Source organism: Pseudomonas sp. GM25 (assembly GCF_000282255.1).
Classification (GTDB): Bacteria; Pseudomonadota; Gammaproteobacteria; order Pseudomonadales; family Pseudomonadaceae; genus Aquipseudomonas; species Aquipseudomonas aphyarum.
On record NZ_AKJQ01000051.1, the window covers coordinates 56775 to 103663 of the forward strand.

Consider the following 46889-nt stretch of genomic DNA (forward strand, 5'->3'; position numbering starts at 1 on the left):
CGACATCTTCAAACCGCAGACCTACCGCGACGCCAACCGCAAGTTCATCGAGCCGATCGTCGGCAGCAACTATGAAATCGGGCTCAAGGGCAGCCTGCTGGACGAACGCCTGAATCTGGCCACTGCCATTTTCTGGAGCAAACAGGACAACGTCGCCGAAGTGGATGACTCGGTGCCGCCGGATCCGGTGACCCTGGAGGAGTTCTACAAGTCCGGCGGGAAAGGGAACAAGGTCAACGGTTTCGAAGCCGAGGTCTCGGGTGAAATCCACGACGGCTGGAACATGACCGCCGGCTACACCTACACCCACTCGGTCAACGGCGAAAAACAACGCAGCAACACCAATCAGCCGCTGAACCTGTTCCGCCTCTCCACGGCCTATCGCCTGCCGGGCAACTGGAACGCCCTGACCGTGGGCGGCGCGGTGAACTGGCAGAGCGACGTCTACGGCAATTCCAACCGTCCGGTCGGGCGCAACGCCAATGGCCGGATCATCACCGAGCGGGCGCGAATCAGTCAGGACGCCTACACGGTGGTCAAGTTGATGTCGCGTTATGAGTTCGACAAACACCTGTCGGCGTCCCTCAACGTCGACAACCTGTTCGACAAGAAGTATTACGACAACGTCGGCTTCTACAACGGCGTGTTCTGGGGCGATCCACGCACCGTGACGCTGAGCCTCGACTGGAAACTCTGACGCCCTTCCCTTACGACCTGCACGCGTCATTCACGCGTGCAGCGTTCGTCCGATACGCCGTGGAAACACCCTGTAAAACCTACACTGAACGAGCGTTAACCTCTCGTTAATGCCCTCGACGGACACTGCGCCCCGAGGACCAGATTCATGGACGAACGGCTCCGACATTTTTCGTAGGAGGCACCATGAAAACCACGACTGCAATCCTTGCCGGTCTACTCACCCTCGCATCCGCCAGCGCATTCGCTGAAGGCGGCGCCGAGCGCATGAGACATTACTGGGCCAATTTCCCGGTTCATTCCGCACAAAGTCAGCAGGCTGACGCGAAGACCAACGAACTCAAGGTTCCGGACGACCAGACCGCCCAGGTCACCGAGTCCTATCGCCCTTGAGCGAACGCTTCACCGATGGACCTGCGATGGCTCCGCTCTGGCCCCGCAGATGACAGTTGGGCGCCCTTACCGGGCGCCTTTTTTTATGCCTGCAGATCCTTGATCCAGAACAGCATGCGCCCGTGACTCGGGTCGAACATGCCCGGCGCGAAGCCGAACTTGGCGTAGGAATTTTGCGCCACGGCATTGCCTTCAAGCACTTCCAGGGTGATCTTGCAGCACCCGCGCTGACGAGCGATGTCCTCGACCTTGCGCAGCATTTTCTGACTCAGCCCCAAACCTCGAAACTTCGTCACCACCGACACGTCGTGCACGTTGACCAACGGCTTGCAGGCAAACGTGGAAAACCCTTCAAAGCAGTTCACCAGCCCTGCCGGTTCGCCACCGACGAACGCCAGGACGCTGAACGCGTGGGGCCGCTTGGCCAATTCGGCGGGCAGTTGCTGCAACAGTTCGGGAGCAATGGGATGGCCGCCGCCCATCGGGTCTTCGGCGTAATGATTGAGCACCACACCGATGGCCTCGGCATGCACCGGGTTGGTGTAACTGGCTTGAAGCACAAGAATTTCTGCGGAATCCATTTCCTTCCTCGATCGCACGGGGCCCCGGCGCGTTTGATACGCACTGATAGGCTCGGCGACCTTAGCGCGAGGCAGGCCCCGGCCACAACCCGGCGTTTTCAGTGCCCCCAGATAAGTTCTTCGGTCCAGCCCAGTTCGGCGAAATCCTCAGCTCGCAGACCGGACTCGCCGGCACAGAAAAACTCGTCCAGTTGCGGCGGTTTCACCGAAGTGCCGCTAAGCATCGCGTGGACCTGGCCACGGTGGTGGATCTGGTGTTCGAACAGATGCGAGATCATCCGCAGACGGCTGTCGTGCTGAGGCGTGTCGCGGGCGATGGTGACGATGCGCCCCAGATCGGCATCGCGCAGTTGCTCGCAGTAGGCGATCAGTCGACGGTCGACATGCGCCTGCTCCCCGCGCAAGGCCTGCGCCTCGGTGAAGGGTTCGTCTGCGTTAAAGAACACGTAGCAGTCGGGATGTGGCTCGTCACCGCGCAACTCGCGTTCCAGCGCATCGACATAGAACCAGTCGCAAGTGAGGATGTGATTGAGGGTCAGGCGGATGCTCGGGAAGAAACTCACCCGTGGCGCGGCCAGTTGCGCGTCATCGAGCTGGCTCCAGGCCTTGGCCAGTCGATGGTTGGCCCAGGCGTTCTGGTAGGCCATGGTCAGCAAATGGTGGGACAGTGGCTGAGTCATGTCGCGCCCTCCGTGTTTCAGGTTTCGGCGAAGCGTTGCAGCTGCATCTCCTGCAAGCGGCTGAGGGTCCGGCGGAACGGGAATTCCAGATAGCCCTCGGTGTACAGCGCGTCCATCGGCACTTCGGCCTCGATGTACAGCGGCACCTTGCGGTCGTAGCACTCGTCGACCAGCGCGATAAAGCGGCGCACGCCGTCATCGTGCACCGACAACTGCGGCAATTCGCGATCGCCGGCCACCACCCGTTCGGCCCCATCCTCGGTGCCTCGGGCGATCCGCCCTTCGCGTTTTTTCGCGCTGAGGTTCGGCACCTCGCTCAACAGGATAGCCCGGTAGGTGTCGCACAGCGCGATGAAGTCCATGGCGGCGAACGGTTGCTCGCACAGGTCGGCGTAACGGCACCACAGCACCGAATCGCTGGCCTGCACCACGTTCAAGGCTCGATAACCGACCGGCACCGGTTCGGCGCTGACGGTCTGCCCGGCAGCCAGTGCGTCGAACACCTGACTTAGCGCGCTACCCTGCCCCGGAGATGCAACCCAATAGCGTTGCTCGACAGCGCCGGGATGCAAGCGGTGATCTTTGGCGCCATTCACCGCGACCACTTGCATGTGCTGCTTGATCGCGGTGATCGCCGGCAAAAAGCGATCGCGGTTGAAGCCGTCGGCATACAGCTGATCCGGTGGCAGGTTGGAGGTGCAAACCACCACCACGCCTTCGTCGAACATCACCTGAAACAGGCGCCCGAGAATGATCGCATCACCGATGTCATTGACGAACAGCTCATCGAAACACAGCACCCGCACTTCGGCCGCCAACTCACGGGCGAGCGCCCGCAGTGGATCGGCGATCCCGGTCAGTTGAAACGAGCGTTGATGCACCCAGCCCATGAAGTGATGAAAGTGCTGCCGCCGCGCCGGCACCCTCAGGCTTTGGTGGAATTGATCCATCAGCCAGGTCTTGCCGCGCCCGACCGGGCCCCACAGGTAAACGCCGGTGACCGAACGGGCACCGGCGTGCAGGGCTTCATGGCATTTTTGCAAGGCCCAGACCGCGTGTTCCTGGGCTTCATCCTGGATGAAGCCCTTGTGGTCGACGGCGTATTGCCAGGCGCTCAAAGGGGAGTCGAAAGTCATGCGCGGCAGTATGCCACGATGGCTACAGGGAAATATCCAGCCGAGCGATTTTGCCCTGTTCGTTGAGCCGGAACGTGTAGCGCAGCTCCAGCGGGCTGCCGGGAAACGTTCCGGAGATCAGCCCTTGCACCAGCACCTTGCCGGTGCGCTGCTGGACGCCCAGCACTTCGACCCGTGGCTGATAGCGCTGGGCGGTGTCTTGCATCCAGTTGGCGATAGCCTGCGGGCCGACCTGATGATGGCCTTCATCGAACACATGGGCATCCTCGGCAAAAAAACTGCCGACCCGGGACGTATCGCGAGCATTGGCGGCGTTGATGTACTCAACGATGGCCGGGGCGAGGATCGAGGTGGGATGGAACATGGTTACAGCTCCTTTTTTCGGGTTCTGTCGCCATCCTAGAACAGCCCTGCGTCAATTCCTGTCAGGAGTGAAACGGCCATTTTCGTCCAGTTGCATCTGCCGCTGCCAGGTGCGCAAAAGGTCGCTGCGCCGCCCCGGATAGCGCTCGCCCTGCTGGCTGGCGGCGGCAATCCGGTCGGTGCGAAAGGTGCGATAGGCGCCGCGCAATTCACACCACGCGACGATGATCCGCACCTCGTTGAGAAAGCCCAGCGCCAGCGGCCAGATCAGGCGCTGGCTCTGCACCTGCTGCGCATCGGCGTAATCGATGTGCAGCTTGGCCTGATCGCGGATCGCGTGACGGAAAACGTTCAACGGCACCGCGTTTTGCGGAAAGCCGTAGCCCGAAGGCCCGGGCATGACGGTCGGATTGCGCATCGCTTCCTGGGCCTGCGGGTCCAGCACGGCCGCAATTTTTGCCAGCGCATCCGCCGCCGCCTTGCTCAGCACCTCGTCACCACGCTGATCGACATAGCGCAGGCCCAACACGATGGCTTCGGTCTCGTCGGCGTTGAGCATCAGCGGCGGCAGAAACAGACCGCTGCGCAATACGTAACCGATGCCCGCCTCGCCATGGATCGGCGCGCCGAGCGCGGTCAGTTCGGCGATGTCGCGATAGAGGGTGCGTTCGGAGATTTCCAGCTCGGAGGCCAGTGTCGCCGCGGTGACCGGGCGTTTCTTGCCACGCAGCACTTGCAACAGGGTCAACAGACGAGTGGTTCGCGACACGGTGTGCGGCTCCGGGCAAAAATTTGCCGGAGCTTAGCAGAGCCTGGTGTCAGAAATTGTCAGGTGCTTTCACCAGGCTCGGAGGGGGTCACGCGTCGACTTTGTGCCGGGCCGCGTACAGGCAAAGCATCTCCATGGCCAGGGTCGCCGCCGCCAGCGACGTCACGTCCGCATGGTCGTAGGCCGGGGCCACTTCCACCACGTCCATGCCCACCAGATTGATCCCGCGCAGGCCGCCAAGGATCTCCAGCGCCTGCACCGTGCTCAACCCGCCGCACACCGGGGTGCCGGTGCCCGGCGCAAAGGCCGGATCCAGGCAATCGATGTCGAACGTCAGGTACACCGGGTTATCCCCGACCCGCGTGCGAATGGCCTCGACGATCGCTTCGCAGCCACGGCGATGCACCTGACGTGCGTCCAGCACCTGAAAGCCCTGATGATCGTCGTTGGTGGTGCGCAAACCGATCTGCACCGAACGCGCCGGATCCACCAGCCCTTCCCGCGCGGCGTGCCAGAACATGGTGCCGTGATCGACCCGCTTGCCGCCCTCGTCCGGCCAGGTGTCGCTGTGGGCATCAAAGTGAATCAGCGACAGCGTGCCGTGCTTGCGGGCATGGGCCTTGAGCAACGGATAGCTGATGAAGTGATCGCCGCCGAAAGTGAGCATGGCGCTGCCGGAGCTGAGGATGTGCTCGGCGTGAGCCTCGATGCTTTCCGGGATCGTATGCGGCGAGCCGTAATCGAAGTCGCAATCGCCGTAATCGATCACCGCCAGATGATCGAACGGGTCGAACGCCCATGGCCAGTGCCGTTCCCAGGCAATCCCGGTGGACGCCGCACGAATCCCGCGCGGCCCGAAACGTGCGCCCGGACGGTTGCTGGTGGCGGTGTCGAACGGCACACCGCTGACCGCCACGTCCACGCCGCGCAAGTCACGGCTGTAGCGCCGGCGCATGAAACTGGTGATCCCGGCGTAGGTGCTTTCGGCGGCGGTGCCGTAAAGGCTGTCACGGGTCAGGGCCTGATCGTTTTGCATGGGCACGTCCATCGGTGTGTTCCTGTCGTTATGAAGGGCTATTGGCGGCTACGGAAAGTGGTCCACAGGCGCGTGCGCTGGCGCATGTCCTTGAGGCTCATGCTGTGGTCGGCGTACAGCCGCTCGCGCACTTCGGGTTTCGGGAAAATGTCCGGATCGTTGCGCACCGCCTCATCCACCAGCGGCGTGGCGGCCTGGTTGGCGGTGGCGAAGAACAACGTGTTGGTCAGCGCCGCCACGGATTCGGGGCGCAACATGAACTCGATGAAGGTACGAGCGGCCTCGGGGTGCGGCGCGTCTTTCGGGATGGCGAGGTTGTCCTGCCACACCAGCGTGCCTTCCTTGGGAATCCGGTAAGCCACTTCAAACGGCTTGTTGGCCTTGCGCGCCTGATCGGCGGCCATGCTCGCGTCACCGTTGTAGGTCAGCGCCAGGCAGACGCTACCGTTGGCCAGATCGCTGATCTGCCGGCCGGTGGCGACGTAGAGCACCGAGGGCTGTAACTTCTGCAACAAGGCTTCGGCGGCGGCCAGATCGGTCTTGTCGGTGCTGTAGGGATCTTTACCGAGGTAGTGCAGCGCCAGGCCGATCACTTCCTGCGGCGAGTCGAGAATGGCGATCCCGCAATCCTTGAGTTTGCTGGCGTATTCAGGCTTGAACAGCAGATCGAGGCTGTTGAGCGGCACATCCGGCAGCCGCTGTTTGACGGCCTCGACGTTCATGCCCAGCCCTAGCGTGCCCCAGGTGTAAGGCACGCCATAGCGGTTGCCGGGATCGACCGCCGCCAGTTTTTCCAGCAGATCCGGATCGAGATTGGCGTAGCCCTTGAGCCCTTCGTGAGGGATTTCCTTCAATGCGCCGGCAGCCAATCCACGGGCCAGCACGCTGGATGACGGCACCACCACGTCATACCCGCTGCCGCCGGTAAGCAGTTTGGTTTCCAGCACCTCGGACGTATCGAAGGTGTCGTAGCGCACGTGGATGCCGGTTTCCTTTTCGAAGCGCTGCAAGGTTTCAGGCGCCACGTAATCGGCCCAGCTGTAGAGATTGAGGGTTTTCTCTTCGGCCTGGGCGGCGATGGAGACGGTAAGCAACAAAGCGGGCAAACATAGCTTGAAGACGGGAGCCATGACGAACACCTGACCGAAGGAAGTGGTGGCAGGATGCGCCGTCGGATACATTCGAGAAATATCAAGTTTGTTAACCTGACTTTATCCCGGAGTAATGTGATGCTCGGTCAGCTCCATGATGTCGATCTTCAGCTTCTGCGGCTGTTTCTCGGCGTGGTCGAATCCAATGGTTTCAGTGCTGCGCAAGGTGAACTGGGGCTGAGCCAGTCGAGCATCAGCCAGCAAATGGCCAAGCTTGAGACCCGTCTCGGCTATCGCGTGTGCAACCGTGGCAAGGGTGGTTTCAGCCTGACGCCCAAGGGCGAGCAACTGTTGATTGCCGCGCGGGCACTGTTCGACTCGATCGAAACCTTCCGCCATCAATCCAACGGCGTCGCCGGACGTCTGATCGGCCAAGTGCGCCTGGGCCTGTCGGAAGCGGTCGATCAGTCGGTGCTGCAACGGGTGGCGGATGCGATCCGGCGGTTTCGCGAGCGCGACGAATCGGTGCGTATCGAGCTGATCAGCGCCATGCCCGGCGAAATGGAGCGCCTGCTGCTGCAACAGCGGCTGGACCTGGCCATCGGTTATTTCTCCCAGGTGCAGAGCGCGTTCGACTACCGCGAACTGTTCAGCGAAACCCAGCATCTGTACTGCGCGCCTGGCCATCCTCTGTTCACCAACGATGCTCCCGATGATGCCGCGTTGCAGGCCTGCGACCGGGTCGATCACCCCTACCGGTTTCTGCGCAGTGACGAGCCGTTTCAGGGCAAGGTCTGCTCGGCGCGCTCGGAACAGGTCGAAGGCACCCTCGCCTTCATTCTGTCGGGTAAACATCTCGGTTATCTGCCCGACCATTACGCCCGCCAGTGGCAGGACAGAGGCTTGCTGCGCCCGGTGCGCGAAGGCGAGTTGAGCTTTGACGTGGCGTTCCATCTGGCCCGCCATCGGGCGCAGGTGCCCGGTGATGCGCAGAAGGCTTTTGAAGAAGATCTGCTGTCAGCCTTTGGTCGAACCTGACCTTTTGGGCAGTTTTAATGCGTTGCCCTCGCCTCCCGCTTACGGCATCCTGCGCACCCATTTTCCGACCCGGCCCCGCATTGCGGCACGCAAACCACCATGACCGTCTCTGAAAAAGCCCCGCGCAACAACGATCTGATCTACGGCCTCAACGACCGTCCGCACTTCACCGCAACGGTGTTTGCCGCCCTGCAACACGTGTTGGCCAGCTTCGTTGGCATCATCACCCCGACCCTGATCATGGGCGGCGCCCTCGGCCTGCAAAGCGAAATCCCGTACCTGATCAGCATGGCGCTGTTCGTCTCGGGCCTCGGCACCTTCGTTCAGGCCAAGCGCTTCGGCCCGGTCGGTTCGGGGCTGCTGTGCCTGCAAGGCACCAGTTTTTCCTTTATCAGCGTGATTCTCAGCGCCGGTTTCATGGTCAAGGCCCGGGGCGGCGGCACCGATGAAATCCTCTCGACGATCTTCGGCGTGTGCTTCTTCGCCGCCTTCATCGAAGTGGTGCTGAGCCAGTTCATCGGCAAGTTGCGCATGCTGATCACCCCGGTGGTGACCGGCACCATCATCACCCTGATGGGCCTGTCGCTGATCAAAGTGGCGATGACCGACATTGCCGGCGGCTTCGGCGCGGCGGATCTGGGCGCGGCCAGTCACGTGTTCCTGGCAGCGCTGGTGCTGGGCACCATCGTGGTGTTGAACCGGGTCGATGTGCCGTTCCTGCGGTTGGGCGCGATTGTCATCGGCCTGACCCTCGGCTACGTGGTGGCGTGGCTGATGGGCACCGTGGATTTCGCCAACCTGCCGCAAGTGCCGGTGGTCAGCGTGCCGGTGCCGTTCAAGTACGGCTTCAATTTCGACTGGGTGGCGTTCGTGCCGGTGGCGGTGATTTTCCTGGTGTCGCCGCTGGAAGCGGCCGGTGACCTGACCGCCAACTCGATGATTTCCCGGCAGCCGGTCAAAGGCCCGCTGTACATCCGCCGGATCAAGTCCGGGCTGCTCGCCGATGGCCTCAACTCGGCCATGGCCGCCGTGTTCAACAGCATGCCGATGGTGACCTTCGCCCAGAACAACGGGGTGATTCAGCTCACCGGCGTGGCCAGCCGTTACGTCGCTTTCTTCATCGCCGGCCTGCTGGTGCTGCTGGGGCTGTTCCCGATGATCGGCGCGGTGCTGCAACTGATGCCGAAACCGGTGCTCGGCGGCGCAGAACTTGTGATGTTCGGCACCGTGGCCGTGGCCGGGATCAAGATCCTCGCCGAGGCTGGTCTGCATCGGCGCAACATGCTGATCGTGGCGATTTCCGTCGGCATGGGCCTGGGCATTGCCGCCGTGCCGGAGGTGCTGCGCGAACTGCCGCAGGCGCTGCGCAACATCTTCGAATCGCCGATTACCGTCGGTGCGCTGTGTGCGATCGTGCTGAATATCTTCCTCCCGGAAGAGTTCATCGAGCTGGAAGAAGATGACTTCGACCCGGAAGCCTCTATCCTTCAGGTCATGGAAAACCCCGACCTGCCGGCCAAAGCTGAACCTGCAACCAAGGCCGCTGTCGCACAGTTGAACCGTTGATCCTGTCCGCTCGATGAAAAAAGGGCTGATACCGGCGACGGTTCAGCCCTTTTTCAATGAGAGAGCATCAATGCGCCGTCTCCAAGCCGTCATCCTGTCCCTGCTTCTGCTCTCCCTCAGCGCCTGTGCGCTGTTTCCCAACCGCGATCCGGTGAACATCAACGTGGTCGGCCTCGAACCGCTGCCGAGCCAGGATCTGGAAGTGCGCTTCGCGATCAAGCTGCGGGTGCAGAATCCCAACGAAACGCCCATCGACTACAACGGCATCGCGCTGGATCTGGAGGTCAACGGCCACTCGCTGGCGTCGGGTGTGAGCGATCAGAGCGGCTCGATTCCACGGTTTTCCGAAACCATCGTCAGCGTCCCGGTGAGCATTTCCGCGTTCTCGGTGCTGCGCCAGACCTTGGGCCTGAGCCAGACCCAAACCCTCGACAACCTGCCCTATGTGCTGCGCGGCAAACTGGCCGGCGGGTTGTTTGGCACGATGCGCTTTGTCGATACCGGCAAGCTGAGTCTGCCGAGGGCCAGTGCCGCAACCTGGTAAAGATGCGGTAGCCTGCAGCGTTTAATCAGAAACATGGAAGCCGCAGGTTTATGGAAGACACTCCCACGCTGTACACCGAACGACTGATCTTGCGTCCGCTTGAACTCGCGGATGCCGAGGCCATCCAGCAGCAATTTCCCCACTGGGAAGTGGTGCGCTATCTGAACGCCTTCGTGCCCTGGCCTTATCCGGACGACGGCGCCCTCACCTACCTGCGTGACATTGCGCTGCCGGCCATTGCGGCAGGCAAAGAGTGGCACTGGACGATTCGCCTCAAATCGGCGCCGGAACAATTGATCGGCAACATCAGCCTGATGGACGAACCGGACAACCACCGTGGTTTCTGGCTCGCCCCGGCCTGGTAGGGCCGGGGTTTGATGACCGAAGCCAGCGAAGCCGTGAACCGGTACTGGTTCGAAACCCTCGATCAGCCATTGATGCGCGTGCCGAAAGCCGCACCGAACCTTGGTTCGCGAAAACTCTCGGAGCGCACTGGCATGCGCTTGATCCGCACCGATGAGGACGACTTCGTCGGCGGCCGCTTCCCACGGGAAATCTGGGAAATCACCCGCGAAGAATGGTGGCGCCGACAGTCCGTCAAACCGTGAACCGTACGCCCGGTTTCGCCCGCTCATCGACGCTCAACTCAAACACATCCGGCCGCGCATAGTGGCCGACGACGTCGTAGTCGTAGCGGGCGCGCACCAGTTCTGCGGTGTCGATCTCGGCGGTGAGCAAGCCGGCCTCGCCGCGCAACGGCCCGGCCAGCACATCGCCCATCGGTCCGACGATCACGCTGCCACCGGCGATCAGCGGCCGATCCCCCGGCCAGTTGGCGATTTCTACGCCCAGTTCGTTCGGCGAGGCCTGCACCTGACAGGCGCTGACCACAAAGCAGCGCCCTTCATGGGCAATGTGGCGCATGCTGACCTGCCACATCTCGCGCTCGTCCACGGTCGGTGCGCACCAGACCTCGATGCCCTTGGCGTACATTGCCGTGCGCAGCAGCGGCATCATGTTTTCCCAGCAGATCACCGCGCCGAGTTTGCCGACCTGAGTGTCGAGCACCGGCAGCGTCGAACCGTCGCCCTTGCCCCAGATCAGCCGCTCGGTGCCGGTGGGCATCAGCTTGCGGTGTTTGGCCACCAGGCCTGCCTGCGGATCGAAATACAGCGCCGTGCAATGCAAGGTGCTGCCGGCCCGCTCGATCACGCCGATCACCAGATTGGCCCCGGTACGCGCCGACAGCCCGGCCAGCGCTTCGGTTTCCGCCCCCGGCACATCGATGGCGTTGGCGAAATAACGGGCGTAGGCCTCGCGTCCTTCCGGCAAGCGATAACCCAGTTGCGTGCCGAAGCCCTCGCCTTTCGGGTAACCGCCGAGCAACGCTTCGGGCATCACCACCAGCGCTGCGCCGGATTCGATGATCGCGGCTTCCCAGCTCAGGATCTGTTCCAGAGTTTCAGCCTTGCCACCGGGCAAGGCGCCGATCTGCAGGGCGGCAACGATTGATTTGGGCATGGCGGTCACTCCGTGAAGTTCAGGTGTTGCTCATTCTCCGGCGCCACGGGATCATGAATAAAGACCGATCCACTGCTGAATGATATGAGCCAGATGAATATCGCAACCGTCGACCTCAACCTGCTGAAAGTCTTCGAAGCCCTGCATGAAGAGTCCAGCGCCAGCCGCGCGGCGTTGCGCCTGGGCGTGACCCAGTCAGCGGTCAGCGCGGCCTTACGGCGGTTGCGCGAGGTGTATGGCGATCAATTGTTCGTGCGCACCGGCCGGGGACTGGCGCCGACGCTCAAGGCCAATCAGTTGAAACCGGTGGTCAGCGATGCGCTGAACAAGTGTCGGCAAAGCCTGGCCATGGTCGACCCGACGGCCAATCACTACGAAGGACGCTCGGTCACCGTGGGCCTCTCGGACGATTTCGAGATTGCCTACGGCCGCCGGCTGATCGAGGAAATCGCCCGCCGCGCGCCGAAACTGCGGCTGATCTTCCGCCAGACCCACAGCCAGATCGTCGCTCGGGCGCTGATGGAGCGCAGCATCGATCTGGCGATCACCGCCGGTGGGTTTGCCGAGCGGCTGCTCAGCCGTCAGGTGCTGGGTGAAGGGGGTTACGCGTGTCTGGTGGATCCGGCGAGCCTGGCGCCGGGCCAGCAGCAGATCGACCTGGAAGAATTCGTGACCCGCGAGCACCTGCTGGTGTCGTCGGGTGGTTTTATCGGGATCACCGATGAAGGGCTGGCGGCGCTGAGCCGTAGTCGCAGGGTCTGCGCTTCGACCACGCATTTTGCGGCGTTGCCGCATCTGCTCAAGGGCAGCGATGCGGTGGCGACCATTCCGACCCACGCGGCGCAGGCCATTGCTGCAATGAGCGGGTTGGCGCTGCTGCCCTGCCCGCTGGCGCTGCCGCGTTACCCGATCGAACTGGGCTGGCGCACCAGCACCCAGATCGATCCGGTGGTGCTGACAGTGCGCGAAGCGATTGGCGCCAGTTTCAGGGCCGAGTGATTACTTGTTGGCCGCCATCAGGCGATTGACTTCACTGCGCACCATGTTGGCGAACTCCGGCGGCGACATGCCGTCCAGTTCGGCGCGCACGAACTCGGCCCATTTGCCCTTGCGCTTGGAGCGCTCGCCGAACAAACGCGCGGCTTCGCCCTTGGCTTTGCCCAGATTGTTCTGCCAGAGTTCGAACAGTCGGGATTTTTCATCTTCCAGCGCGGCGCGCTCTGCGAGGGATTTGTCGGCCAGATTGAAACTCATCGGGAATTACCTGCTGCATGAAATGGCGACATCTTACACGCTGGACGGAAACCTCTGACGCTGGTTTTTGCTCCGGATGGAAAATCGCTGCAACTTTTCAAGTCGCGCCACACTCCATTGTTCACTGTCCATTCACCTGCAAGGAGTCACCCAATGGCCCGGAAAACCGCCGTTCAAGCCGCCGAAGACCAAATCAAGGACCAGGCCTTCAGCGAACTTCAGGCGCTGATCGAAGAGTCGGAAAAACTGCTCAAGAGCAGTGCCTCGCTGGTCGGCGAGGAAGCGGAGACCCTGCGCGGGCAAATCGCCCAGAAACTGCAGCAGGCGCTGGATTCGGTCACCAGCGTGCGTGACCGCACCAAACCGGCGGTGGACGCCACCGAGAGCTACATTGGCGGACACCCGTGGCAGACCGTGGCGATTTCCGCCGGTTTCGGTCTGGTGGTCGGATTGCTGCTCGGTCGCCGCTGAGCGCGAACAAAAAAAGGCGAGCCCTCGGGCTCGCCTTTTTCATGTCCGGCAAAAATTCATTCGCCGGCCAGTTCACGCAGCTGCGACAGGGTCTGTTGATCCAGTTCGATACCCCTGGCCAATGACTTGGCCCGCTGCAAATGCCGCCGATCCCCCGGCAAACGCTTGAGTCCAACCCCGTGCATCTGCCGCACAAGTTCCTGACTGCGTTCGGCAAAGCTTTGCCCGGCGGTCTTGCTCGGGTCGATCACGATCACCAATTGACCGGTCCACGGGGTCTTGGCGCCGGGATGGTTCTTCCAGTCGAACTCGAACGAGAAATTGCCACCGGTCAGCGCGGCGGCCAGCAGCTCCACCATCATCGACAGCGCCGAACCTTTGTGCCCGCCAAACGGCAGCAACGCGCCGCCTTCCAGAATCGCCTTCGGGTCGCAGGTCGGCTGGCCGAGGCTGTCGACGCCCATGCCTGCCGGCAGTTTCTCGCCCTTGCGTGCGGCGATCTGCACGTCGCCATGGGCGATGGCGCTGGTGGCCAGGTCGAACACGATCGGCGCACCGTCAGCCCGGGGTGCGGCGAAGGCAATCGGGTTGGTGCCGAACAATGGCCGGTCGGCACCGTGGGGTACCACGCAGGTCATGCTGTTGACCACGCTCAACGCCACCAGACCCTCATCCGCGAAAGGCTCGACGTCCGGCCACAGCGCGGCGAAGTGATGGGAATTACGAATCGCCAGCACCGCGATCCCGGCACTGCGGGCCTTTTCCACCAGCAGTGGACGCGCCGCCGCCAGCGCAGGTTGAGCAAAACCGTTGCCGGCATCGACGCTGACGAATCCTGACGCCACGTCCTCGACTTTCGGCACGGCCTGGCCGTTGACCCAGCCGCTGTTGAGCGTCGAGACATAACCGGGGATCCGGAATACGCCGTGACTGTGCGCACCGTCTCGTTCGGCGTTGGCGCAATTGGCGGCCAGCGTTCGGGCGACTTCGGCCGAGGTGCCGTGACGGGTGAAAATCGTTTCCAGCAATTGAGTCAGCTCGTCCAGCGAGACCGTGGACGAGACCGCATGATCGTGTGGCGCAGACATCTGAAGCTCCAGAGTAATTATTGGAGGGAACAACAGCGAACGAACAACCCGCCAGAGGATTAACCATGGCCGGCCGGTGGCCTGTCAACCCCGCAATATTTATCTACCACCTTCGCCAGCGTCACCCGCCCTAGCCTTGCGTCTCGACCCACCGGCGCCTGCCCGCATGCGCCCCTCATCGAGACTCGATCATGTCAGCCCCCATCAAACCCTTGTTGTTTCCCGAAGTCTTCGACTCCCCCGGACTGTGGACCGAACTGGGCAAGACCCACGGTCTGTCCGAACACGAATTCAGATGGCTCGCCCATGCCAGGCTGTCCTCCCACACCTTGCGCAGCCAGCAGACCCCGGCCATGCGCGCCGAGCGGGTACTGCTTAACGTTGGCAGTGAAATCCCGGTGCCGCTTCCGGGCGCGTTTGTTCTCAGCCAGACACCCGTCAATCAGGCCCATATCCTTTACACCGCCTTCGACGGCATCAAGAAATACGCTGACCGCGCCGACTTGAAACAACAGTTCGAGCAACGCCTGAACAATGCCGACGACCAGACCTCACTGTTTGCGCTCCTGTCGTTGCCACAACGTAAACGGCTGCTCGACGCGGAAAAGATTTCCGTGTCGTTCACACTGATCGAAGGCGATGTATTCGATGAGACCACCGAGGCGATCAAACAGAGCCAGTTGTTGAATGCGCAGGCAATGCGTACGGAACTGGAGAAACTGCCGACGCTGACGCACCTGCTGGAAGACATTCTCGACGAGTTGCTCAAACCGCACTTCGGCAAATTGCAGCAAAGCCGAACCCGCGTCGGCCTCTACACCCTGGACGGCGCCACCGGCTCCGACCGTGCGGCGCCCGACAGGCATTGGCTCGAATCCATGAGCCTGAGCGACGCAGTGCTGTTGTATTACCGCCACCAGCAATGGCCGACTGCTGCATTGCGTGAGTTCACCCATCCCGACAGAACGGCCACTCAGGATGACCAACTGCAATGGGAAGACGCCGTCAAAAGTGCTGCCGGCAAGCTGTCGGCCCTGTTGTTTCGACATCTGGAACGCTATTGGGATGCGCCCTCCAGCGACGGCTCGTCGCGTCGGACGTTCTTCGCCGAAGTACTCGAGGATCAGGCGCGCGCCGAATGGATGATCAAACGCGAAACCGGCATTCTCGATGCACCGCAATTCAACGCACTGCACCAGTTGATACGGCCCCGCAACGACGGCTCCATTCGTCCATTGACCGAAACCGTGCGTCTCTGGGAACGTGAAGCCAACTACGTCGAACTGGCGGGCTCGCTGATGATCAGCGGCGCCCACGCCTTCCTTTACACGCCGGTGCAGGGCCTGCAGATACTCACCGACTACAGCGATCTGAAACAGACGCTGCTGAGCAAGTTCATGGCCAAGGGGCATGAAGACGAACTCTACAGCCTGCTCAGTCTGGACGAGCGTAATCGCTTCCTTGGCTTCGATCAGCCGCAGGTGTCGGGAGAGCGGGTGCTTGGAGAGGTCTTCAAGATCCTCTTTGAATCGATCATCACCAAGCAACGGCAAAACATCGAGTACGCCTTGCAGGTGTTTCGCCACAGCGATGGCGCGGTGAATCTGCACGCCCTGTTCGACAAGAGCCTGGACATTCGCTCGATGATTCATGCGCGTCTGCTCGAGTTCGACAGCGCTGGACGCTGGAGCACGCACCCGGTGTTGTCGGGCAATCAACAGCCGTCCCTGGTCCTGGCGGACAAGGCACGTGCCGCGATCAAGACGTTCAGCAGCGTTGAAGCTTCGCTCGGCGAATTACTCAAGACGCAACCGATGGCAACCCTGGAAGTCCAGCGACCGTTTCTCGAAAACCTCAAGTCAAACCTGGGCCATGCCTGGTTTCTCGGGGTGACCGGCGAAGCCCGGCTGCGAGCATTGAACGGTACGCTGCAAGCGTCGGCGCGGGCGATCGTCGATGCCGTGGTCAACCCCGACCAGCCTACCCGCGTGCTGCGCCGGGCGCTGGAGGGTTTTCGCCCGGACGCCTATGGGCTCACCCTGCAGTCTGCCGGCCAGCAAAACCTGCTGCCGCTCGCCCATTGCCTGCTGATGACCGAGCGTGGCGGCCTCGACGCCCGGCACTCCGGTCGCGCGGTACTGTGGACACCCGCGCTCGGGCTTGAAGTATTCGACACCGTCGCGGTTGCCCGGCACAGGCTCGAGCAACGCTTGCTGCATAACGTGCAACGCCTGTCATTGCTGGAGAACATTCTGCCTGCACAGTTTCAGCTGCATCAGCGCTATTCCCTGGGGGCGTTTCAGTTTATCGAACACAACGTGCTGCACAACCGCATGCAATCGGCCATCGAGCATTTTCTCGGGCGCTGCGAGCAGGTGCGCAGCCGCGTCAAGGATCCCGCCCGGCGCAGCAAGACGCTGACAGCGTTGAGTGAGCCGGCTTTTCACACCAACCTGAAACTGGCCACGGCCCATGCCCGGGCAATCGCTGCACAGCAGACCTACCCGGCCTGGCTCGGCATGGCGGCGGTTGCGGAGCAAAAACTGCACGTCGAACTGATGGAGCAATGGCGCCAGAGCGTCGTCGACGACAAGGATTACCTGACAGGTGTGCCGACACTGGTCACCCATGTCGAACAAACCCTGAAATCACTGCTCGACAGCCGTTTCCCCGATAGCCGGCTCAATCCTCGCCACATCCGGATAACACCCAATCTGGCCCTGGCCGGCCCTGCGCGTAACCTGGTCGAGTTTGCCCTCAATCACATCAACATCGCCCAAGGCACCGGTTTCAAAGTCACGTCGATCAACGCCAGCGCCTTGCCCAAAGGGCTGGATCAGAGCGCCGTCAGGCAACTGCTGCTGTCGCTCGAAATTCCCACCCGCTACAGCGAAAAAGTCATTCAGGCACTAGCGACGACTACGGTTGCAGGGCTCGCCCGGCAGCAGGTTTTCTTCCGTCAGTTGCCCTGGCAATTGCTGCAGCATGCTCACGCGCTGAAACTGCAGCAGCATTTGTCCGAAACCGCGTTCAGTTACATCCGGCAGGTGCTGGACATGCCGGATGCCATCGCTCGTGCCGCCGTCGCCGGCACACACGCCATGGTGTGTCCACTGTCACTGGTCAAGACCGCCGGAGCTACTGCCGTCGAGGCATGCGGACTGTATGTGTTGGCACCCGGCACCGCCCACAAGGGGCCAGTGCTGCTCTATACCCCGTTTGCCGAGCAGGCGTTTCACGAATTCTTCGACGAGAAGGCCCTGATTGGCGCTCTGAATATTCCGGGATTCCTGCAAAACCTGTTGCTTCGCCGTTTGCCGCAGACGCAGCGAGCGACCTTCCGCAGCCTGCTTGCCAGCAGCCTGGGACAGACCAGCGAAATGACGCTGGACTACCGCCCGATTGGCGGCAACCTGCTGGAACGTCTGTATCAGGACAATCTCGAGCTGTTGAAGCAGATGCTCGGTTCGCAGCGCGACAGCGACGGGCAATCCGACTGGGAAAACGCCAAAGTCCTGTTCAGTGATGACATCCGACAGGTCGCGGACATGTTGCAAGGCAAACTCGCCTATGGGCGCTTTCTCTGGCAAGCCTACGATGACTTCAAGGATTCGGCCGAGGCCCTGCAGAATCATCATTGGAAGAAGGCGCTGAAGTCGTTTATCGATGGCGCAGAGCAAATGGTCACCGTCGGCCTTCTGCCGGAAATGTCCGCCGAAAGCGCGGTTGTCACCGACATCGGCGAACAGGCAACCGCAGCCGGCGCCACACAGGTCGAAAAGATTGTTGCGCCGACCCTGGACGAAATCGAATCGACCTCGCAACAACGCACGCTCCTGCAGCCTTTCGAAGCAACCGACGTAGCGCTCAAGGATCTCACCTTCAGTGCGACCCAGGGCGTGTACCAGAAGACATCCAACAACCGCAGCTATGCCGCGGTGGACGGCAAGGTATACAGGGTCGTCAAAAACGGCTCGGACTGGCAACTGGCAAAAGGGGAAGAACGCGGCCCGTCACTGCGCAAGACCGACTCACGGATGGTGCGGATCACGCCGGGCCAGACCGTTCATTACGGCAAAGCCTTTTCCAGAATGCTCGAGCACAGCAAATACACTCGGATTCGTCGCACGATGCTCAACATAGAAGCCCACGGTATGGAAGAAATCACCCGGCGCTACCCTGAAAAAGCCCGGGTGTTGGGGCGTGCAGTGGGACTGGCCCGGGATTATGCGTTCAACTGCCTGCATAACCTGGCCATTCTGGACATCAACGTTGTGCCCGGCGGACGGGTCAACCGGTTTCTCATGGAGTTCTTTGATGTTCCGAAAGTCACGACGCAGATCCTGTCCAGGATCAAGACCGCGATCCTGCCGATCTGCAATGCGTTGGTAGACCCGACGGACGATCTGCTCAACACCGACCGCTTCATCGTCGGCTCCACCAGGTGGTTTCACGACGTGATCGCGTTTGTCCTCGATGGCGACCAGCAGAACAAGGTCCATTTCACCCAGCACTTCTTTGACCAGGACCTGGGGGACTACGTGCCCGTCACTGCGCCTGGATTTGATATCGACGGCCACGCACAAGCCGAAACCCTGATCCACGAACTGGCCCATCAACTGAGCAACGCCTGGGATATCGCAACCGTACGCGGGCGAGAACCTTTCTGTGACCTGATTTCGTCCGTGACACCCGACGGCGCCAAGCTGCTCCAGGAGTTGCAGGACGAACGAAGAATGGCGCTTTCACTGGCCACTCCCCGGGCGCAATTGTTTGCGGAATGGAACCCGGAGCGCGCGGTCTGGATTGACTTTGACAGAATTCCCGAAAAAGAGGCCACGGCCGCGGAGATATTCAGGCAAACGCACAGCACCACCATGAGCGGGGCACGCAATGCGTTCATGGATCAACAAACATCCGATGCCCGCGTCGGTGTCATCTTGCACAACGCCGATTCGATCGCGCTGCTGATCTGCGAAGTGGGCCGGCAGCTGGAAGTTGCATCGTCCCCTTGATCCACACAAAAAATGCGCAGGCTCGATACCTGCGCATTCCGTTCAACTGCGTTGAACTCAGTCCTTCTGGTCACGAAGGACATTGCCCGATGCGCCGTCGATACGGAATTCGTACACCACGCCATCAGCCTTGCGCCCTTCCCCTTTCCAATAGCCGTTGTTGTCGGCCTCGATCTCGTAGACCTCGACATAACCGGCCTTGGTCTTGACGATTTCGATGGCCTTTTCGATGGTGATCCATCCAGCGCCCGGGCGGTCGGCCAGCGCCGCACCGGCACTCAGGAGGCTGGCGGTTGCGACGAAAGCGGCCAAGGTTCTTTTGATCATTTTTTCACTCCATTTATGATTAATGTTCGCGGGACGTCCTGTTTTTTGGGGCGCCTGAGGGAAAAAAAGTTCCACGTTTGATGGGTAAATGCCATGACGGTTGTTCTCGACACCTCCCCCCCAAGGTTAGAATGCGGGAAATCAGGATGAGTCAATGACCCAGAACACCCTCTCGGAAGCCGAATACGATGCGATCACCGATGCCGCCGCGCATTGGTGCATGCGTCTGCACGCCGTCGACTGCACCGCCGAAGAGCGGCTGGCGTTCGAACAATGGCGCGATGCACACCCGCTTCACGCGTTCGAGTATGAGGCGATGCTGGAAATCTGGGACGTGGCTGAACACTTGCCGCGCCCGGAACCAGCACCGGTTGTGCCGATTCGCCAACCCGTCAGCTCATGGCGCCAGTACGCCGTTGCGGCGTCTGTCTGCGCACTGGCTTTGCCACTGGCGGCCTGGACCGGCTGGAACCTCGGCTGGCTGCCCAACAGCTATCAGCATTTCGCGGCCACCGATAATGTCCGCCATGTCACCCTGGGTGACGGCAGTCAGGTCGAGCTGAACCTCAACACCGAGCTGACCTACAGCAACTTCAAGGACGAACGCCGCGTCACCCTGAAAAAAGGCGAGGCGTTCTTTGAAGTCAGCCACGACCTGAGCCACCCGTTCATTGTCAGGGCCGCCGAAGGCAGGATTCGCGTCACCGGCACCCGCTTCAACGTCTGGATGTATGAAGATCAGGTGAAGGTCAACCTGATCGAGGGTTCCGTGCTGGTCACCAGCAATTCCCGACTGGCCGGTGACGGCTTGCGTCTGGGGCCCTCGATGCAGGCGCGCTACAAACACGGCGACGACATGCCGCAAATCAGCCAGACCTACGCCAACGACAACTCGCTGGCCTGGCGCAGCGGCAAACTGGTGCTCGACAACCTGTCGCTGAACGAAGCGTTGCCGCAGATCAACCGTTACCTGGACAAACCGCTGATGCTCGCCGACAACTCGACTGGCTCGATCCGGGTCGGCGGGATCTACAACATCAAGGAACTGAACAGCTTCGCCAGTTCCCTGCCCAAAGTCCTGCCGGTGTTCCTGACCCGCAACAAGGACGGCAACCCGGTCATCAATCCGATGCCGCAGCAACCGGTAAAAAACTGAAGGCCGTTCCCGTGAGGGAGCGGCCTTCTGCTTTGGCACTTGTCAGCGATGTTTACCGTTGATTACTGCGCCGCCACTTTCCCCGCCTTTTCCAGATCATCGCGCACGGTCTGCACCTGATACTGCGGATCGGCCTTGATCTGCTGTTCGGTGAACGGCAACACGCTCCACTGTTTCTTCGAGAACGCCTCGGTCTGGTCGCGGGAATACTTCGACGCCGGATCGCTGGACAACGAGAACGCCAGCAAACCCTGGGCATGCGGCCCCTTGTCGTCGAACGTCACGACTTGCAGGTAACTGGTGCCGCTGACCACCTCCAGCTTGCCGTCTTCACGGGGCACGCTCTGGATCGCGTTGTAAATGCCCAGCGTCCCCGGGCCACCGTGGATCGGCGTTTGCTGGCCGCCACTGCTGACCACCTGCACATCGCCCCAACGGGTTTTCTCGGTCAGGCCCATTTTGGTGGCGGACTCGGCCGACGCCAGCATGGCCTCGCGCAATGCCTTGGCCACTTCCGGCTTTTCAATGGCCAGCCCGCGCGGTGTGTGTTGCGCATCCTTCGGATCAAACGCCACGCGCCAGGCCTGCGGCGATTCCTGCATCGCTTGCATGATGGTCTGGAAATGCACTAACCCAACGCCCGATTCCAGATTCGCCCGGCCGTCCCACGCCTTCAGGCTGCTGCACACTGATTTGAGCGCGGCATCAGGCTGGGAAGCACAGAACTTCAACAGATCCGGCACCACCTGCGTTGCCAGGAACACCTGATCGTCCATCACCATGTGTTGCAGGTCCTGCACCGATACCGGGCCTTTTTTGCTCAGGGTCGCCAGACGATCCAGCGCAAAGCGCGAGCGCAGGCCCAACGGCTGGCCGTCCTGACTGATCAGCGGCGAGAAGCCGGTCAGCGGTTGCGCCGGGTTGGCCAGCCACGCCGAGTCGTTGGAGTGCTGGACGAAGTCCTTGCGCAACAACTGTGGCAACTGACTCGAAGCGTAAATGCCCTTTTGCGCGGCTTGCGGATCGATGTCCCACGCACAGGCGCTGTTGGAACCGTCGAGCACGATCATTTTCAGACCGGCGCGCGGGTCGCTGCACTTGGCCAGTTTGTCGGCGCTGACGTTCGGCACCACCGACAGGTTCATGTACAGCGTCTGGCCCTTGTCATCTACCGCCAGAGTGTTGACCCACGGGATGCCCTGAATGGTGTGCACCGAATCCTGCAGATCCTTGAGATTGCCGGCACGGTTCATGGCGTACCACTGCTTCAGCACCCGGTCGTTGTCGAGGTTGGCATCGCGCAGGCTATAGGCGTACTGATTGTTCCAGTCGAGCTTGCCGGGCCACTGCACGATCGGGCCGAACTGCGAACTGTAGACATCCCGCTGGACCGGTACGACCTGACCGTCCGCCTGTTTGACCTGCACCGTGACCGTCTGCTTGCTCATCGGCAAGGACTGGCCGTCGAGCAGGTAACGGGTCGGATCCTTCGGATCGAGTTGCAGGCGATACAGGGTGAAATGCTTGGACGAGTCGACGGTGTGGGTCCAGGCCAGGTGTTGGTTGAAGCCGATGTTGATCATCGGCAAGCCCGGCAGCGCCGCGCCCATCACATCGAGTTTGCCCGGAATGGTCAGGTGCATCTGATAGAAGCGCATGCCGCCGACCCACGGAAAATGCGGGTTGGCCAGCAGCATCCCACGGCCATTGAACGAACGCTCGCTGCCCACCGCTACCGCGTTGCTGCCACGGTCCAGGGCGAAGCGCTGCTGGCGCGTGTCCGCCAGTTGGTAAGCCCGCGCATCGTTTTCAATCTGCGCAGTGGCCTGCGGCGGAGTAGCACCCGCCAGCGCTTCGGCGAACTGACCGACCCCGCCCTCGACCAGCAGGCGACGGGTCAGCTTTACCAGGTCTTCGGCGGCGATATCGCGCACCCATTCACCCTGGCACTGTTGCGGCAAGCCCTGCTGACGGCGCTCGGCCAGGTAACGGTTGTAGCCGGCGGCATAACCTTCCACCAGATCACGCACTTCGACCGGCTGGGCCTGCCAGAAATCGTTCACTGCCTGCGGCGTGTTGAGCCACTGGAAGAACACGTCGCTGACGCGGTTCTCGCGCTCTTCGACTGTCAGTTGCTCCGGCCCGAAGTACCGCGACCGCTCGCCGTTGACCGTCACGATCTCGTTGGCCAGCAGGCACAGGTTGTCCTGCGCATAGGCATAACCGATGCCGAATCCGAGACCGCGTTCGTTCTCCGCACGGATGTGCGGTACGCCAAAGCCTGTGCGACGGATATCCGCGCCGGTCTGAACGGACGGGCTGAACGCCTGCGCCGACAGACTCAGCCCGAGAAACAGGCCGGCAAGGGTCAGTCCGGTGAATTGCCTGGAAATAGTCACGCTCGCTCCTGATCGAAATGCCGTAGAGCGAACCGCCCGCCACCGTGAACACGTCGGGCCCGGCTCGCTCTGAAATCACCCATGCGTCACGCGCAATGAGCCTGTCCAGAAAACGAAGCCGCGGAAAAAAAATTTAGTCGGTCATACAGCCCTCTCGCACCGTAATCACGGGGAAAAGACAAAACGGCGACAAATTTTCTACATTTTTCGCTTCATGATTTGTCGAGCTGAAACGTCTTGTTTAGAGAGAGCACAAAAAACCTTTCCTGATCAGGCTCTGAAAGGAGTAATCGCATGTACAACCCACCCCTACCATCGGAAGGTAGCCAGACCCCACAAGGAGCGCCCATGGGTTCGCACGTCGACGTATTCGGGCAACGGATCGAGCGTCACGGCAATGAGCGCATCCGTTTGCTGCTTAAAAGCTTCGGCCTGCGCACCAGCCTGATTCGCCTCAAAGTCATCGACACCCTGCTGGTCGCCGCCGAGGACGACCGTCGTCTGGGTGTGCGTGGCGTGCATAGCCAACTGCTGGATCTGGACATTCCGTTGTCCTTCCTCAGCGTTCGTGAAGTGTTGAAGCGTCTGTGTGCCGAAGGCGTGATCACGTTCAACGACGACAAGAGCTACAGCCTCCACCCCCAGGCTGCCGCGGTGCTCAACAACGATTGAAGCACCCGGCGGATGCCGTCAGGGCTTGACCTTGCGGCGCATCACGCCGTTGATCACCACGACCACTACCGCCACACCGATGGCGATGTACTGGAACGTTTGCTCGCTGAGCTTGCCAGCGTTTTGCAGCCAGGACAGGCCGAGCATGATCAGCAGTACGGCGACGGCGATCAGAATCGAATATATCAAGCGTTGCTTATGGGTCATTACAGGTTCCTGAACCGTTGGAATGTATCGGGTTTGTATCGGCGTTGATGCCATGCGCATACCGTTTGACGGGGATGCGCCGCGGTAAACGGGGTCTCATGTTACAGCCGATGAAGAGCTTTGGCTTCAAACGGCGTTAACCATGAGGATCCTTGAAATGCTGCGTCGAATCACCTGGCTGATTCCTGTCCTTGCACTGCTCACCCTGAGCGGCTGCATCATCTTTCCCCACGGCGGCTGGCATGGCGATCATCGCCACTATGGGCCTGGCCCGGGTTACTACTACCATCGTTAAGCCATCTCACGGAAAGGATGCCAGCGTCCGTCCGTTCAAATGCAACAACGGATTTAAGCGTCAGGAAAAATGCCCACAGGAATGTGGGCATTTTTTATGGCTCGGCCATCAATGCCGTAGGGCGTTTCACCTGTGCAAGTAAGAAAGTCTCCCTCTGCAACATCACGCATAACCGCGTCATAGACCGTCACACCAATGGCGTAGGAACAATCCCTGCTCATCCCTACCCTTTGCGCTCCCTCTCGACGACCGTGAAAGCGCATGCAAAGAACTCTCATCCCCCTCCCGCCACTCCAGGCGCTCGGCTTCTGTCTCGCCATCACGCTGTTCGAATGGCTGACCTACATGGCCAGCGACATGGTCATGCCGGCCATGCTGACCGTCACCCGGGATCTCGAAGCCGATGCCGCTCACATCCCCAACGCGTTCAATCTTTATCTGATCGGCGGTGTCTGCCTGCAATGGTTGATCGGGCCGCTGTCCGACCGGTTTGGCCGACGCCCGCTGTTGCTGGCCGGTTGCGCATTGTTCGGCGCGACCTGCGCGGCGGCTGTCGCCACGCCCGGCATCGAAGTGTTCAACGCCTTGCGCCTGTTGCAAGGCATGGGCCTGGGGTTTGTCGTGGCGGTCAGTTACCCCGCGCTTCAGGAAGTCTTCTGCGAGGCCGATGCGGTGCGCCTGATGGCGCTACTGGGCAATGTCGCGCTGCTTTCGCCCCTGCTCGGCCCGCTGCTTGGCAGTCTGCTGCTGGAATGGCTGAGCTGGCGCGAGCTGTTCCTCGGTCTGGGTCTGATCGCGACACTGACCTGGATCGGACTGTATGCCTGCATGCCGGAGACGATCGGCGTTGTCCGCCACGATGGAGGTCGACAAGCGCCGATCCCTTTCTCGTTTCGCCAGATCGGTAGCCGCTACCTTGCATTGCTGCGCAATCACCGGTTTGTCGGCACCTGCCTGGCCCTGGGTCTGATGAGCCTGCCACTGATTGCCTGGATCGGACTGGCGCCGCTGCTGCTCGTCCAGTTGCTGGGCCTGACCACGCGCGAATATGCGCTGTGGCAGATTCCGGTGTTTTCGGCGGTCATCGTCGGCAATCTGATCCTCGACCGACTGCTGGCGTCGCGGGATCTGCCGCAATTGATTCGCCTGGCGCTCTGGCCGTACTGCCTGGGTTTGCTGACCTTGATCGCCACCGCGGTGACCAGCCTTTCGCTTGCGGGACTGATGACCGGCCTTGCGCTGTATGCCGTGGGGCTGGGAATGAGCAACGCCGCTTTGTACCGACTGGCACTGTTTTCCAGCGATGACAGCAAAGGTCTGGTGTCTGCCGCGATCGGCATGATTTCGATTGCCGTGATGGGTGTCGGTGGTTCGTTGATCGCAGCGATCGGCGGCGGCACCCGTCTTGAATCCTTCGCTATTTGGGCGGCGCTGGGCGGCCTGCTCAGCCTGCCCCTGCTGTACCGGTTTCTGCCACACGTCCCGGCAGACACCGCTTCTTCAACATAACGACAAGGACGCCTGATGAACCACTTCCCCTACAGCGACGCACTCTGTGCGTTGACGCAACCCTATTGCCCGGATTCCGTGCCGGACGGGCTGTTTAACCAGGCCATGGCCGAAATGAGCCGGTTCCACTGCCAGCACACTCCGGGCTACGAACACTGGCTGAACGCCAATGGCCTGATCGTGCGTGCCCTGGATCACCTTGATGACTGGTCGCGGCTACCGCCGATTTTCGCCAGTTATTTCAAGCGCCAGGCGTTGCTTAGTTCCACCGCAGCGGACGCACTGGAACTCACTTCCTCCGGCACCAGCGGCGAAAAAAGCCGCATGCGTTACGACGAGCGCAGCCTGGGCGCGGCCCAGAACATGGTCGAGCGGATCTTCCAGCACTATGACTGGGACACCCCGCACACGCCGTGCAACTACCTGCTGCTGAGCTATGAACCCGAGGGCAGCATCAGCCTGGGAACGTCATTCACCGATCAGTTTCTGTGCGACTTCGCGCCCGTCAATCGCGTGGCCTACGCACTGCGCCGCACAGGAGATGGTCATGAGTTCGACAGCTTTGGCGTGATCGCAGCCTTGCAGTCCTTCGCCGAAGAAGGCTTGCCGGTACGGATCTTCGGCTTCCCGGCCTTTCTCTGGCAGACCCTGCAACGCATGGAGGCCACCGGGGTGGCAGACCTGCAACTGGCGCAAGGCTCGTTGACGCTGTTTGGCGGCGGCTGGAAAACCCACGCGGCACAAGAGATTACCCGCCAGCAACTGTACGAGCGCATCCACCGCCAATTGGGCATCGAGATGTCCCGTTGCCGTGACGGCTACGGCGCGGTCGAGCATGCGGTGCCTTACCTCGAATGTGCTCACCACCGTTTCCATGTACCGGTCTATTCGAAGGTTTTCGTGCGCCATCCCGCTGACTTTACGGTTCAGCCTTACGGCCGTCAGGGCTTGCTGAGTTTTGTCTCGCCGTACATTTCTTCGAGCCCCGCGCACGCGGTGGTCATGAGTGATCTCGCCACCCTGCATCCCGGCGCCAGCTGTGGCTGTGGTCTGTCCACCGACTGGTTCGAACTGCATGGCCGCGCGGCCACCACCGCTGGCCGTAGCTGCGCCATGGCCGCCTCTGAACTGCTGGGGAAGCACTGATATGTACCTGATCAACGGACAGCTTCACGACGACTGCACCCTGGAACTCGCGCTGGAACAGCTTTATCCGAATTTGCCACAACGATTGGCCAGGGCGCTCGACACGGCGACTGTGCTGGGCGCAGCAGCCACTTTTGCCAAGCGTCTGCAAGACCCGCACATGGCATTGCCGATCGATCCCGAACAACGCCAGTCACTGATCGAGTTCTGCCAACCCGCTGCCCTGCGGCGCAAGCTTGAGCGCGAACTCGGCGAGCAGCCGGGCAGCCTGCGTCGCCTCGACTATTGCCAGTCACGCTTTGAACGCTGGAGCCCGCTGGGCCTGGTGGTTCACATCACCCCCGGCAATGCACCGCTGCTGGCTTTCTGTGCGGCGATCGAAGGCCTGCTGGCCGGCAATGTCAATTGGTTGCGCCCCAGCAGCAGCGATCAGGGCCTGACGGCGCAATTGCTTCATGGACTGGCGCAGTGTGATGTGACCGGCCAGATCGCCGGGCATGTCGCCGTCGTTCCGGCCAGCACGGCCCAGATCGGTCAGTTGTGCCAACAGGCCAACGGCGTTTCGGCGTGGGGCGGTGAGTCGGCGCTGCAAGCCATCCGCCAGCAACTGGCGCCCGGATGTCGCTGGATCGACTGGGGTCACCGCATCAGCTTCATCTACCTGACACCGGCAGCGGTCACGCCAGAAGCCCTGGACAGCGTGGCCGATGAAGTCTGCCGCCTTGATCAGCAGGCCTGCTCCAGCCCGCAATGGCTGCTGGTGGACAGTGACGATGAAAACACTTTGCGCTCAATCGGCGAGGGACTGGCCGAGGCGTTCGAGCGTCGATCCCGGCAATGGCCAGTCCTGCCGCCTTCGATTCAGGAGGCCTCGGAAATCACCACCCGAACGGCGATGGCGCGGCTGGCCCAGAGCTTTGGCGGGGCCAGCGGTCATGTGTGGCAGGCGCCGGACTGGCGGGTGATCTGGACCCACGACCAGCAACTCGGTCCCTCGCCGCTGTTTCGCAGCCTGCTGCTCAAACCGATGCCGCGAGCACGGATCGCCGAGGCGCTGTTGCCCTGGCGAAACGTGTTGCAAAGCGCCGGACTAATGTGTGCCGAACAAGAAATGGCCGAACTGGCTCAAACGCTGATCGCTGCAGGTGTCACACGGGTCACTCCGGTGCAGGCGATTCACGAGGGCTATGAGGGCGAACCCCACGACGGTGTGTATGCCTTGCAGAGATTGAGCCGTCGGGTATCGGTCAGTCTGCCGGCTACAGAGCTTGCGACCCGTGCCACGCTCGATCCGCTGCCGACGCCAGCCTGCGTGGCCAATCTGCCGATCATGAGCAAGGACGCCTTTGTCACCCTCCCGATCCATCCGGCGGCGCGGTTGTATTTCCGCTCCGGCGGCAGCAGCGGCACCCCGGCGTTGGCCGGTTACAGCTACCGCGATTTCGATCGACAGATGCGCGCCAGTGCCGACGGCTTGTTCGCGGCGGGACTCGACCCGAGCCGCGACCGGGTGATGAACCTGTTCTTCAGCGGCGGGCTGTATGGCGGTTTCTTCAGTTTTTCCAAAGTGCTGGAGCTGCTGGGGGCCACGCACCTGCCGATGGGGGCGCCGGCCGATGACGATTACCGCGAGATCGCGCAGATAATCATCGACCAACGCGTCACCGTGTTGGTCGGCATGCCCAGCACCCTGCACCGTCTGTTCCTCAATGAGCAGGAACGGCTACGCGAATATGGCGGGATCGAAAAAGTCTTCCTCGGCGGCGAACACCCCGGTGAACAAAGCCTTGCGCTGATGCGTAGCTGCGGCGTCAGGCTGATTCGCTCGGCCATTTACGGCAGTGTCGACGCCGGGCCGCTCGGCCATGCTTGCCCGGCCACTGGCGATGGCGTGTTTCATCTCATGAGCGATATCCAGCATCTGGAGATCGTCGAATTCGAGGCCGATCGACCGGTCAACGACGGTGAAACCGGGCGTCTGGTGTTCACCTCCATCGAACGTGAAGGGCAGGACGTTCAGCGATACGACATCGGCGACAGCGGTCGCTGGCTCCCCGGTGCGTGTGACTGCGGGCTGCCCACGCCGCGCTTCGAACTGCTGCAACGTCACGGCAGATTGATGCGCATCGGTACCGACTTCATTTGCCTGTCGCAACTGGCAGAGCATCTGCAGACCGAGTTCCAGCTGATCCTCGAACATGCCCCGGATGGCCTGGAGCGCATGCGCTTTCGCAGCCCACGGCAAGCCGATGATGTACAGCGTCGCCTGCTGACCTATCCGACCCTGGCGACGCTCATCCACACCGGACTGCTGACCGTTGAGGTAGAGGTTTGCGCCAGCGATCGGTTCACCCGCACCAAACACAGCGGCAAGACGCCGCTGCTGATCGACAATCGGGGCATTGGCCCCTGCGCAGGCAGGCAAGGAGCCGAACATGAACACACGATTTGAACTGCAAGAACTGGTGACGTTGGCACGACGGCACTCCAGCTTTTATGCAAGCCACTTCGCCGATATTCCCCCGCACATCTCATCACTGGAACAACTGCCGGTGATCGACCCGGTGGAATACTGGAAAGGCAGTCATGACCTTGACCAGTGGCCTGTCCTGACGGCGCCGCTGAATGACGCACTGGTTTTCAAGACCGGAGGCACCACCAGCGCCGGCAAGTTTTCACTGTTCCGGCGCGAGGAATGGCAGACGCTGGTGACGGACTTCGGTCGCAGTCTCGACGCGCAGCTGAGCGCCGGGGACCGGGTGGCCAACCTGTTCTTTGCGGGTGACCTGTATGCCAGTTTCATCTTTACCCACGATGCGCTGGCGCAGGTTGAAACCGAGATCGTCGAGTTTCCCTTCACCGGCCATATCGACTCGAACCTCCTCGCCGATGCGATCGACCGGCACCGGATCAATGTGCTCGCGGGTATACCGGCCCATCTGCTGAGCTTTGCCGCGTGGCTCGAGCAGAATGGCCGGGCCCTCGAGGGTGTCACCGCCCTGCTCTACGCCGGCGAAAGCCTGTTTGACGCACAGTTGCAACGGCTTGAGCGGGTGTTCCCCAATGCCCGCGTGGCCTCGATCGGCTACGCCAGCGTGGACGCCGGATTCATCGGTGCCAGCCATCGTGACTGCGCTCTTGGCGAACACCGGGCTCCCGAAGGCCACGGTGTGCTGGAAATTCTCGACGAACAGACCGGTGAAGTGATCGAAGAATGCGGTCGGGTCGGGCGCCTGGTCATGACCAACCTCACGCGCCGGTTGATGCCGTTGATCCGCTACCCGGTCGGCGACCGTGCGTGCTGGCGAGAGCCGCCAGGCACGTCGGGGCGCAAGTTCGCGCTGATGGGCCGCTGTGCCGACAGCCAGAGGGTGCGCGTGGGCATTCTGACTCTGCTGCCGCAATCGATTGGCGAGACCGTGCTGCGCATCACCGGCAGCGACGATTGGCAACTGGTCATCGAGCAGGATGACGCCATGGATATCCTGCGCCTGCACTGGGCGCCGGACGCCCTGACACCGGCAAACGCTGTAGCCGACCAGACGCTGCACAGTGCCTTGATCGAAGACTATCCGTTGATCAGGCAACTAAGCGCCGATCACCTGCTGGCATTGCAGATTCGCTGCTGCAAGGTTCAGGAACTGGCACGCCATCCACGCTCCGGCAAGCGTCAACGTGTGCTCGATCGGCGCGTCTACAACGGCTCTGGCCAGGGGACCTGCTGATGGACGCGATCACCCTGCGAGGCTACCGCACCAGTGACGCCCCGGCCGTCAGCCACCTGTTCAGAAAGATCTATGGCGACCATTACGCTCAGCCGCATGTTTATCTGCCCCGCATGATCAGCCAGAACCATGCCGACCGCCGCTGGCACTCGTTGGTAGCGGTGGCGAACGGTCAGGTGGCGGGGCACTCCGCGTTGATTCTCGACAAAGGATCATCCCTCGCCGAACTGGCCCTGAGCGTGGTAGATCCGCAGATCCGTGGGCAAAACGTCGCCACGCAAATGGGCCGGCATTTGCTGATCCATGCGCAGGCGCTGGGTTATCAGGGGGTCACGATCAAGCAAATGACCCATCACCCCTACACCCAGAAAATGGCCGCCGGCCTTGGTTTTCACAACACCGGCGTGTTGCCCGATCACGCACCGTCGCCCTTTGGCGGCGCGGTGACGGAATCGCTCGTGCTGGGTTACGCCCCGGGCGATGGTTATCAGCGCCCGTTGCCGGCCTTGACCTGGCCGAATGAATGCCGTGAATTCATGCAGCAGATGTGCGACATGTTCGGAACGCGGGTGAACGTGTCGCCCTGGGTCGGCGCACCGGCGCAGCTGGAACAGCGCTGGGGGCGATACGACGGGGTATTCAACGAAGTGGACGACAGTTTGCTCAAGCAGCTGCAACAACTGCCCGACCATTGGCTGATTTCGATCAGGCTCAGGCTGGCGCAGGGTTTCGACAATGCCTGGCGCCGGTTATCGGCGATGGGTTTCGTGTTCAGCGGACTGGCGCCCGATGAACGAGGCGCTGGATGGCTGGCGTTGTTTCATCGGGGGTTCCAGCCCAAATCGCTGATATTGCATTGCCCGCAAATGCAGCGACTGCATGACGATATGCAGCGGCAGATAGCACCGCTGATAGGGCTTCAGGTTCACGCCAACCGTCCATAAAGAAAGGGCCCGCCCCGTTGTCGGGGTGGGCCCTGTCTGTCATGCCTTGGCTTTTACGCCTTGATCGGTAGGCGGTGGCTTGCGCTCCCCGCCCTGACCATAAGTCTGCAGGTTCTGCAGTACATAAATGGCTTTCTTGTACTCGGGGATCAACGTATTCGCGTACTTGTTGCCCTTGAGATTGTTGTTCTGGATGGTATCCAGCTGCGTCGCGAAATACTCCAGCGCATTGAACTTGGCGTCAGGATCTTTCTGTACGCCGAAGCGATCAAACTTGTCGCCGGCGTTGAGCAGGGTCATGGACGTGATCTCGGAAATCAGGCCGCGGCCACGCAGCATTGCACTCAGGCTGCCCAGTTGCTTGGCCGAAACATTGGTGGGATCGAAGCCCTTGATGTTCTTGTGCAGCCCCTGCTTGTCCATCTCCGCGATGCTGATTGCGTTGGGATCGTTGCCGACCTTGGCCAGCATCTGCTTGACCTTCACGCTTTGAGAAACCGGTTTGCTCGAGCTTCCTGTGTCTCGAACCAGCAAACCCGCCTTGGGTTGCCAGGCACCGGTATATCCGATAGTCATGAGCAAGCTCCTTGCGAGGAAAACATGAAAAATTCCTTGTTGAACGACTTTTGAGTTGCCCGGAGTATCGGCCGGCAAACTAATGGCACCAACTCCTTTGTGCACTTTTTTACAATTTTTGTACATTCACGATACAAACAGACAGAAGCCCCGGAAATACTGGACTAGAGCGTTCATGACAAGGTGATGAAAGTGGGTTTATTGCTCTAATGTTCGGGACAGTTAGTTCCCATGTATCAGGCAAGATACCTTCCTTTGGTCGGGATCGGCTCTTTTAGGACGAAAGTACCTAAAGCTTCACGAGTACCCGACGATACGTTAGGAAACCCGCGCTGTTTTTCCCCTGCCCACAATAAGAATCCCTGCTCAAGGACCGGTTTCCATGCCCGCATTCCGCACCATTCAGGCTCGCTACACGCTGTTTCTGGTTCTGTTCATACTGTTGTTGTCGGTTCTGACCGTGGTTGGCATCAGCCAGTTGGTCGCGCCCAAGCTGCGCCATACCGAAGAACAGGTCGTGCTCAACCGCATCGCTGAAGTGGCCGAGCAGATCCAGGGCGAATTGAACAAGGTTCAGGCGCAACAGCGCAGCATCACCCAGACCATTCCGCTGCTCGACAGCGCGGCCATCGACACGGTGTTGCCGGGGCTGGTGGATCAATACGGCGAACTCAAAGTATTCGGCGGCGGCATCTGGCCGTTGCCCGGCCAGCGTGAGGCCGGACGCAACAAGTTCAGTACGTTCTGGCACCGGGATGCCTCCGGCAAACTGGCGGTGAACACCTTCTGGAACAGCGACGCGGCCCCCAATTATTACGACCAGAGCTGGTACAAGGGCGGCATGCAAACCCCGCGCGGCCAGTGCGCGTGGGCCGCTGCCTATAAAGATGACGCCAGCGCCGAACCGCGCACCAACTGCGCCATGGCCATCCAGAAAAACGGCAACGCCTGGGGCGTTTCGACCATCGACGTGACTCTGGGCTTCTTCAACGATCTGGTGGCGCGCAAGGAAAAAGACCTCAACGCCGAAATGCTGATCGTCGAGGCCGACGGCAAGATCATCAGCAACAGCTCGCGCATCAGCGGGCCGATCGTGTTGAAGAACATCAGCGAACTGGCCGGCGGCTCGACCTTCGCCAGCCAGGTCAAGGCCGGCCTGCAAAACCGCGAACAGGCGCAGCGCGTCGAATTCGACAATAAAGGTGAAGCCAGCACCTTCTTCATGCGTCCGATCGAAGGCACCCCGTGGTTCCTCGCCACCGCGCTGCCGACCAAAATGCTCACCGCCCAGCGTGACGACGTGCTCAGCAGCCTGAGCCTGTTGCAGATTCCGCTGGTGATCCTGCTGGTGCTGTTGCAGGTCTACGCGATCCGCCAACTGGTCTCGCGGATGAAAGCCCTGAAAGCCAACATCGATTCGCTGTCCAGCGGCGATGCCGACCTGACCCGGCGCATCACCATTCGCGCTGAAGATGAACTCGGCGCGATCGGGCATTCGGTCAACACCTTCATCGCCTACCTGCAGAACATGATCGGCGAAGTCACCCAGGCCACCGGCGCCATGGCTTCGAGCCTCGACAACCTGCAACGTACGTCTACGCACACCAGCCAGATTCTGGCGCGCCACGCCTCGGAAACCGACCAGACCGTTACCGCGATCAACGAAATGAGCTCGACCGCCGAAAGCGTCGCGCAAAATGCCGCCGAAACTGCCGCTTTCACCCAGCGCGCCAACGAAAACGCCGACCGCTCGCGCGTGGTGGTTGGCGAAGCGTCAAGCAGCGTGGTCGCACTGATCGACGAAGTGGCCAGCGCCACTCACAAAGTCGAAAGCATGCAGCAGGATGCCCAGCGCATCACCGAAATCCTCGGCGTGATCGGCGCCATTGCCGGCCAGACCAACCTGCTGGCGCTCAACGCCGCCATCGAAGCAGCACGCGCCGGTGAGCAGGGTCGTGGTTTTGCGGTGGTGGCGGACGAAGTGCGTGCCCTCGCCGCCCGCACCCAGGCCAGCACCTCGGAAATCAACGAAATGTTGACCCGTCTGACCCAAGGCGTGAGTTCGTCGGTCAGCGCCATGGAAAACACCCAGGCCAGCTGCCAGTCGGCCGCCGATGCCACGGCGCGAGTCAACAGCGGTCTCGACGAGATGGCCGGCTCCGTCAGCCACATCAACAGCCTCAGCACCCAGATCGCCACCGCCGCCGAGCAGCAAAGCGCGGTCACCGAAGAGATCAACCGCAGCATGGTGCAGATCCGTCACATGGTCGATGAGCTGGTGGAAAGCGGCCAGGCCAGCGAACTCAACACCCGCCAGTTGCTGGAAGCCAACAGCCGGGTGAGCGCGATCATGGGGCGCTTCAAGGTTCGCTGACCGTTTTGTCATCTTGCGCTCAGTGGCCTGTCAGCTTTGATCTACGATCATGTTGGCAGGCCTGCCTCGTATCACTTGGAAACACTCCGTTGATGCCCGGCAGGAAAAACCAGTCAAAATGCCTTCCTTTTTTGACCGTTCCTCCTTCGAGCCGAGAGCCCTCCATGCGAAACCACCTGCGTCTGGCCGCCCTGAGCGCCCTGTTCATTTCCTCCCTGGCGCAAGCCGCCGACCTTATCCCGATCGAAGTCCACCGCGACGCCAACTGCGGTTGCTGCAAAAAGTGGATCAGCCACCTGGAAGCAAATGGCTTCAAGGTCGAAGACCACGTCGAAAGCGACATGAGCAGCTTCAAGCAGCAACACGGCGTACCGCCACGTCTGGCGTCCTGCCACACCGCAATCATCAACGGCAAATTCGTCGAAGGCCATGTGCCGGCAGAACAGGTGCTGGCCCTGAGCAAGCGTGACGATCTGCTGGGCGTTGCCGCACCGGGTATGCCGATGGGTTCGCCGGGCATGGAAATGGACGGCATGAGCGATGCGTATCAAGTGATCGGCCTGAAAAAAGACGGCGCCGATGTGGTGGTGGCGGATTACCCGGCCCATTGATGACGGCGGGTTATCTCGGGCTGTTCCTGGCCGCGTTTGGTGCGGCGACGCTGTTGCCGCTGCAATCGGAAGCCGTGCTGGTCGGGCTGGTGGTCAGCGACCGTTACTGGCTTTGGGGGCTGCTGGCGGTGGCGACGCTGGGCAACGTCCTCGGTTCGCTGGTGAACTGGTGGCTGGGGCGCGGGCTGGAGCGCTTTCAGGACCGGCGCTGGTTTCCGGTCAGCCCCAGGCATATGGAGCGCGCCCGTGTTCACTATCAGCGTTATGGTCACTGGTCGCTGCTGCTCAGCTGGCTGCCGGTCATTGGCGATCCGCTGACGTTGATCGCCGGCGTCATGCGTGAACCCCTCGGGCGATTTCTGTTGATCGTCACTCTCGCCAAAGGCGCCCGCTACGGGGTGCTGGCGATGCTCACCCTCGGCTGGCTCGGTTGAACGATCGGGCCCGAGGATTGCCTGTGTTTAACGTCGCCCTAATCCGGCCGTTCCAGCATCGGCCGATTTCTTGTGGAGTTGTCCTATGTCTGTGTCGCTGACCCGCTGGCTGCCCGGCCTGCTGCTGACCGCCGCCCTGCCCCTGCTTGCTCACGCCGAAGGCCCGCAATACGGCCCGGAGCTGCAGGGCTTTGATTATCCCTACACCCTCAAGCACTTTGCCTTTCAGTCCCAGGGCAAGTCGCTGCAGATGGGTTACATGGACGTCGCCGCCCACGGCAAGGCCAACGGGCGCACCGTGGTGCTGATGCACGGCAAGAATTTTTGCGGTGCGACCTGGGACAGTTCGATCAAGGCCCTGAGCGAGGCCGGTTACCGGGTGGTCGCCCCGGATCAGATCGGTTTCTGCACCTCCAGCAAACCCGATCACTATCAGTACACCTTCCAGCAACTGGCGGCCAACACCCAGCAACTGCTCAAGACGCTGGGTATCCAGAAAGCCACCCTGCTCGGCCACTCCACCGGCGGCATGCTCGCCACCCGCTATGCGCTGCAATACCCGGATCAGGTCGAGCAACTGGCGCTGGTCAACCCGATCGGCCTGGAAGACTGGAAAGCCCTCGGCGTGCCGTATCGCAGCGTCGATCAGTGGTATCAGCGCGAATTGAAAGTCACCGCCCAGGGTATTCGCGACTATGAACGCACGACCTATTACGACGGCCGCTGGAAACCGGAATTCGACCGCTGGGTCGACATGCTCGCCGGCCTGAGCAATGGCCCGGGCAAGACTCAGGTCGCATGGAACTCGGCGCTGATCTACGACATGATCTTCACCCAGCCGGTGTACTACGAGTTCAAGGACCTGAAGATGCCGACCCTGCTGCTGATCGGCACCTCCGACACCACCGCCATCGGCAAGGACATTGCGCCGCCGGAAGTGAAGGCGAAAATCGGTCACTACGAGGTGCTGGGCAAGCAGGTCGCGAAACTGATTCCTCAGTCCACGCTGGTGGAATTCCCCGGCATGGGCCACGCCCCGCAGATGGAAGAGCCGGCGAAATTCCACGAGGCACTGCTGGGCTGGCTGGACAAAACCAATCCCGTTCGTTGAAGAGGTAACGCTGATGGCGGTGCAGATTGCGGTGATCGATGACTGGCAGGACGTCGCGCGTGACGTCGTCGACTGGTCGGTGCTCGACAGCCTCGGCGAAGTCACCTTCGTCCATGAGTACCCGGCGGACAACGCCGAGCTGGCCGAACGTCTGGACCGGTTCGAGGTGATTTGCGTGATGCGCGAACGCACGCGCTTCGATGAAGACCTGCTCAAACGCCTGCCGAACCTTAAGCTGCTGGTCACCGGCGGCATGCGCAACGCCGCGCTGGACATGCCGGCCGCTGCTCGCCTCGGGATCAAGGTTTGCGGCACCGACAGCTACAAACACGCGGCGCCGGAACTGACCTGGGCGCTGATCATGGCCGCCACCCGCAATCTGCTGAACGAAGCCAACGCCCTGCGCGCCGGCCAGTGGCAGCAAGGCCTGGGCGGCGACCTGCACGGCAAGACCCTCGGCATTCTCGGCCTCGGCAGCATTGGCCAGCGGGTGGCGCAGTTCGGTCAGATGTTCGGCATGCGCGTGATCGCGTGGAGCGAAAACCTCACCGCCGAGCGCGCCGAACAGGTCGGCGTCACCTATGTCAGCAAGCAACAGTTGTTCGAACAGGCTGACGTGCTGTCGGTGCACCTGGTGCTCAGCGACCGAAGCCGGGGCCTGGTGGATGCCCAGGCGCTGGACTGGATGAAGCCGACCGCGCTGCTGGTCAACACCGCGCGCGGACCGATTGTCGACGAAGCCGCGCTGATCAAGGCCTTGCAAAAACAGCGCATCGGCGGTGCGGCCCTCGACGTGTTCGATCAGGAACCGCTGCCGGCGCTGCACCCGTTTCGCACCCTCGACAACGTGCTGGCCACGCCCCACGTCGGCTACGTCAGCCGCCAGAACTATGAGTTGTTCTTTTCGCAGATGATCGAAGACATTCAAGCCTGGTCAGCCGGGGAACCGGTCCGCCTGCTCAACTGAAAACTCCTCGCCTTCGCGGGCAATCCCTGCCCGCGAAGCAGCACCCGCTGTTCGCCCGCCAACACAACTGTCCGCACCGCAACAGTGCGCCCGCACTTTCCCGGCGCCCGAATTCGTGACCGGCCGGTCACCATTTTGCATCATCGACCCCGCCAAACATGCACTTCGTCGGGGCGCACCCCCTCCCGAAGCCACGGATTTCGTGAGCCTGCAACAGATTGTCGAACAATTCATCCGATTGGCCTGGCCCGCTCTAGGATCTGGCCTAGACTGATTTTCGCGGGGTAAAACCGGCCGGTCACAAAGCGGAAATTTTGTCGAAACTTTTGCTGATCGCGACGTGTCATCTGATAGGCAGGGCCAAAGCGACTGGTTCAAGTCTTGCAATGGTCCCCTCACCCATTCTGCTTGCGCGTGTTGGGTAGCGTTTGCTCACCGATGCGTGGCGCGTTTGCGCCCGGCCACAGGACTTGGCCATGGACATCGCTTGTTTAACACAAGAATCAGATCAAAAAAGACGGGAGATTCATATGATCAGTGCGGCATTGGATATTCAGGGAGAGCGTGCTCACCAGCCGGTCGGCGAGTCGAGCACCGTGAGCGTTCCCGGCAGCCGGTCGATCAACGTCCCGGGCACCAAGACGCTGACGCCGGTAGCCAGTCAGAACCCCAACAAGAAAAAAGTGTTGTTCGTGACCTCGGAAATCGCCGATCTGGTGAAGACCGGCGGTCTGGGAGACGTTTCTGCCGCCCTGCCCCGCGCCATGGCGCACCTGCATGACGTCCGGGTGTTGATCCCGGGTTACCCGCAAGTGATGAACAGCGAGAATCCGATCCACATCATCGGCGAACTGGGTGGCCACGCCGCGCTGCCGCCCTGCAAGATCGGGCGCATGGACATGCCTGACGGTCTGGTCATCTATGTGTTGATCTGCCCTGAACTCTATGCCCGTGACGGCGGCCCGTATGGCGCCAACAACGGTCGCGACTGGCCGGACAACCACATCCGCTTCGCCCGTCTGGGTCTGGCCGCTGCCGATATCGCCGCCAACCTCGCACAAATCCACTGGTGCCCGGATCTGGTGCACGCCCACGACTGGCCGGCCGGGCTGGCACCTGCCTATATGCACTGGCGCGGGCAACGCACACCGACCCTGTTCACCATTCACAACCTCGCGTATCAAGGCGTGACCAGCCTGGGCTCGTGCCCGGAACTCGGGATTCCCGCCCATGCCCTGCAACAGGAAGGCATGGAGTTCTACGGCAAGATGTCGTTCCTCAAGGCCGGCATGGCCTATTCGAGCCACATCACCACGGTCAGCGCCACCTACGCGCAGGAAATCACCACCCCGGACTTCGGCTGCGGTCTCGACGGTTTTCTCGCTGCCAAGACCCAGCAAGGTTTGCTCAGCGGCATCCCCAACGGCATCGATGAAAGCTGGGACGCCGCCACCGATCCGCATCTATTCGCACCGTTCGCCATCGGCGACTGGGAAGGTAAAGCGGTCAACGCCGCCCATGTGCGCGAATTGTTCGGTCTGCAAGACTCCGAAGGCCCGCTGTTTGCCGTGGTCTCGCGCCTGGTCTATCAAAAAGGCCTGGACCTGACTGAAGCGGTGTCGGAATACATCGTCCAGAACGGTGGCCAGATCGCGATCATCGGCCGTGGCGAGCCGGAAGAAGAACAGGCCATGCGCGAACTGGCACTGCGCTTCCCCGGCCAGATCGGCGTGCGCATCGGCTTCAATGAAACCGACGCCCGACGCATGTTCGCCGGCAGCGATTTCCTGCTGATGCCATCGCGTTATGAACCCTGCGGTCTGAGCCAGATGTACGCCCAGCGTTTCGGTTCGTTGCCGGTGGCACGCAACACTGGCGGGCTGGCCGACACCATTGAAAACGGCGTCACCGGTTTCCTGTTCAACGAATCGACCGCGGACAGTTACCGCGAAGCCTTGAGCCGCGCGTTCAAGGTGTTTGCTTTCCCCGACCTGCTGCACGCCATGCGTTGCCGGGCGATGGCCGCGCCGTTCAACTGGTGCAAGGCGGTCGAACCCTACGCCGAACTCTACGAACAACTGGTGGCCAAGGCGCTGGGTAAAACGCACCACAAATAACCAGGGAGGTTTTCAACGATGCCGTCACGGACACCTGAAAGCTGGCCCCACGGCGCGATCATGCTGGATGCCGAGCACACGCAATTCGCGTTGTGGGCGCCGGATGCGTTTTACGTCAGCGTAGAACTGGACAACGGCCAGTCCCTGCCCATGCTGCCCCAGGGCGATGGCTGGTTTGTCATCAAGACCCGCTGCCCCGCCGGCAGCCGCTACCGTTTCAATATCGACGGCGAACTGGAGGTGCCCGACCCGGCCTCCAGGGCACAGGACGGTGACCTCGACCGCCACAGTGTGGTGGTCGATCCGCACCTCTATTCCTGGCGCAACACCACCTGGCAAGGTCGGCCGTGGAATGAAGCGGTGATCTACGAATTGCATGTCGGCGCGCTCGGCGGGTTTGCCGAAGTCGAGCAGCATCTGGCGCGTCTCGCCGGACTGGGCATCACCGCCATTGAACTGATGCCGATCGCGCAGTTTCCCGGCGATCGCAACTGGGGCTACGACGGCGTACTGCACTACGCGCCGCAGGCCAGTTACGGCACGCCGGAACAACTCAAACACCTTATCGACAGCGCCCACGGTTATGGCCTGGCAGTGATTCTCGACGTGGTCTACAACCACTTCGGCCCCGACGGCAATTACCTGCACCGCTACGCCAAAGGCTTTTTCCGCGAAGACAAACACACGCCGTGGGGCGCGGCCATCGACTTTCGCCGTCGCGAAGTGCGGGACTTCTTCGTCGAAAACGCCTTGATGTGGCTGCTGGAATACCGTTTCGACGGCCTGCGTCTGGACGCGGTGCACGCCATACAAAGCCCCGACTTTCTGCCTGAACTCGCACATCGCATCCGTCAGCAGATCGACCCGACCCGCCATGTGTGGCTGACCATCGAAAATGAACTCAACCAGTCGAGCCTGCTGGAGGAAAACTACGACGCGCAGTGGAACGACGACGGCCACAACGCCCTGCACGTGTTGCTGACCGGTGAAACTGACGCCTATTACGCGGACTATGCGCTGCAACCCACAGAACAACTGGCCCGCTGCCTGAGCCAGGGTTTTGTGTTTCAGGGTCATATCACCCGCCACGGCGAACCCCGTGGCGAGCCGAGTGAGCATTTGCCCTCCACGGCGTTCGTGCTGTTCCTGCAGAACCACGACCAGATCGGCAACCGCGCCTTCGGCGAGCGCCTGCATCAATTGGCCGACCCGCGCGCGGTGGAGGCTGCGACAGCGCTGTTGTTGCTGTCGCCGATGATTCCCCTGATGTTCATGGGCGACGAATACGCCGCCGAACAGCCGTTCCTGTTCTTCACCAGCCACCATGGCGAACTGGCGAAACTGGTGCGCGAAGGCCGGCGTAACGAGTTCGCGGCCTTCAGTGCTTTCTCCGATCCGCACAAGCGCGAGCAGATTCCCGACCCGAACGCCGAGCAAACCTTTCACACCTCACAACCGCGACTGGTCGGCAGCGGCACACCCCGGCAAAGGGCAACACTGGCGCTGTATCGCCAGCTTCTGCAATTGCGCCATCAATACATCATTCCCAACCTGTCAGGCACACAAGCGCTAGGCGCCCAGGTGCTGGGGCCTGGCGCCGTCAGTGCGCGCTGGCGGCTGGGCGATGGCAGCGAGCTGCGAATCGACCTGAACCTCGGCGACACGCCAGTGGTCAACCTTCCACAGGCCGAATCGGTGTGGCTGTTCCGCCAGCCGTCCACCGCCGGCCTGTCGGATGAGGGGCAACTGCCCCCGTATTGCGCGCTCGTCAGCCTCACGGCCGCAACCCCTTTGCCACCCCTGGATGGAGAGCGCCTATGAGCGATGCGCAACTGGAAATTCTCGCCAGCCGAGCCGGCCTTGCCGTCGACTGGATTGACGCCAACGGCCGACCGCAAAAAGTCGCCCCGGCGGTGCTGCGCAATGTTCTGACCGGTCTCGGTCACCCGGCCGGAACGGCCCAGGAAATCGACGCCAGCCTGCTCGAACTGCAACAGGTGCAGGAAAATCGCCATCTGCCACCGCTGCTCACTGCCGACGCCGGCGTGGGCCTGGATCTGGCCCGCTATTTCGAACCCGAAACCCCTTGCGAGATTCACCTGGAAGACGGCTCACGCCTGAACCTGAAGCTGGATGCCGAGGCCGTGTTGCCCGGCGAAATTCCGGTCGGCTATCAGCAAGTGCACATCGCCGACCAGCAATTCACCCTGGCCGTGGCACCGGAACGCTGCTTCAGCGTGGGTGATGCGGTGGACAGTCCGATCCCTCGCGTATGGGGCCTGAGCGTGCAGCTTTATGGCCTGCGCCGCCCCGGCGATGGCGGTTTCGGCGACACCCAGGCCCTGGAAGAACTGGCCCGGGTGGCGGGCGAACGCGGCGCCGATGCCCTGGCGATCAGCCCGCTGCACGCGATGTTCAGCGCCGACACCGGGCGCTACAGCCCTTACTCGCCGTCCAGTCGGCTGTTTCTCAATTCCTTGTACGCCGCACCCGGTGCGATCCTCGGCGAACGCGCCCTGCGCGATGCGATTGACGCGGCCGGCCTGACCGATCAGTTCGAGCAACTGGAAAACCTGAAACTGATCGACTGGCCGAAAGCCGCCGAGGCCAAACTGAAACTGCTGCAAGCCTTGTACGACGGCTTCATCAGCGGCGAACACCCGTTGCACGCCGACTTCTCCAGCTTCCGCGATGCCGGCGGAGAAGCGCTGGAAAACCACTGCCGCTTCGAAGCCATTCAGGAAATGCGCGCCGCCCGTGGCGAAAACCTCGACTGGCGCCAATGGCCCGAGCACTGGCACGACCCGCGCGGCGCTGCCCTCGGCGCGTTTGCCGAGGAATACGCCGAGCGCATCAGCTACTTCGCGTTCTGCCAGTGGTTGATCCACCGCTGCCTGGAACGCGCCCAGACCGCCGCCCGCAGCGCCGGCATGGGCATCGGCCTGATTGCCGATCTGGCGGTGGGTGCCGACGGTGCCGGCAGTCAGGCCTGGAGCTTTCAGGATGAATTGCTCGCCTCGCTGACCGTCGGTGCGCCACCGGACATCCTCAATCGCTCGGGTCAGGGCTGGGGCATTTCTGCGTTCTCACCTGAAGGTCTGGTGCGCAACGGTTTTCGTGCGTTCATCGACATGCTGCGCGCCAACTTCGCCCACGCAGGCGGGTTGCGTATCGACCATGTCATGGGCCTGCAACGGTTGTGGGTGATCCCCAACGGCGCGGTCCCGGCAGACGGCGCCTACCTGTATTACCCGGTGGATGACCTGCTGCGTCTGCTGACCCTCGAATCCCATCGCCATCAAGCGATCGTGCTCGGTGAAGACCTCGGCACCGTGCCCGATGGCCTGCGGGAAAAGCTCATCGCCCGCGCCATGCTCGGCATGCGCGTGTTGTTGTTCGAACAGGACAACACCCATTTCAAGCCGATCCTCGACTGGCCGGACAACGCCCTCGCCACCACCAGCACCCACGATCTGCCGACGCTCAATGGCTGGTGGCATGGCCGCGACATTGACTGGAATGCGCGGCTCGGACTGATCGACGCCAACGGCGAAATCGACTGGCGCCGTTACCGCGAACGCGAGCGTGAAGGCCTGCGCGGCGCCTTGAGTCAGGACCCGCAAAACTTTCGCGAGGAATCCCACGAGGCCGATCAAGTGGTCGACGCCGCTGTGCGTTTCCTCGGCCACACCCGGGCGCCGCTGGTGCTGTTGCCACTGGAAGATGCGCTGGGGCTCGACGAACAGGCCAACCTGCCCGGCACCATCGACACCCACCCGAACTGGTCGCGGCGCTTGCCGGGTACCAGCGAGGCGCTGCTCGACGGCGTCGACGCCGCACGACGCCTGGAACTGCTGGCGTGCGCGCGTCTTCAGGCAGCCGAGCGTGACCGATGAGTGCACTGCCTATCCAGACACTGCGCGCCACGGTCCGCCTGCAATTTCATCGCGGTTTTACCCTCGATCAAGCGGTGCCGCTGGTGCCGTACTTCGCCCGACTCGGCATCAGCCACATTTACGCCTCGCCGCTGCTCGCCGCCCGCGCGGGCTCGATGCATGGCTACGATGTGGTCGACCCGACCCGCGTCAATCCGGAACTCGGCGGCGAGCCGGCCTTGCGCCGCTTGGTCGCCAGCCTTCGCGAACACGGCATGGGGCTGATCCTCGACATCGTCTCCAATCACATGGCGGTCGGTGGCGGTGACAACCCGTGGTGGCTCGACCTGCTGGAATGGGGACGGCTCAGCCCCTACGGCGAGTTCTTCGACATTCAGTGGCACTCGCCCGACCCGTTGATGGAAGGCCAGTTGCTGCTGCCGTTTCTGGGCAGCGATTACGGCGTCGCGCTACAGGACGCGACCCTGCCGCTGGTGTTCAACGCAGAGAGCGGCACCTTTCATGTCGAGCATTACGAACATCACTTTCCGATCTGCCCCGGCGATTACGGTGAACTGCTCAAATCCGATGACGCCCCGAACGAAGCGCTCAAGGCCCTCGCCGACCGCTTCAGCGCGCTCAGTTATCAGACCGACGCCCGTTCGCTGGCCCTCCCACTCAAGGAAGAACTTCAGCAACTGGCCAGCGACCCTGATGTTCTGCAAGCCATTCAGCGCAACCTGACCCACTACGATTCGAAGACCGAAGACGGTTTTCAGCGCCTGCATCAGTTGCTGGAGCGGCAAAGTTATCGCCTGGCGAGCTGGCGCACGGCGGCGGACGACATCAACTGGCGGCGCTTCTTCGACATCAACGAACTAGGCGGTTTGCGCGTCGAACGCCCGGCGGTTTTCGAGGCCACCCACGGCAAGATTTTCCAGTTGATCGGCGAAGGCCTGATCGACGGCCTGCGCATCGACCACATCGACGGCCTCGCCGACCCGCGCAGCTACTGCCGCAAACTGCGCCGCCGCCTCGACCATCTGGCACCGGGCCGGCACTTGCCGATCTACGTCGAGAAGATCCTCGGCGATGGCGAAACCCTGCCCACCGACTGGTCCGTGGACGGCAGCACCGGTTATGAATTCATGAACCAGCTGTCACTGCTGCAACACGACCCGGACGGCGAACATGTGCTGGGCGATCTGTGGAAACGCCGCACCGAACGCCCATCTGCGTTTATCGAAGAAGCGCAACTGGCGCGCCAGCAGATTCTCAACGGCTCGCTGGCCAGCGATTGCGAAAGCGTCGCCCAGGCCCTGCTGCAAGTGGCGCGCGATGACCTGATGACCCGCGACCTCACGCTCGGCTCGATCCGCCGCGTGTTGCAGGCGCTGATCGTGCACTTCCCGGTCTATCGCACCTACATCACCCCGATGGGCCGCTCGGCGCGGGACGAGGTATTTTTCCAGCAGGCCATGGACGGTGCGCGGCAGGCATTGAGCGAAGCCGATTGGCCAGTGCTGGACTCCGTAGCAGGCTGGCTTGGCGGCCAGCCGTGGCGGCGCAAACCCCGTGGCCGTTCGCGCAAGATTCTGAAACACGCCTGCGTGCGCTTTCAGCAACTCACCTCCCCGGCCGCCGCCAAAGCGGTGGAAGACACCGCGCTGTATCGCTCGGCGGTGCTGCTGTCGCGCAATGACGTCGGCTACAACACCGAGCAGTTCAGCGCGCCGGTCAGCGACTTTCACGCGGTGAACCAGCAACGTCTGGCGAGCTTCCCGGACAACCTGCTGGCCACCGCCACCCACGACCACAAACGCGGCGAAGACACCCGTGCGCGGCTGGCCGTGCTCAGCGAACGCAGTCACTGGTACGCCGAGCAGATCGAGCTGTGGCGCGCCCTCGCCCGGCCGCTGCGCCATGACGATCAGCTGCCGTCGTCGGCGGACGAATTGATCCTCTATCAGGCGCTGCTCGGCAGCTGGCCGCTGGACCTGCGCGACGACGATCAGGCCGGTTTCGCCGACTACGCCAAACGAATCTGGCAGTGGCAGCAGAAAGCCCTGCGCGAAGCCAAGCTGCAAAGCAGCTGGAGCGCGCCGAACGAGGCGTACGAAAACGCCGCTCAAGCGTTCACCGAACAATTGCTCTTGGCTCCCGAAGGCGAACTGCTGCGCGGGGCGCTGGCCAAGACCGTCAACAGCATCGCTGCGGCCGGCGCCCTGAACGGTCTGGCGCAAACCTTGCTGCGCATGACGGTGCCGGGGATACCGGATCTGTACCAAGGCAACGAGTATTGGGATTTCAGTCTGGTCGATCCGGACAACCGCCGGCCGGTGGACTACGGCCTGCGCGAACAGACTCTGACGGCAACGCCCGCAGAGGAACTGTTGTCGGGTTGGCGGGACGGGCGAATCAAGCAGGCCTTGATCGCTCAGGTGCTGCAGGTGCGCACCGAACACAGCGAATTGTTCCGCCGCGGTTCGTACCAGGCCCTCGAGGTGCTGGGCAGCCAGGCGCACAACGTGCTCGCGTTTGCCCGCGAGCATGGGGGGCAACGGGTCATCGTGATCGTGCCGATCCGTTGCGCAACACTGCTGGAAAACAGTGCCCTACCCATGGTCGATGCGCTGCGCTGGGGCGATACGCGGGTGGTTTTACCGTTCGACGCCTCTGACGAAAATCTGAAGGGACTTTTTTCAAGCACCGCAGTCACAAAAAACAGGGAGCTGCACATCAGCGCCGCGCTGGGGGATTTCCCGGTCAATCTGCTTATCCAACACGTCTAGCAGCATGAGTTCAGTCCAGGAGCATTGCGATGAGTACCGACGATAAACGCATCCGCGAATTCGCCTATCAGATCTGGGAATCCGAAGGTAAACCCGAAGGCCAGGAAGCGCGCCACTGGGAGATGGCGCGCAAACTTGCCGAGTCCGAGGCGCTGGCACCGAAAAAATCGCCCAAGGCTGCCGGCAGTAAAACCGCTGGCAAGACCGCCACCGGTAAAGCCGTCGATGGCAAGGCGCCCGCCGCCAAGCCCAAGGCCACGACGGCCAAGGCCAAGCCAGCCAGTGCCGCCAAGGTCATTCCCCCGGGCGAAAAAGCCGCCGAGAAAAAGCCCCGCGCGCCGCGCAAGCCGCCTGCGGTCTGACGCTCCCCGAACCATTGATTTGAATAACCGTGTGGCGGGTTCGCCCGC

The 46889-nt window shown here is 61.8% G+C and carries 40 protein-coding genes and 1 pseudogene (1 of these 41 only partly in view); 27 read left to right on the top strand and 14 right to left on the bottom strand.

Translation table 11 applies throughout. From position 1 onward, the window contains the following. Together PMI24_RS21220 and PMI24_RS21225 are read left to right on the top strand one after the other, a co-directional pair. Positions 1 to 697, top strand: the 3' portion of a protein-coding gene (locus tag PMI24_RS21220; protein ID WP_007957510.1) for a TonB-dependent siderophore receptor. The gene continues 1550 nt to the left of window position 1, outside the view; only the last 697 of its 2247 coding nucleotides appear in the window; its start codon lies off the left edge, out of view; it ends in the stop codon at positions 695 to 697. A gap of 185 nt (positions 698 to 882) precedes the next feature. Further along, positions 883 to 1089: a hypothetical protein gene (locus tag PMI24_RS21225; RefSeq protein ID WP_007957512.1), complete on the top strand. Its 207-nt coding sequence runs from the start codon at positions 883 to 885 to the stop codon at positions 1087 to 1089. Positions 1090 to 1172: 83 nt separating this feature from the next. Here PMI24_RS21225 and PMI24_RS21230 read toward each other — a convergent pair whose 3' ends face one another. The 7 genes from PMI24_RS21230 to PMI24_RS21260 form a co-directional block, all read right to left on the bottom strand. After that, a complete protein-coding gene (locus PMI24_RS21230; RefSeq protein WP_007957513.1) occupies positions 1173 to 1670 on the bottom strand; it encodes a GNAT family N-acetyltransferase in 498 nt (165 codons plus the stop codon). A 98-nt stretch (positions 1671 to 1768) separates the two neighbouring features. Then, positions 1769 to 2350: a DinB family protein gene (locus PMI24_RS21235; RefSeq protein ID WP_007957514.1), complete on the bottom strand. Its 582-nt coding sequence runs from the start codon at positions 2348 to 2350 to the stop codon at positions 1769 to 1771. Positions 2351 to 2367: 17 nt separating this feature from the next. Further along, on the bottom strand, positions 2368 to 3486 hold the full coding sequence (zapE, locus tag PMI24_RS21240; protein WP_007957515.1) for a cell division protein ZapE: 1119 nt from the start codon (positions 3484 to 3486) through the stop codon (positions 2368 to 2370). Positions 3487 to 3508: 22 nt separating this feature from the next. Beyond that, positions 3509 to 3850 carry a nuclear transport factor 2 family protein gene (locus PMI24_RS21245; protein WP_007957516.1) on the bottom strand — a complete coding sequence of 114 codons (342 nt, stop codon included), beginning with the start codon at positions 3848 to 3850 and terminating at the stop codon, positions 3509 to 3511. A 51-nt stretch (positions 3851 to 3901) separates the two neighbouring features. Continuing rightward, positions 3902 to 4618, bottom strand: coding sequence for a helix-turn-helix transcriptional regulator (locus tag PMI24_RS21250; protein ID WP_007957517.1), 717 nt, complete (start codon positions 4616 to 4618; stop codon positions 3902 to 3904). Between the two features lie 88 nt (positions 4619 to 4706). Continuing rightward, positions 4707 to 5666, bottom strand: a complete 960-nt coding sequence (speB, locus tag PMI24_RS21255) for an agmatinase (protein WP_007957518.1) — start codon at positions 5664 to 5666, stop codon at positions 4707 to 4709. A gap of 26 nt (positions 5667 to 5692) precedes the next feature. Continuing rightward, complete coding sequence (locus PMI24_RS21260) at positions 5693 to 6784, bottom strand: polyamine ABC transporter substrate-binding protein (RefSeq protein ID WP_007957519.1); 1092 nt, start codon at positions 6782 to 6784, stop codon at positions 5693 to 5695. 99 nt (positions 6785 to 6883) lie between these two features. Here PMI24_RS21260 and PMI24_RS21265 point away from each other — a divergent pair, with 99 nt between their 5' ends. The 4 genes and pseudogenes from PMI24_RS21265 (at position 6884) to PMI24_RS21280 (ending at position 10501) form a co-directional block, all read left to right on the top strand. After that, positions 6884 to 7783, top strand: coding sequence for a LysR family transcriptional regulator (locus PMI24_RS21265; protein ID WP_007957520.1), 900 nt, complete (start codon positions 6884 to 6886; stop codon positions 7781 to 7783). 99 nt (positions 7784 to 7882) lie between these two features. Beyond that, entirely contained in the window at positions 7883 to 9349 is a 1467-nt protein-coding gene (locus tag PMI24_RS21270) for a nucleobase:cation symporter-2 family protein (protein WP_007957521.1), read from the top strand. A gap of 70 nt (positions 9350 to 9419) precedes the next feature. Then, complete coding sequence (locus tag PMI24_RS21275) at positions 9420 to 9893, top strand: LEA type 2 family protein (protein ID WP_007957522.1); 474 nt, start codon at positions 9420 to 9422, stop codon at positions 9891 to 9893. 50 nt (positions 9894 to 9943) lie between these two features. After that, positions 9944 to 10501, top strand: a pseudogene (locus PMI24_RS21280) (GNAT family N-acetyltransferase). Here PMI24_RS21280 and PMI24_RS21285 read toward each other — a convergent pair. After that, positions 10491 to 11414, bottom strand: a complete 924-nt coding sequence (locus PMI24_RS21285; RefSeq protein WP_007957530.1) for a carbon-nitrogen hydrolase family protein — start codon at positions 11412 to 11414, stop codon at positions 10491 to 10493. The pseudogene PMI24_RS21280 and the gene PMI24_RS21285 overlap by 11 nt on opposite strands. 84 nt (positions 11415 to 11498) lie before the next feature. On the opposite strand from PMI24_RS21285, the gene PMI24_RS21290 reads away from it, so the two are divergent. Then, entirely contained in the window at positions 11499 to 12413 is a 915-nt protein-coding gene (locus PMI24_RS21290) for a LysR family transcriptional regulator (protein ID WP_007957532.1), read from the top strand. On the opposite strand, the gene PMI24_RS21295 is transcribed toward PMI24_RS21290, so the two are convergent. Then, complete coding sequence (locus tag PMI24_RS21295; RefSeq protein ID WP_007957535.1) at positions 12414 to 12668, bottom strand: hypothetical protein; 255 nt, start codon at positions 12666 to 12668, stop codon at positions 12414 to 12416. 153 nt (positions 12669 to 12821) lie between these two features. Between PMI24_RS21295 and PMI24_RS21300 the strand changes: the two genes are divergently transcribed. Continuing rightward, entirely contained in the window at positions 12822 to 13139 is a 318-nt protein-coding gene (locus tag PMI24_RS21300) for a DUF883 family protein (RefSeq protein WP_007957537.1), read from the top strand. A gap of 56 nt (positions 13140 to 13195) precedes the next feature. Here the strand turns inward: PMI24_RS21300 and PMI24_RS21305 are convergent, their stop codons facing one another. After that, the gene (locus PMI24_RS21305; protein ID WP_007957539.1) at positions 13196 to 14227 is read right to left on the bottom strand and encodes an Ldh family oxidoreductase; all 1032 of its coding nucleotides are present in this window, start codon (positions 14225 to 14227) and stop codon (positions 13196 to 13198) included. 191 nt (positions 14228 to 14418) lie between these two features. Here PMI24_RS21305 and PMI24_RS21310 point away from each other — a divergent pair, with 191 nt between their 5' ends. Further along, positions 14419 to 19242 carry a dermonecrotic toxin domain-containing protein gene (locus PMI24_RS21310; protein WP_007957541.1) on the top strand — a complete coding sequence of 1608 codons (4824 nt, stop codon included), beginning with the start codon at positions 14419 to 14421 and terminating at the stop codon, positions 19240 to 19242. A gap of 57 nt (positions 19243 to 19299) precedes the next feature. Here the strand turns inward: PMI24_RS21310 and PMI24_RS21315 are convergent, their stop codons facing one another. Beyond that, positions 19300 to 19569: a PepSY domain-containing protein gene (locus PMI24_RS21315; RefSeq protein WP_007957544.1), complete on the bottom strand. Its 270-nt coding sequence runs from the start codon at positions 19567 to 19569 to the stop codon at positions 19300 to 19302. Between the two features lie 154 nt (positions 19570 to 19723). On the opposite strand from PMI24_RS21315, the gene PMI24_RS21320 reads away from it, so the two are divergent. Continuing rightward, positions 19724 to 20725, top strand: coding sequence for a FecR family protein (locus PMI24_RS21320; RefSeq protein ID WP_007957546.1), 1002 nt, complete (start codon positions 19724 to 19726; stop codon positions 20723 to 20725). A 62-nt stretch (positions 20726 to 20787) separates the two neighbouring features. Here the strand turns inward: PMI24_RS21320 and pvdQ are convergent, their stop codons facing one another. Then, the gene (gene pvdQ, locus PMI24_RS21325) at positions 20788 to 23124 is read right to left on the bottom strand and encodes a bifunctional acylase PvdQ (protein ID WP_007957548.1); all 2337 of its coding nucleotides are present in this window, start codon (positions 23122 to 23124) and stop codon (positions 20788 to 20790) included. Between the two features lie 294 nt (positions 23125 to 23418). On the opposite strand from pvdQ, the gene PMI24_RS21330 reads away from it, so the two are divergent. Next, the gene (locus PMI24_RS21330) at positions 23419 to 23796 is read left to right on the top strand and encodes a fe2+ zn2+ uptake regulation protein (RefSeq protein ID WP_045121840.1); all 378 of its coding nucleotides are present in this window, start codon (positions 23419 to 23421) and stop codon (positions 23794 to 23796) included. An 18-nt stretch (positions 23797 to 23814) separates the two neighbouring features. Here the strand turns inward: PMI24_RS21330 and PMI24_RS21335 are convergent, their stop codons facing one another. Continuing rightward, positions 23815 to 24003 (bottom strand): hypothetical protein, encoded by a 189-nt coding sequence (locus tag PMI24_RS21335; protein ID WP_007957552.1) that lies wholly within the window; start codon positions 24001 to 24003, stop codon positions 23815 to 23817. Positions 24004 to 24160: 157 nt separating this feature from the next. Between PMI24_RS21335 and PMI24_RS29370 the strand changes: the two genes are divergently transcribed. The 6 genes from PMI24_RS29370 to PMI24_RS21360 all read left to right on the top strand — a co-directional run bounded on the left by PMI24_RS29370 (position 24161) and on the right by PMI24_RS21360 (position 31622). Further along, positions 24161 to 24298: a hypothetical protein gene (locus tag PMI24_RS29370; RefSeq protein WP_007957554.1), complete on the top strand. Its 138-nt coding sequence runs from the start codon at positions 24161 to 24163 to the stop codon at positions 24296 to 24298. Positions 24299 to 24559: 261 nt separating this feature from the next. Beyond that, the gene (locus PMI24_RS21340) at positions 24560 to 25807 is read left to right on the top strand and encodes an MdfA family multidrug efflux MFS transporter (RefSeq protein WP_007957556.1); all 1248 of its coding nucleotides are present in this window, start codon (positions 24560 to 24562) and stop codon (positions 25805 to 25807) included. Positions 25808 to 25822: 15 nt separating this feature from the next. Further along, the gene (locus tag PMI24_RS21345) at positions 25823 to 26953 is read left to right on the top strand and encodes a LuxE/PaaK family acyltransferase (RefSeq protein ID WP_007957558.1); all 1131 of its coding nucleotides are present in this window, start codon (positions 25823 to 25825) and stop codon (positions 26951 to 26953) included. Position 26954: 1 nt separating this feature from the next. Then, positions 26955 to 29405: an aldehyde dehydrogenase family protein gene (locus tag PMI24_RS21350; RefSeq protein WP_007957559.1), complete on the top strand. Its 2451-nt coding sequence runs from the start codon at positions 26955 to 26957 to the stop codon at positions 29403 to 29405. Then, positions 29389 to 30678 (top strand): phenylacetate--CoA ligase family protein, encoded by a 1290-nt coding sequence (locus PMI24_RS21355; RefSeq protein ID WP_007957561.1) that lies wholly within the window; start codon positions 29389 to 29391, stop codon positions 30676 to 30678. The genes PMI24_RS21350 and PMI24_RS21355 overlap by 17 nt, the downstream gene beginning before the upstream one ends. Continuing rightward, positions 30678 to 31622 carry a GNAT family N-acetyltransferase gene (locus PMI24_RS21360; protein WP_007957566.1) on the top strand — a complete coding sequence of 315 codons (945 nt, stop codon included), beginning with the start codon at positions 30678 to 30680 and terminating at the stop codon, positions 31620 to 31622. The genes PMI24_RS21355 and PMI24_RS21360 overlap by 1 nt, the downstream gene beginning before the upstream one ends. Before the next feature lie 39 nt (positions 31623 to 31661). Here the strand turns inward: PMI24_RS21360 and PMI24_RS21365 are convergent, their stop codons facing one another. Then, positions 31662 to 32198, bottom strand: a complete 537-nt coding sequence (locus tag PMI24_RS21365; protein ID WP_007957569.1) for a hypothetical protein — start codon at positions 32196 to 32198, stop codon at positions 31662 to 31664. Positions 32199 to 32580: 382 nt separating this feature from the next. Between PMI24_RS21365 and PMI24_RS21370 the strand changes: the two genes are divergently transcribed. The 10 genes from PMI24_RS21370 (at position 32581) to PMI24_RS21415 (ending at position 46841) form a co-directional block, all read left to right on the top strand. After that, positions 32581 to 34572 carry a methyl-accepting chemotaxis protein gene (locus PMI24_RS21370; protein ID WP_007957570.1) on the top strand — a complete coding sequence of 664 codons (1992 nt, stop codon included), beginning with the start codon at positions 32581 to 32583 and terminating at the stop codon, positions 34570 to 34572. Between the two features lie 164 nt (positions 34573 to 34736). Beyond that, positions 34737 to 35183 (top strand): DUF411 domain-containing protein, encoded by a 447-nt coding sequence (locus PMI24_RS21375; protein WP_007957572.1) that lies wholly within the window; start codon positions 34737 to 34739, stop codon positions 35181 to 35183. Further along, positions 35183 to 35617, top strand: coding sequence for a YqaA family protein (locus PMI24_RS21380; protein ID WP_007957573.1), 435 nt, complete (start codon positions 35183 to 35185; stop codon positions 35615 to 35617). Before PMI24_RS21375 ends, PMI24_RS21380 begins: the two co-directional genes overlap by 1 nt. Before the next feature lie 85 nt (positions 35618 to 35702). After that, positions 35703 to 36728, top strand: a complete 1026-nt coding sequence (locus PMI24_RS21385) for an alpha/beta fold hydrolase (protein ID WP_007957574.1) — start codon at positions 35703 to 35705, stop codon at positions 36726 to 36728. Positions 36729 to 36741: 13 nt separating this feature from the next. Next, on the top strand, positions 36742 to 37695 hold the full coding sequence (locus tag PMI24_RS21390) for a D-2-hydroxyacid dehydrogenase family protein (protein ID WP_007957576.1): 954 nt from the start codon (positions 36742 to 36744) through the stop codon (positions 37693 to 37695). A gap of 530 nt (positions 37696 to 38225) precedes the next feature. Continuing rightward, complete coding sequence (gene glgA / locus PMI24_RS21395; protein ID WP_007957578.1) at positions 38226 to 39812, top strand: glycogen synthase GlgA; 1587 nt, start codon at positions 38226 to 38228, stop codon at positions 39810 to 39812. An 18-nt stretch (positions 39813 to 39830) separates the two neighbouring features. Then, positions 39831 to 41633 (top strand): malto-oligosyltrehalose trehalohydrolase, encoded by a 1803-nt coding sequence (gene treZ, locus PMI24_RS21400; RefSeq protein WP_007957580.1) that lies wholly within the window; start codon positions 39831 to 39833, stop codon positions 41631 to 41633. After that, entirely contained in the window at positions 41630 to 43708 is a 2079-nt protein-coding gene (gene malQ / locus PMI24_RS21405) for a 4-alpha-glucanotransferase (RefSeq protein WP_007957581.1), read from the top strand. The genes treZ and malQ overlap by 4 nt, the downstream gene beginning before the upstream one ends. Beyond that, positions 43705 to 46479 (top strand): malto-oligosyltrehalose synthase, encoded by a 2775-nt coding sequence (locus PMI24_RS21410; RefSeq protein WP_007957583.1) that lies wholly within the window; start codon positions 43705 to 43707, stop codon positions 46477 to 46479. Before malQ ends, PMI24_RS21410 begins: the two co-directional genes overlap by 4 nt. Positions 46480 to 46508: 29 nt before the next feature. Beyond that, complete coding sequence (locus PMI24_RS21415; RefSeq protein ID WP_007957585.1) at positions 46509 to 46841, top strand: DUF2934 domain-containing protein; 333 nt, start codon at positions 46509 to 46511, stop codon at positions 46839 to 46841. Positions 46842 to 46889 lie beyond the last annotated feature (48 nt).

Coding starts and splice junctions, on each gene's coding strand:
- PMI24_RS21225 (WP_007957512.1), top strand. CDS start 883: ATGAAAACCACGACTGCAATCCTTGCCGGTCTACTCACCCTCGCATCC.
- PMI24_RS21230 (WP_007957513.1), bottom strand. CDS start 1,670: ATGGATTCCGCAGAAATTCTTGTGCTTCAAGCCAGTTACACCAACCCG.
- PMI24_RS21235 (WP_007957514.1), bottom strand. CDS start 2,350: ATGACTCAGCCACTGTCCCACCATTTGCTGACCATGGCCTACCAGAAC.
- zapE (WP_007957515.1), bottom strand. CDS start 3,486: ATGACTTTCGACTCCCCTTTGAGCGCCTGGCAATACGCCGTCGACCAC.
- PMI24_RS21245 (WP_007957516.1), bottom strand. CDS start 3,850: ATGTTCCATCCCACCTCGATCCTCGCCCCGGCCATCGTTGAGTACATC.
- speB (WP_007957518.1), bottom strand. CDS start 5,666: ATGGACGTGCCCATGCAAAACGATCAGGCCCTGACCCGTGACAGCCTT.
- PMI24_RS21260 (WP_007957519.1), bottom strand. CDS start 6,784: ATGGCTCCCGTCTTCAAGCTATGTTTGCCCGCTTTGTTGCTTACCGTC.
- PMI24_RS21265 (WP_007957520.1), top strand. CDS start 6,884: ATGCTCGGTCAGCTCCATGATGTCGATCTTCAGCTTCTGCGGCTGTTT.
- PMI24_RS21270 (WP_007957521.1), top strand. CDS start 7,883: ATGACCGTCTCTGAAAAAGCCCCGCGCAACAACGATCTGATCTACGGC.
- PMI24_RS21275 (WP_007957522.1), top strand. CDS start 9,420: ATGCGCCGTCTCCAAGCCGTCATCCTGTCCCTGCTTCTGCTCTCCCTC.
- PMI24_RS21285 (WP_007957530.1), bottom strand. CDS start 11,414: ATGCCCAAATCAATCGTTGCCGCCCTGCAGATCGGCGCCTTGCCCGGT.
- PMI24_RS21290 (WP_007957532.1), top strand. CDS start 11,499: ATGAGCCAGATGAATATCGCAACCGTCGACCTCAACCTGCTGAAAGTC.
- PMI24_RS21295 (WP_007957535.1), bottom strand. CDS start 12,668: ATGAGTTTCAATCTGGCCGACAAATCCCTCGCAGAGCGCGCCGCGCTG.
- PMI24_RS21300 (WP_007957537.1), top strand. CDS start 12,822: ATGGCCCGGAAAACCGCCGTTCAAGCCGCCGAAGACCAAATCAAGGAC.
- PMI24_RS21305 (WP_007957539.1), bottom strand. CDS start 14,227: ATGTCTGCGCCACACGATCATGCGGTCTCGTCCACGGTCTCGCTGGAC.
- PMI24_RS21310 (WP_007957541.1), top strand. CDS start 14,419: ATGTCAGCCCCCATCAAACCCTTGTTGTTTCCCGAAGTCTTCGACTCC.
- PMI24_RS21315 (WP_007957544.1), bottom strand. CDS start 19,569: ATGATCAAAAGAACCTTGGCCGCTTTCGTCGCAACCGCCAGCCTCCTG.
- PMI24_RS21320 (WP_007957546.1), top strand. CDS start 19,724: ATGACCCAGAACACCCTCTCGGAAGCCGAATACGATGCGATCACCGAT.
- PMI24_RS21330 (WP_045121840.1), top strand. CDS start 23,419: ATGTACAACCCACCCCTACCATCGGAAGGTAGCCAGACCCCACAAGGA.
- PMI24_RS21335 (WP_007957552.1), bottom strand. CDS start 24,003: ATGACCCATAAGCAACGCTTGATATATTCGATTCTGATCGCCGTCGCC.
- PMI24_RS29370 (WP_007957554.1), top strand. CDS start 24,161: ATGCTGCGTCGAATCACCTGGCTGATTCCTGTCCTTGCACTGCTCACC.
- PMI24_RS21340 (WP_007957556.1), top strand. CDS start 24,560: ATGCAAAGAACTCTCATCCCCCTCCCGCCACTCCAGGCGCTCGGCTTC.
- PMI24_RS21345 (WP_007957558.1), top strand. CDS start 25,823: ATGAACCACTTCCCCTACAGCGACGCACTCTGTGCGTTGACGCAACCC.
- PMI24_RS21350 (WP_007957559.1), top strand. CDS start 26,955: ATGTACCTGATCAACGGACAGCTTCACGACGACTGCACCCTGGAACTC.
- PMI24_RS21355 (WP_007957561.1), top strand. CDS start 29,389: ATGAACACACGATTTGAACTGCAAGAACTGGTGACGTTGGCACGACGG.
- PMI24_RS21360 (WP_007957566.1), top strand. CDS start 30,678: ATGGACGCGATCACCCTGCGAGGCTACCGCACCAGTGACGCCCCGGCC.
- PMI24_RS21365 (WP_007957569.1), bottom strand. CDS start 32,198: ATGACTATCGGATATACCGGTGCCTGGCAACCCAAGGCGGGTTTGCTG.
- PMI24_RS21370 (WP_007957570.1), top strand. CDS start 32,581: ATGCCCGCATTCCGCACCATTCAGGCTCGCTACACGCTGTTTCTGGTT.
- PMI24_RS21375 (WP_007957572.1), top strand. CDS start 34,737: ATGCGAAACCACCTGCGTCTGGCCGCCCTGAGCGCCCTGTTCATTTCC.
- PMI24_RS21380 (WP_007957573.1), top strand. CDS start 35,183: ATGACGGCGGGTTATCTCGGGCTGTTCCTGGCCGCGTTTGGTGCGGCG.
- PMI24_RS21385 (WP_007957574.1), top strand. CDS start 35,703: ATGTCTGTGTCGCTGACCCGCTGGCTGCCCGGCCTGCTGCTGACCGCC.
- PMI24_RS21390 (WP_007957576.1), top strand. CDS start 36,742: ATGGCGGTGCAGATTGCGGTGATCGATGACTGGCAGGACGTCGCGCGT.
- glgA (WP_007957578.1), top strand. CDS start 38,226: ATGATCAGTGCGGCATTGGATATTCAGGGAGAGCGTGCTCACCAGCCG.
- treZ (WP_007957580.1), top strand. CDS start 39,831: ATGCCGTCACGGACACCTGAAAGCTGGCCCCACGGCGCGATCATGCTG.
- malQ (WP_007957581.1), top strand. CDS start 41,630: ATGAGCGATGCGCAACTGGAAATTCTCGCCAGCCGAGCCGGCCTTGCC.
- PMI24_RS21410 (WP_007957583.1), top strand. CDS start 43,705: ATGAGTGCACTGCCTATCCAGACACTGCGCGCCACGGTCCGCCTGCAA.
- PMI24_RS21415 (WP_007957585.1), top strand. CDS start 46,509: ATGAGTACCGACGATAAACGCATCCGCGAATTCGCCTATCAGATCTGG.